Origin of the sequence: Flavobacterium sp. (assembly GCF_031422135.1) — a bacterium.
Taxonomy (GTDB): domain Bacteria; phylum Bacteroidota; class Bacteroidia; order Flavobacteriales; family Flavobacteriaceae; genus Flavobacterium.
Genome location: NZ_JANOQD010000086.1, coordinates 1 through 57,671, shown reverse-complemented (window position 1 = coordinate 57,671; position 57,671 = coordinate 1). Strand labels below are relative to the sequence as shown.

Below are 57,671 nucleotides of genomic sequence, written 5' to 3'. Positions count from 1 at the left end.
TAGATTCTATTTTAAACAACCAAAAGAAAATGATTGCTTGTTCAGTAATGCTGGATGGCGAATACGGACAATCTGACATTTGCATTGGTGTACCTTGTATTATAGGTAAAAACGGAATCGAAGAAATTGTAACAATCAACTTAAACGATAACGAAAAAGCATTATTTGCAAAAAGTGCTGATGCTGTCCGCGCTATGAATGCTGATTTGAAATCAGTTTTGTAAATAAATTTCGTAAATTATAAAGAAGACTGTTATTTTTACAGTCTTTTTTTAAGATTAATCCATAAATAAATTGTTTAATCATTTTCAGAATGATATATTTGCACGTTTTCTAAAAAAGCGATATTAAATATATTGCTTTTTTATATCACAAAAAAACCAAACTAGAATTAATTAATTTTTATACAGAATGCAGAATAGAGGACTTATTAAATTTATTGCAATACTATTTGCACTGGTAAGTATTTACCAACTTTCATTCACATTTGTTGCTAACAAAGTGAAAAGTGATGCAAAATCATTTGCTGGAGGAAACACAGAAAAAGAAGTAAAATATTTAGATTCCCTAGGGAAGAAAAGTGTTTTTAATCTTGGAATTTTAGAGTATACTTACAACGAAGTAAAAGACAAGCAAATCAATAAAGGTCTTGACTTAGAAGGTGGTATCAACGTGATATTGCAAATTTCTGTTAAAGATGTTTTGAAAGGATTGGCTAATAATAGTACAAATCCAGTGTTAAATAAAGCGTTATCTGACGCTAAAAAGAACCAACAAGGAAATCAATCTTTTCTAGATGCTTTCTATGAAGCTTTTGATGCTGCTTCTGCGGGAACAAATACCAAACTTGCTTCTCCAGATGTTTTTGGAAACAGAAGCTTAGCAGAAGAAATTAAATTTCAAATGTCTGATTCAGATGTTAAAAAAGTAGTTAATAAAAAAGTTGAAGAGTCTGTAGAAAGTGCTTTTAGAGTATTGCGTGAACGTATTGACAAATTTGGTGTAACACAACCAAATATTGTTAAACTTGGAAATACAGGTCGTATTTTGGTAGAATTGCCAGGTGCGAAAGATGTAGATAGAGCTAAAAAACTATTATCAAGTACAGCTCAATTGGAATTTTGGGAAACGTTAAAAGTGGATGAAGTAGGAAACTACTTAATGACTGTTAACGAAGCTTTAAAGAAAACAGAAAAAAATACTGCTGCAGTGGTTGTCGATACTGTAAAAGATAAAGATTCTGCAATCAATAAATTATTAGTTGACAAAAAAGATTCAACAGCTACTAAAAAAGAATTCAACCCTTTCTTTGACAAGCTAGTTAGTGGAGGTCAACAAGGAAGTCCAGTTTTAGCTTATGTTAACACTAAAGATACAGCTGTAATTAATGGATACTTTAAACGTGCTGATATCAAATCATTATTGCCTGCAAATTTGACTGATGCTAAATTTGTTTGGGGAAAACCTTCTTCAAAAGAAGTTGATGTTGTTGAATTGTATGCATTAAAAGGAAATAGAACAAACGTTGCTCCTATGAGCGGTGGTGTTCTTGTTGATGCTTCTGATTCGTTTGACCAAATGGGTAAACCATCGGTTACAATGCAAATGAATGGTGCTGGTGCTAGAATTTGGGAAGAATTAACTGGAAGAGCCTATACTCAAAAAAGTAATATTGCCATTGTTTTAGATAATATTGTTTATTCAGCTCCTGGAGTTTCAACAGGACCAATTGCTGGTGGACGTTCTGAAATTTCAGGAACATTTACTATCGAAGAAACCAAAGATTTATCTAATGTATTGCGTGCAGGTAAATTACCTGCAGCTGCAGAAATAGTACAATCGGAAATTGTAGGGCCATCTTTAGGGCAAAAAGCAATTGATGATGGTTTGATGTCTTCTATTATTGGATTGTTATTAGTCTCTCTTTGGATGTTAATTTATTATGGTAAATCGGGTTGGTATGCAAATATTGCTTTGGCAGTTAACTTACTTTTCTTATTTGGTGTAATGGCAAGTTTTGGTTTTGTATTAACCTTACCAGGTATTGCAGGTATCGTTTTAACAATGGGAACTGCTGTAGATGCTAACATTATTATATTTGAAAGAGCAAAAGAAGAGCTTCGAGCAGGATTAAGTCTTGATGAAGCGGTAAAAAAATCATTCAGTTGGACTGGTGCAATGCGTTCAATCATTGATGCCAATGTAACACACATATTAACAGGTGGTATTTTATATATTTTTGGAACTGGACCAATCAAAGGTTTTGCTTTGACTTTATTAATAGGTATTATAACCTCTTTGTTTACTTCAATCTTTATTACAAGAATATTCTTGGACAGAGCCGTTGCAAAAGGGACCAAATTAGAATTTGCAAATAGCTGGTCTAAAAATTGGTTTACAGGTTTCAACTTTGATTTCTTAAAAATCAAAAAAGGAACTTATATTTTCTCTTCTTGTGTAGTTATCATCAGTTTGATTTCTATTTTCTTTGTGAATGGATTGGATCAAGGTGTTGACTTCGTTGGAGGAAGAACGTTCCAAATAAAATTTGAAAAACCAGTAGAATCTTCTGCTGTTGCTGCTGAATTATCTAAAGTTTTTGGAAGTGCTGAAGCTAAAGTATTTGGAACTGATGATCAATTGAAAATTACGACAAAGTATAAAATTGAAGCAGAAGGTGTAAATATTGATACGGAAGTGAATCAAAAGTTATTCGAAACACTAAAAAATCATTTTTCACCAAATATGACGTATGACAAGTTTACCAATCTTTATGAAGGTAAGAAACTTGGAGTATTGCAAGCATCAAAAATAAGCCCAGCCATTTCAGCGGATATTAAAACAAACTCTTTTTGGGCTGTTTTAGGAGCAATGTTGGTTGTAGGTTTGTATCTTGTTGTTTCATTTAGAAAATTAGGATATTCTTTAGGAGCATTAGCTGCTGTGGCGCATGACGTTATATTTGTATTGGGTATTTATTCATTATGCTATAAGTTTATGCCTTTCCATATGGAAATGGATCAGCACTTTATTGCAGCAATTCTTACCGTAATTGGATATTCTATGAATGATACTGTAATTGTATTTGATAGAATTAGAGAATTTCTTGCTGGTAAAAGAAAAGGTAATTTCAATCAAATTGTAAACGATTCGATTAATACTACTTTATCAAGAACAATCAATACATCATTAACAATGTTATTAGTATTATTAATAATGTTTGTTTTTGGTGGAGAATCAATTAGAGGATTCATCTTTGCAATGCTTGTAGGTATTGCTATTGGAACGTATTCTTCGTTATTTATTGCAACACCAGTATTGGTGGACACAATGTCGAAAGCGGACAAAGAAGAAATCGAAAAGAGACACGAATAAAGCAAACTCTTAAAATTTTTCTTACTTTATATTTTAAAAATCCTTCGTTGCAAAACGAAGGATTTTTTTGTATTTTTAATTTTAGATATTTTATATTTGACTAAAATTTTTAGTATGGAAACAATAAATTGGAATGACTTCGAAAAAGTAGAAATGCGAGTGGGTACAATTATTGAAGTCAATGATTTTCCTGAAGCGAATAAACCAGCATATAAACTAGTTATCGATTTTGGAAATGCTAATGGGATTAAAAAATCATCGGCACAAATTACGAAACGATATGCTAAATTGGATTTGTTAGGAAAACAAATTGTGGCAGTAGTTAATTTTCCAGACAAACAAATAGGCAAGTTCAGAAGTGAATGTTTAGTGCTTGGTTCTGTAGGAAATGATAATGATATTGTTTTGCTTTCTTCGGATTTGAAAGTAGAAAATGGTTTAAGAATTGGATAAAAAAAGGGCTAAAACAGATAATTTTAGCCCTTTTTGTATTAAAAATGATTAAATATCATCAAAATCAATGTCTGTATAACTTTTTTCAGTTGAAGTTTCTTCAGTATTATTTTTATCAGAATTGTATTCTTTTTTAAAATCACTTTGATGGCGTTCAGAAATTACTTCCTCTCCTTTATGATTCAAAACATAAGAAGTCATTTCTTCCAGAATTTCACTAAAAGCCGTAAAATCTTCTTTGTACAGATATATTTTGTGCTTCTTGAAATGGAATGAACCATCTTCTTCAGTAAACTTTTTACTTTCGGTAATCGTTATATAATAATCATCTGCTTTTGTGGATCGCACATCAAAAAAATAAGTTCTTCTTCCCGCACGTAATACTTTAGAGAATATTTCTTCCTTTTCTAGCATATCATTTTCATTCCTGTTCATTGTAATGTTTTTTTAATTTTTAATTACATCAAAAATGAAAAAAAAAATAGAACTAAACAACAATTATAACATTTCTTTTTCAGCAATTTGTTTCAAATACAAATCTTTGTAGTATCCTTCTTGGTTTACCAATTGATTATGAGTGCCTTCTTGTACAATTTTTCCATTATCGAGTATGATGATTTTGTCCGCATTTTTTGCTGACGAAACTCTGTGACTCACAATGATAGTGGTTTTTTCTTTGGTTATGGTTTCCAGATTGTTCAAAATGGTTTCTTCAGTTTCCGTATCAACAGCGGATAAGCAATCGTCAAGCAATAATACTTGTGGGTTTTTTATAATAGCTCTAGCAATCGAAACACGTTGTTTTTGTCCGCCTGAAAGTGTTATGCCACGTTCACCAAGAATGGTTTCGTATTGGTTTTTAAAATCAATAATATTGTCGTGAACAGCCGCATTTTTTGCTGCTACAATAACTTCGTCGTCAGTTGCATTTTCTTTCCCGAATTTGATATTATTTTTTATACTATCTGAAAATAAAAAAGCATCTTGCGGTACAGCGCCTACACTGTTTCTTAAACTTACCAAATTGGTTTTAGGAAGTGCTATTCCGTCAAGTGTTATATTTCCTGATGTAGGATCGTATAGCCTGCTTATTAATGATAAAATAGTCGATTTTCCAGAACCTGTTCGTCCAATAATGGCGAGAGTTTCTCCTTTGTTCACCTCAAAACTTATATTATCTAGCGCTTTAATGTTAGTATCTTCATAAATTAAAGATACATTGTTGAATTTGATTGTGCCTTCAAAATTCATTGGTGTGAAATTTGTATTTTTAATTTCTGGTTCGATTCTCAGAAATTCGTTGATTCTTTTTTGTGAAGCTTCTGCTTCTTGTATTAATGAGGATACCCATCCTATAGAAGCTACAGGCCAAACTAGCATATTTACATACAAAATAAATTTTGCAATAACACCAATATTTTCAATACTTCCGTTGATGTACATTGTACCACCAATAAATATTACGATTAAATTACTAGCACCAATAAGTAATAACATTAATGGGCCAAACAGTGCATTCACTTTGGCTAATTTCAAGCTTTTGGCTTTGCTTTCACCAGATAAAGTTTCAAATTCAACTTGTTTTTTATCTTCAATGCTGTAAGCTTTTATGACTCTAATTCCAGAAAAAATTTCTTGAGTAAAACTGGATAGTTCCGATAAGTTTTTTTGAAAAATGGTACTTTTTTTGTTAATTTCAGTACTTAATTTGAAAATAAAATAAGCCAAAATAGGCAAGGGCAGGAGTGTGTATAAAGTTAATTTTGGAGACACACGATACATATAGTAAATAACAATTGTAAATCTAATAATGGTGTTTATAGTATACATTACGGCTGGACCAACATACATTCTGACACGACCCACATCTTCTGAGATTCGATTCATCAAATCACCAGTTCGATTCATTTTATAAAAATTCTGAGTTAGATTTTCATATTGTTTAAAAACTACATTTTTAAGATCAAATTCTACGTGACGCGACATCACAATTAATGTTTGACGCATTAAAAAAGTTAAAATTCCTGCAATTAAAGTCGTTACAATAACCCAAATAATGTTTTCAAGTAATAATGACTTGATTTCTTCAGGGCTTTTTGTTTCAGATTTCACAAATTTTTCGATGGATGCAATCGAATCTCCAATTAATTCGGGGGTGTATAATGAAAATATTTGTGCTATAATTGTTATAAAAATTCCACCTAGAAAATGTAATTTGTATTTAGCGAAATAGGTGTTTAAATAACTTAATTCTTTCATTTTGTGTAGCGTAATGTAAAAAACAATATATATTTAGTAAATAAATCTACTAAATCATTAATTTTTTTATGATTTATTTAATTATCAAATTCTTAAAATTTAATTAATTATTTGAAATAGTATTGCAAATTCTTGAATTAAAACGTAAATTCGCACCGACTTTTTAAAAGTTACAAACCTAAAATTCTTCTATATGATTATTGAATCTTTAAAAGCAAGCGAACTTCATAAAATAGATCCAGTCTTTGGACAATTATCATTTGATAATCACGAACAAATCGTTTTTTGCAACGACAAAGATACAGGATTAAAAGCAATAATTGGTATTCACAATACAGTTTTAGGACCAGCACTTGGAGGAACTAGAATGTGGAAATATGAAAACGAATGGGAAGCGCTAAACGATGTTTTGCGTTTATCAAGAGGAATGACATTCAAATCTGCTATTACAGGGTTGAATTTAGGTGGAGGAAAAGCTGTAATTATTGGCGATTCTAAAATTGACAAAACACCAGAGATGATTGCTAAATTTGGTCAGTATGTAGGTTCATTGTCAGGAAAATATATCACCGCTGAAGATGTTGGAACTACAACTGGCGATATGGATTTAATACGCTTGCAAACGAAACACGTAACGGGTGTGTCTATCGAAAAAGGTGGTTCAGGTAATCCTTCTCCAGTTACCGCTTATGGGGTTTATATGGGAATGAAGGCTGCTGCGAAATATAAATTTGGTTCAGATGTTCTTGAGGGCAAAAAAGTATTGGTTCAAGGTATTGGTCACGTTGGTGAAACTTTAGTCGATTACTTAACTGGGGAAGGTGCAAAAGTGATTATTTCTGATATTAACGAAGCGCGTTTACAAGAAATAGGCAATAAATACGGAGCTAAAATCTATCAAGGAGATGATTTGTATGCTGCTGATGTCGATATTTATGCACCTTGCGCACTTGGAGCCACAATAAATGACAATACAATTCATAGAATAAAAGCTAAAGTAATTGCTGGAGCAGCTAACAATCAGTTGGCTAACGAAAAGATCCATGGAGCAATCCTGCAAGACAAAGGAATAGCGTATGCACCAGATTTCCTGATTAATGCTGGTGGAATCATTAATGTATACTCAGAAATTGTCGGTTATGACAAAGCAGAATCCATGCGTAAAACCGAAAATATCTACAATACAACCTTGGAGATTTTTGATTATGCTGATGCAAATAAAATTACAACACACGAAGCTGCGTTGTTAATTGCTCAAAATCGTATTGATTTAAGAAAAAAAGAAAACGCAAAATAGCAGTATAACAAATATAAATGTACTTTTGCAATCTTATTTTTAATTAAAAGTTCTTACCTAAGTGTTAAACAGACGACATATTCGAGTTAAAGTAATGCAAACGCTATATGCGATGCATCAAACCAAATCTGATAATTTAGAAAAAGAAGAAAAATTCTTATTTCAAAGTATCGAAAATGTGCAAGATTTATATTTGATTATGATTTCGACCCTAGTTGAAATTCAAAGCAAAGAAGAAGAATATATCGAAATTTCTCGCAAGAAACATTTAGCCACTAAAGAAGAAAAGAATCCAAATTTAAAACTAGTTAATAACTCAGTTCTAAATTTACTTTCAAATAATACTTCTTTATTAAATGCGCTTGAGACAAGAAAAATTGACAATTGGAAGCTGAATGATGATTATATTATAATCTTGTTAAACGAAATTAAATCCAGTTCGTTTTATAAAGATTATATGGAAAATTCCAAATCTGATTTTGAAACTGATAAGGAATTTGTTGCAACTATTTTTACTGAAATAATAGCTCCAAATATAAAACTTTACGAATACCTTGAAGACCATAAATTAACTTGGATTGATGATATTCCTTTAGTAAATACGCTTATAGTAAAGCAATTAAAAGCTATTAAAAATACTGAGAACGGTAATTTTTCGGTGCCAAAATTATTTAATGATACAGAAGATAAAGAGTTCGTATCCAACCTGTTTCGCAAAGTGCTTTTGAACAATGAATCCTTAGCTAAAGAGTTTGCTGATAAAACTCCAAACTGGGAATCCGATCGTATTGCCGAAATTGATACTATAATTTTGAAAATGGCAATATGTGAATTTTTAAAATTCCCTTCTATTCCAGTAAAAGTTACAATTAATGAATATTTAGAACTTGCAAAAGAATATTCGACTCCTAAAAGCAGTATTTTTATAAATGGTATTCTAGATAATTTAGTCAAAGAATTTGAAATCAATAATAAACTTAAAAAAGTAGGCCGAGGTCTAATGTAAAATAGAGATTTATGTTTAATAAAGCAATGACATTACTTGCAGTTGTATCGGTATTAACAACTGTTTCTTGCAAAAAACAAGAAGAAAACGCAACGTTTAAATTGGATAAAAATAATAATATTATTGCCCAAGACCAACAGGTAAATGAGGTAATAAGTACCCCAAAAACAGCTAAAAAGAAAAGTGAAGACTATTCTTTTTTAAAATTGGAAGAAACAACTTTTGATTTCGGAGACATAAAACAAGGAAATAAAGTAGAACATATTTTTAAGTTTACCAATACTGGAAACGAAAATTTACTCATTATCAAAGCACAACCAAGCTGTGGATGTACCGTTCCAGAATGGACAAAAGAGCCAATTAAAAAAGGGGATTCTGGTCAAATAAAAATTGTTTTCGATTCCTCAGGAAAATCTGGAAAACAGTCTAAATCTATCCGTTTGACTACTAATACTGAAAATGGAAAAGAAGAAATTACATTTTCAGCTAACATAACTGACGTAAAACCATTACCTCAAATTAAATAAATTATTATGGCACAATTAACTCAAATATTACCTTTCCTTTTAATGTTTGTTGTAATCTATTTTTTTATGATTAGACCACAACAAGCCAAAGCTAAAAAAGAAAAAGAATTTGAATCATCACTGAAAGTAGGCGATAAAATCGTTACTAAAAGTGGATTGCACGGAAAAATTTCAGAACTAGCAGATACAACTGTTGTTATTGAAACAATGTCTGGAAAATTAAAAATGGAACGTTCTTCTATTTCATTAGAGATGAGCGATGCATTGAACAAAAAGTAAAAGCCTTCTAGCTTTTGTCTTGTTTGTTAATTTTCTTATAATTATACAACAAACTGGAAAATATCTCATAACGAATAATTACTTTAGCAATTCAAATCGTTATATGAGATATTTTGTAGTTTTATTTTTGTTGATATCCACATTTACTGCTACTTCGCAGCAAACTATTATTTCTGGTACTATTGTAAACGATAATAATTTTCTTCCACTCGAGAATATTAATATTGTAAACATTACGTTAGTAAAAGGCTCCATATCTGACGAAAAAGGATATTTTCAAATTCCTGCTAACGTTAATGATATTTTACTTTTTTCCAGTTTAGGGTTTCAAAATATTGAGATTAAAGTTACAAACGACTGGATAAAGAATGGAACTTCAAAAATCAAACTTACCGAAAAAGCCTATGCACTCGAGGAAGTTATAATTCCACCTTATGATTTAACAGGTTATCTTGAGGTTGATTCAAAACTCATTCCAGATCGTGAAAACTACTTTTATAATATAGCTGGAATTTCAAAACGATACGAATCTGGGGAATCTCCGAGTTCTTTTTCAAGAGTAATGGGTTCTTTATTTAATCCTGCGGATATGCTCTATAATTTCTTTGGAAAAAACCCCAAAGAACTCAAGAAATTAAAAGAATTAAAAAAAGACGATAATCTTAGGAATTTATTGCAAACTAAATTTGATCGTCAAACCATATATTTACTTCTAGGAATTAATAAAAAAGAGTTAGACGAAATATTGGAACGTTGTAGTTATTCTGAAACTTTTGCTCAAACTGCAAATGATCTTCAGGTACTTGATGCTATAAATGGCTGCTATGAGGAATACAAAGTTTTGAATAAAAAATGAGTTTGAGTTAGATTATATTTTTAGATTCTCCTCAAAGTAACGTGCTTCAATTCGTTTTATATCTTTAATAGAACTTTTTGCCCATTGCAACCGTTTTTCTAGTATTTCATTTTCGGATAATTTCCATTCCAAATCTGATTTTCGTAATCTTTCGGTTAGATTTTGTAATATGATTGCCGCAGAAACCGAAATATTCAAACTTTCGGTAAAACCAACCATTGGAATTTTTAAAAAACCATCGGCTTGATCCAACACTTCTTTAGATAAACCATTTCTTTCAGTACCAAAAAATAAAGCGGAAGGTTTAGAAATATCAAAATCTTCTAGCAAACAATCATTTTCGTGTGGTGATGTCGCAATGATTTGATAGCCTTTGTCCTTTAATGTACCAATACATTCATCAATAGAAGAAAAGCGGTTCACATCGACCCATTTCTGTGCACCCATTGCAATTTCGGTATCAATTTTTTACCATATTTTTCTTCAACAACATTCAATTCTTGAATGCCAAAAACTTCACAACTTCGCATTACAGCACTTGTGTTATGCAACTGGAAAATATCTTCTACAGCTACTGTAAAATGATTGGTTCTGTTTTTTAGAACATCCGAAAAGCGTTCTTTTCTATTGTCTGTCAATATATTTTCAAGAAAATGCAAATACTCTAAATCAACCATTTTATGATTTTTTGACAAAAATAGTAAAACAATTAATTATCTTAGCTTGATTAAAATTAAAATCAATAATCCACTACATTATTCTAAAAAATGAAAAAAATAGTCCTTTCTTTCTTTCTTTTATTTCAAATACATTCCTTCGGTCAGCAAAATTTATTTTCTCAAACAAAATTTAAAAGTATAGGTCCCACAATTATGAGTGGGCGTGTGGTGGATATAGCTGTAAATGAAAGCAATACTCAAGAGTTTTATGTAGCGTATGCGTCAGGAGGACTTTGGTATACGAATAATAATGGTAATAGTTTTGAGCCCGTTATGGACGTTGCTTTAACCCAAAATTGTGGGGCCATCGCTGTGGATTGGATTTCTGGAACTATTTGGGTTGGTACAGGTGAAGTAAATTCTTCACGATCTTCCTACTCCGGTATTGGAATTTTAAAATCGATGGATAAAGGTAAATCATGGCAAAATATGGGTTTGCCAGAAAGTCATCACATTAGCAAAATTTATATAAATCCGAAAAACGCTCAAGAAATAATTGTTGGTGTTTTAGGTCATTTGTATTCAAAAAATAAAGAACGAGGCATTTACAAATCAATTGATGGTGGGAACACTTGGAAACAAACACTTTTTGTAAACGATGAAACGGGAGTGATTGATATGACAGTTTCACCTTATAATTCTAAAATACTATTTGCTTCGGCTTGGGAACGAGAAAGAAAATCTTGGAATTTTAAAGGGAATGGTATTAATTCTGGTATCTATAAAAGTATTGATGGAGGAGACAATTGGACAAAAATAGATGATACCTCTGGTTTTCCTTGCGATGATGGAATCGGAAGAATAGGTTTAGCTTCGTTCAACGATAAAATTATTTACGCTGTTGTTGACAATCAAAATAAGAGACCATCAGTTAAAAATGAAATTCCAGAAGATGCCAATGATGCTTTGTTTAAAACAGAAGTTATTGGCGCAGAGATTTATGTTACCACCGATGCTGGTACTTCTTGGAAAAAAACGCACGATAGTTATATCGATGATTGTTTTTATTCTTATGGGTACTACTTTGGAGATATTACGGTGGATACATCAAATCAAGAAAGAATTTATATTAGTGGAGTGCCACTTTTGCATTCCAATGATGGTGGAAAAACACTAGTAGCAATAAATAAAGACAATGTACATGCAGATCATCACGTGGTTTGGATAAATCCGAAAAACAAAAACCATATTATAAATGGCAACGATGGCGGTGTAAATATTTCTTACGATAACGGGAAAAATTGGTTCAAATGTAACAATCAAGCCGTTGGGCAGTTTTATGCTGTAAGTGTTGATAATGATGAAAAATATAAAGTTTATGGGGGTTTACAAGACAATGGTGTTTGGGTTGGTCCCAATTCGTATGAGCACAGTTTGGATTGGCAACAAGAAGGAAAATACCCGTATGAGTTTCTCTTAGGAGGAGATGGAATGCAAGTACAAGTGAATGCTATCGATTCTAATATTGTGTATGCAGGTTCTCAGTTTGGAAGTTATTATAGAATTGACAAAAAGAACGATAAATCTGAGTCAATAACACCAAAAATCGATAAGAAAGAAAAACCATTGCGATTCAATTGGCAAACTCCTATTTTAGTATCAAAATTCAATCAGGATATTTTGTATCTAGCCTCTAACTTTTTGCACAGATCAATGAATGAAGGTAAAAATTGGGAAATTATTTCTCCAGATTTAACCAAAGGAAAAGTGGAAGGTAATGTACCTTTTGGAACCATATCAACTATAAGCGAAAGTCCATTTCAATTCGGGTTGCTTTATGCTGGAACTGATGATGGTTTAATCCACATTAGTAAAAACAGTGGTGAGAACTGGCAAAAATTATCAGACAACTTACCTCAAAATTTATGGATTTCAAGAATAAAAGCATCCGTTCATAAAAAAGAAAGAGTTTATGCAACTCTAAATGGGTACCGAAACGATGATTTTAATAGTTATGTTTACTTATCAGAAGATTATGGAACTACTTGGAAATCAATTAATTTAAATTTGCCAAAAAGTCCTGTAAATGTTATTATTGAGGATACTGAAAACGAAAATATTCTTTTTGTAGGGACTGATAATGGATTGTATATTTCGATGGACAAAGGAGCCACTTGGCAAGATTTTTCTAATGAAATACCAAATGTAGCCGTTCACGATTTGGTAATTCAAAAAACAGCAAAAGATCTAATTGTAGGAACACACGGTCGCTCTTTGTACAAAATTAATTTGAGAAATATTCAACTTTTAACCACCGAAAATAGAAACAAGAACATCATCCTATTTGATATGGATACTATAAAACATTCCAAAAATTGGGGTTCAAAAGGTTTTGCTTGGTCAAACGCAAATGATTTCAAACAAGAAATAGCGTTTTATTCAAAAAGTACTGATGAAGTGACTTTAAAAATACACTCAGAAAATGGAATTGAAGTTTTTAATAAAAAAATCATACCTGTAATTGGGTTAAATAAATTGGATTATGATCTAATTTTAGATTCTGTTATTGCTGAAAAATGGAATAAAAAACAACCTAAAATGGAAATCAAGGAAGCACATAATAAAAAATATTATTTGCCTGTTGGAAAATACAAAGTGACTTTGAAATCCCTAACGGAAGAATTACACAAAACAATGGAAATAATACCAAACAAATAATTTTAAATGAAAAAGAAAATAGTTGTCTTAACTGGTGCAGGAGTTAGTGCAGAAAGTGGTATTCAAACTTTTCGAGATAGTGATGGATTGTGGGAAGGACATAATGTGAATGATGTGGCAACACCTGAAGGTTGGCAACGAGACCCAGAACTAGTTCTTGACTTTTACAATCAACGACGCAAACAGCTAAAAACCGTTCTACCAAATCAAGCTCACGAAATTCTAGTTGAACTAGAAAATGATTTTGAGGTTTCAATTATAACACAAAATGTGGATAATCTTCACGAAAAAGCAGGAAGTACTTCTGTTTTGCATTTACACGGGGAATTATTGAAAGTTCGAAGTACAGTACATAAAAATCATATATTGGATTGGACTGATGATCTTGTTCTTGGAGATTTTGATGATAATGGAAACCAACTTCGACCACACATTGTTTGGTTTGGTGAAGATGTTCCAGCAATCGAAAAAGCCGTTGCTATTGTAGAAAAAGCCGATTTTCTAATCATCATTGGTACATCATTACAAGTATATCCAGCGGCAAGTTTGATGAATTTTGCCAACGAAGATGTTCCAGTTTATTACATAGATCCAAAACCTGCCACAATGTATGAGGTACCTAATCCGTTAAAAATTATTGAAGCTATCGCATCTACAGGAATGAAAACCGTTCAAAAAGAGTTATTAAATAAGCGTTTTTAATTGATTTGCTAGTTTTAAAAAACCTAAATTCTAACTACCTTTGCCCATTTAAACAACAACACAACAAAATGCAACTAACAGAATTGAATGCTATTTCGCCAATTGACGGTCGTTATAGAAACAAAACTATTTCTTTATCTCCTTATTTTTCCGAAGAAGCCTTAATCAAATACCGAGTTTTGGTAGAAGTGGAATATTTTATTGCTTTATCCGAAGCTAATTTGCCTCAATTATCAGGAATAGATTCAAAAATTTATGTTGATTTAAGAAAAATATATGAAAATTTTTCTACTGATGATGCTTTAACAATCAAGGAAACGGAGAAAACAACGAATCACGATGTAAAAGCAGTCGAATATTTTATTAAAAATAAGTTTGATGATTTGGGATTGCAACAATATAAAGAGTTTATACATTTTGGACTGACTTCCCAAGACATTAACAATACGGCAATTCCACTTTCAACAAAAGAGGCTTTTGAGAATGTTTACCTACCTTCATTAATAGCTCTTGTGGCTAAACTAAAAGAATTAAGTGTGGAATGGCGTGATATTCCAATGCTTGCAAGAACACACGGTCAACCCGCATCGCCAACCCGTTTGGGAAAAGAAATAGGTGTTTTTGTGGAACGTCTTGAAGAACAATTGCGATTGTTGTTTAATATTCCTTTTGCTGCAAAATTTGGTGGAGCAACTGGCAATTACAATGCACATCACGTGGCATATCCAACCATTGATTGGAGAAAATTTGGAGAAAATTTTGTGGAAACAACCCTTGGTTTACAACATTCATTTCCTACAACACAAATTGAACATTACGATCATTTTGCAGCTTTTTTCGACGCTTTAAAACGCATAAATACGATAATAATAGATTTAGATAGAGATATTTGGACTTATGTCTCAATGGAATATTTCAAACAAAAAATAAAAGCAGGAGAAATAGGATCTTCAGCAATGCCACACAAAGTAAATCCTATTGATTTTGAAAATTCGGAAGGAAATTTAGGTATTGCAAATGCTATTTTTGAACATTTATCGGCAAAATTACCTTTGTCAAGATTGCAACGAGATTTGACTGATAGTACGGTTTTAAGAAATATAGGAGTGCCTATTGGTCATACTTTAATCGCTTTTGAGGCAACACTAAAAGGGTTAAACAAATTACTTTTGAATGAAGATAAATTTGCCGAAGACTTAGAAAAAAATTGGGTAGTAGTTGCCGAGGCTATTCAAACCATCTTAAGACGGGAAGGTTATCCAAATCCTTACGAGGCTCTGAAGGATTTAACAAGAACCAATACTGTAATTAACAAAAAAGCCATTCACGATTTTATTGGAAATTTGAGTATTTCCGATACCATCAAAACAGAATTAAAACAAATAACACCTAGTAATTATTTGGGAATTTAGCTTTAATCAAGAGGATTACAATTGAAAATAGAGCCATTCGTTGCTAGAAATATTTTTCAGCAACGAATGGTTAAATTAAGATTCTAATTTTTATAAACTTTTAATGCTTCTCCTAGTATTTGTACTGATTTTATTAAGTCGTCTTTTTTAAGAACATACGCAATACGAACTTCATTTTTACCAACACCAGGTGTCGAATAAAAACCAGCAGCAGGAGCAACCATAACAGTTTCACCATTAAAATCATAGGATTCCAGTAACCATTGTGCAAAATGATCCGCATCTTGAACAGGAAGTTGGGCAATACAGTAAAAAGCTCCTTTTGGAGTAGCTACTTTTACTCCGTTTATTTTATGAAGTTCTGAAATTAAGGTATCTCGACGTTCTTTGTATTCAGTAATAACTTCGTCAAAATAACTTTGAGGTGTGTCAAGTGCAGCTTCGCTTGCAATTTGTGCAAAAGTTGGCGGACTCAAACGCGCTTGTGCAAACTTCATTGCAGTAGCCATTAACTCCTTGTTTTTTGAAACAATACAACCTATTCTTGCACCACACATACTATAACGCTTGGAAACGGAATCAATCATTATAGCATTTTCGGCAATACTAGGAATATTCATAATAGAATAATGTTTGAAACCGTCATAAGTGAATTCACGATATACTTCATCAGCAATTAAAAATAAATCGTGTTTTTTAACTAATTCAGCTAGTTGATTGATTTCTGCTTCAGAATATAAATAACCCGTTGGGTTGCCAGGATTACATATAAGGATAGCCTTTGTTTTGGGTGTAATTAACTTTTCAAATTCTGAAATAGGAGGTAAGGCAAAACCTTCGTCCAATGTTGATATTACAGGAACAACAGTTACTCCAGAAGCTGTAGAAAAACCATTGTAGTTAGCATAAAATGGTTCAGGAATAATAATTTCGTCTCCAGCATCCATAGTACTTCCCATAGCAAATAGTAACGCCTCAGATCCACCAGTTGTGATAATAATGTCTTCTTTATCAATAGGCAATCCTATTTTTTGATAACTTAATGCTAATTTGGTTCTGTAACTATCAAATCCCGCCGAATGACTGTATTCTAAAACTTTAATATCTGCATTTTTGACAGCATTCAAAGCTATTTCTGGTGTTTTAATATCAGGTTGACCAATATTTAAATGATATACTTTGTGACCTTTCTTTTTTGCAATTTCTGAATAGGGAACCAGTTTTCTAATTGGTGATTCTGGCATTTGATGTCCTTTGTTCGATATTTTTGGCATAATGATAATTTTGAAATGCAAATTTGCGATTTTTTATTCTAAAAAATAGTATATTTATGAAAACAAATTAATCAATGCATAAACTTTACTTCCTTATTTTTTTCATACTTAATCCAATAATTCTATTCTCTCAAGAAGGATTTCAATTCAATTCTAATAAAAAGAAGATCACTGTTCCATTCCAATTAATCAATAATTTAATTGTGATGCCTATTGAAATTAATGGTGTCAAACTAAATTTTTTGTTGGATACAGGTGTCGAAAAAACAGTATTATTTAGTCTGGAAGAATCAGATTCGGTTCAGTTTAAAAATGTTGAAAAAATAAAAATAAGAGGTTTAGGTGAAGGCAAATCCATTGATGCATTTCACTCAAAACAAAATACGGTTACAATTTTGGATTTAATTGATACCAACCATGGAGTTTATATAATTTTGGATCAAGAGGTAAATTTTTCCTCCCAACTTGGTATTCCTGTGCACGGAATAATTGGTCATAATTTTCTAAAAAACTATTTTATAGAAGTTAATTATCAAAAAAAGAAGCTTAGTATTTATAAAAGAAGCATTGATTTTTGTTTAAAAAAATTAAAAAGATACGATGAGATACCCATTAGTTTAGAATTAGAAAAACCATATATTTTATCGTATTCGACAATCAATAAAAAAAAAATAAAAACCAAAATCCTCATAGATACCGGTGGAAGCGATGCCTTATGGTTGTTTGAAAATGAAGAAAATATAAAATCTCCAGCCGTCTTTTTTAAAGATTTTTTAGGAAGAGGTTTAAGTGGTGATATTTTTGGAAAGCGTTCCAGAATTGATAAATTTGAAATGGGGAATCAAGAAATTAACTTCCCTACAGTCTCTTTTCCAGATACCATTTCATTGAAAAACATTAATATGGTTGAAAGTCGTAATGGCTCCGTAGGTTCTGCAATATTAAAACGATTTACAATACTATTTGATTATCCGAATAGCAAAATGTATGTTAAAAAGAATGGTTATTTTGAGGATCCTTTCAATTACAATATGTCTGGACTAGAAATACAACATAATGGTTTGAAGTGGATACAGGAAGTACAGGAATTAAAAACTAAATTTGTAAAAGAAGAAACTTCTATTTTTGAGAATCCTGAAAAAACAATAAAATATAATTTTGAACTCAAACCTATTTATGAAATTACCAATGTCAGACCTGAATCACCTGCCGAAAAAGTGGGGATTATAAAAGGAGATAAAATCATAAAAATTAACAATAAACAGTCATTCAAATATACACTACAAGAAATAAATCAAATTATGCAATCGGATGATGGTCGAACAATCACTTTAGAAGTAGAGCGAAACAAAAAAACCTTAACGTTTAAATTTCAGCTTCAAAAAATACTATAAAAAAAAAAGCCCCATTTCTGAGACTTTAAATATTAGTTGTTCATCATTGATTTTTTCTTTTCCAAGACATTAAATTCTTCAGGTACAACAACAGTTCCTTTTATTTTTATAGGAACTTTGCCGCCTTCATAGTTCACAGCGTTAGATTCTACTGTAATTGTTTTTCGAATAGGACCAGGTGACATATTATATTTCACATCAATTTTACCTGTTTTGCCAGGCATAATTGGTTCAGTAGGTTTTGTAGGAACAGTACAACCACAAGTAGATTGAACATTGGTAATAATCAAAGGTGCATCTCCAGTATTGGTAAATACAAATGTTCTCACACCACTATCACTCTTAGTTACAGTACCATAATCAATAGTATTATCTTTGTCTTTAAACTCAATTTTAGCACCACTTTGTGCTTGAGCCGAAACACCAAAAACAACAATTGCTAATAAATTTAAAAAGTTTTTCATTTCAATTAATTTTATGTAAAAATAGATTAGTTTTTTTAAAGTACAAATATTTTAACTCTCTTTTTATATTAAAACACTTTACTTACTTTTGCATACAATTACAAAAAGCATACCAAACAATTTTTACACTGAACTTGTCCAAATTTGGAGCACAATGTTCCATAGTTTTTTAGTAACATTGTTCCTGCTTTTCGCAGTATCTTTTTTGCGAGTTCTCGATACTCGCTTTTCAAGCGAACTCGAACTGACGCAAAAAAGGATACTTGCTGCAATCAGGGCTAAAGATTAAATGAGTCGTTTTTAAACGATTAAACAAATAAACGAATCAACAAATATGACAATCCCAGCACAATTCAACGCCAAAGAAACCGAGCAAAAATGGTATGACTATTGGATGAAAAACAAGTATTTCCATTCTACACCAGATCATCGTACACCATATACCATAGTCATTCCACCACCAAACGTAACTGGCGTTTTGCATATGGGACACATGTTGAATAATACATTGCAAGATGTACTTATTCGTCGCGCACGACTCAAAGGGTTCAATGCTTGTTGGGTTCCAGGAACCGATCATGCATCGATTGCCACCGAAGCTAAAGTAGTTGCCAAACTAAAATCAGAAGGCATCAACAAAAACGATTTAACTCGCGAAGAATTCTTAAAACACGCTTGGGATTGGACTCATAAATATGGTGGAACGATACTAGAACAACTCAAACAATTGGGTTGCTCCTGCGATTGGGACAGAACCAAGTTTACTATGGATCCAGATATGTCAGCTTCAGTAATCAAATCATTTGTTGATTTATACAACAAAGGTCAAATATATCGTGGTTACCGAATGGTCAATTGGGATCCAGAAGCAAAAACAACGCTTTCTGACGAAGAAGTAATTTTTGAAGAACGCCAAGGAAAACTCTATTATATCAAATATCAAATTGAGGGTACTCAAGACTTTTTGACAGTTGCCACAACACGTCCAGAAACCATTTTTGGCGATACTGCCATTTGTATCAATCCAAACGATGAACGACACACACATCTGAAAGGCAAAAGTGCCATTATTCCAATATCAGGAAGAATTATACCTATTATTGAAGATGAATATGTTGATTTAGAATTCGGAACAGGTTGCTTAAAAGTGACACCAGCTCACGATATGAATGACAAAACGCTAGGAGAGAATCACCACTTGGAAATAATTGATATTTTCAATGACGATGCGACTCTGAATAGTTTTGGATTGCATTATCAAGGAAAAGATCGTTTTGTTGTTCGGGAAGAAATTTCTACAGAACTCGAAACTTTAGGTGCAATTTCTAAAACAGAAAATCATATTAATAATGTAGGAACCTCCGAAAGAACCAAGGCTGTAATCGAACCACGATTATCAGATCAATGGTTTTTGAGAATGGAAGATTTAGTAAAACCAGCCATCAAAGCCGTTTTAGAAACTGAGGAAGTAAAACTATACCCATCTCGTTTTAATAATACCTATCGCCATTGGTTAGAAAACATTCGCGATTGGAATATTTCTCGTCAATTGTGGTGGGGACAACAAATTCCTGCCTATTTCTATGGAGACGGAAAAGAAGATTTTGTAGTAGCTGAATCTATCGAAGAAGCTTTGGAATTAGCCAAAATAAAAACTTCTAACTCCCAACTTCAAACTTCAGACTTAAAACAAGATGCCGATGCATTAGACACTTGGTTCTCCTCTTGGTTGTGGCCAATGTCGGTTTTTGGAGGAATAATGGATCCAGAAAACGAAGATTTCAAATATTATTATCCAACTAACGATTTGGTTACGGCTCCAGAAATTTTGTTTTTCTGGGTAGCCAGAATGATTATCGCAGGATATGAATTTTCAGATAAGAAACCATTCAATAATGTTTATTTAACTGGAATTGTTCGTGATAAACTGGGCAGAAAAATGAGTAAATCTCTTGGAAATTCTCCAGAGCCGTTAGAATTAATTGAAAAATTTGGTGCTGATGGTGTTCGAGTTGGAATGCTTTTAAGTTCTTCAGCTGGAAATGATATTATTTTTGATGAAGAATTATGCAATCAAGGAAAAGGATTTATCAACAAAATTTGGAATGCATTTAAATTGATTAAAGGTTGGGAAGTTTCAGAAACTATTCCACAACCAGAATCAAGTAAAGTAGCTATCGAATGGTATGAAGCCAAATTGCAACAAACATTGGCAGCTATTGAAGACGATTTCGAAAAATATCGTATTTCCGATGCATTGATGGCCATTTACAAATTGGTTTGGGACGATTTCTGTTCGTGGTTTCTCGAAATGATAAAACCAGCGTACCAGCAACCTATTGACAGCGTAACATTTGCAAAAGCGATTGAAATGTTAGAAAATAATTTGAAGTTACTGCATCCGTTTATGCCATTCTTAACAGAAGAAATTTGGCAAACTATTCACGAAAGAAAAGTTGATGAAGCATTAATTGTTTCCACTTGGCCAGAAATAAAATCCTTTAACGAAAGTTTAATTTCTGACTTTGACTACGCAACTGAAGTGATTTCAGGAATAAGAACCATCAGAAAAGACAAGAATATTCCGTTTAAAGATTCTATCGAATTAAAAATTGTAAATAACGATAAAGCTTCAACCTATTTTGATTCGGTGGTAACTAAATTAGGGAACCTATCTTCATTAGACTATGTTTCAGAGAAAGTAGACGGTGCATTATCGTACAGAGTAAAATCGAACGAATATTTTATTCCAATAACTGGAAATATTGACGTTGAAGCCGAAATTAAAAAACTAACTGAAGAGTTAAATTACAACCAAGGTTTTTTAAAATCTGTTCAGGTAAAATTGTCCAACGAAAAATTTGTAGCAAACGCTAAACCAGAAATTATAGAAAACGAACGCAAAAAAGAAGCCGATGCTTTGGCAAAAATTGCCACCATTGAGCAAAGTTTAGCGAGTTTGTGATAATTAATTCAAGTTGCTAGTGATTTTTTTTATAGAAATCATAATCAACAACTTGATGATAGTAGTGCAAGTTAGATTTATAATATCCATTTTATGGAACACAGATTTTAGAAATTTCTAAAATCTGTGTCAAAAAGATTCTACTTCTATAATTGATTTAAATTTATTTTAACTTAATTAACTATCAACTTGAATTAATTATATCCAGTAACTAAAAATTCCAAGTTCTCTCTCGTTTGGAATTTTTAGTTACTCGTATAATTATTTGATTTTTAAATTATTAATAACCTCCTCCTGTTCCGGTTTGTTTAATTAACTGTCCTCTTATTTCCCCTCCTCCAAAAGTTGTACTGTGAATATTTACATAATAAAGATTTGCATATAAATCTGCTTCCTGAGTAGCATCTAAGGGAGCGCTAGTTAAACTCATTGGAGAAGTATAAGCAGTAAAAGGAAAAACTGGACTGCCATTTACACCAACTGCTGCTTTATGTATATGACCATTTGTAGGAGATGTTACATTGTGTGTTACATTAATAGTAAATATTTTTGTAATAGTATTGTATACTAGCGTAGCGCTTCCTGTTGCTGTAGAAGTATTTGTAGGAACTTCATTTGCACTATTTAAAGTTGCTAAAAATGTTACATTTGGGTTTGGTGCGTACAGTGGAGCTGGATCATCTTTACTACAAGAAACGAACCCCCAAAAAACAACTAAAATTGCTAGAAATTTAAATATGTTTTTCATAGTATAAATTTTTAAATTAAAAAAATGTATAAACCACTGAAAATCAACATTAAAGTTGCATTGTTTTTTGATTAAAATAAAAAATTTAATATTTAATTAACAATAAAAGGAGTTATTTAATTATCACTGGTGTTATAATCAAAGAGCTGGCTAATAAATTACAATCAAGGCTTCTTAAAATCTGTTCAGGTAAAATTGTCCAATGAAAAATTTTTAGCAAACGCTAAACCAGAAATTATAGAAAACGAACGCAAAAAAGAATTCGATGCTTTAGCAAAAATTGCTACAATCGAGCAAAGTTTTGTTGGATTGAAATAAATGAAAATCCCAAAATTAAAGTTTAGTGTTTTTTGTTTCCAATGTTAAGTTTTGCTTCAAATGAAAAACTTAACATTGGCGTATTGATTTATTTAATATTTTTGTAACATAAAATTTACAATAAATTAATATAGACATTTTTCAATATGGAAAAACCAGAAATTAACTCACAAGAATCAATTGAAAATTCAAATCCAGAAAATCTTTTAAAAGAAACTAAGGCAGTTCCTGCAAAAATAGTTTCTAATACAACTCCAAAAACAACAGTTAGAAAAACAACACTTAGAAAACCAAGAGTAGTAACTCCGAGAGTAGCCGTAAAAGCTATTGCCGTTGTTAAACCAGTTACAACAACTCGAAGAAGAGCTGTAAAAGTGGATGCGGTTTTGCCAGTTGCTCAAGAAGTTAAAGTTGTTGAAGAAGTTAAACAGGTTTCTGTTTCTAAAGAAATAAGACTTCCTAAAAAAGCTATCGAAAAATTAAAAAAGACCAAAATGGATATCAAGAAAAAAGAATTGAAAAAGAAAAAAGCTAAAGCTTTAAAAAAATCAAAGAAAAAATCGAAAGAAAAGCTTAAAAAGCAAAAAGCAAAAGGGAAAGCTAAAAAAGCGGATAAGAAAAAAGCTAAATCTAAAAAGAAAGCCAAATCAAAGAAAAAATAATTTTTGAATACAATATATAAGTCCTTTAATTAGGACTTTTTTTAGCTGAACTGGTTTTCAGTTTAGTGAATTAATGTAAATAGAAAATGGTTTCTATATCAAGTACCTTACTTTTTATAGAAACCATTTCATTATAGAAACTGTACTACTCCACAATAAATCGCACGGTTCTTTGTATGTTATTTAACGTAATTACTGCAATATAATTTCCTGAGATCAATGTTGGAATTGCTATTTCAACTGTATTAATCCCTTTGTTAATTATTTGTTTCTCATTATTGTAAACTTCATTTCCTTTTAGATTTACAATTTTAATTGTTGCAATAGCATCGTTGTAAGATTCAATTTGCATTTTTACCAAATTATTTTTGACTGGATTTGGAGAAATAATTATAACATCTTTAGGTTCAAATGAAACATTTTCTTTCATACTATTTGCTTCTCTTGCTGCGCTTGTTTTTATCCAAACTGCATATTGATTCCCTGAAGTAGACAAAGTCCATCCTGTTCCAGGGTTCCAGTCGTTAGCCCCCATTTTCATTGCTACTTTATTGTCTATAATTGCTGCATACAAACCTGTTTCCGCTTTTACAATATTAACAGTGCTTGTACTGTGTAATCCTTGTTGTTTTCTAATTTGAATTAGTTTTTTAATTTCGGTTTGTGTGCCTGTTCCAAATTTGAAGAAATGATCCCAGAAAATACAAGGTACGCCAGGATGTGTCAATATATAGGCATAAGACTGAATGTGTTTTGAACCATCACCTATTGCAAAATAATTGTATTCATTTATTTCGGAACGCCATGTATCGTGATTTTCAACAAATGTTACTGACTTACTTGGATTAATACCAATAAATCCCATTGGTTTTCCAGCAGATGTTTTCAGTAAACTATAATTAGCCCCACCATTTCTGAAAACTTCGGCAAGAGCAATTTTAGAAGCAAAATCAAATGCATAAGAAGAACCTGATGTTGAATTTACCCATTTGTCTAGAAATTGGCTTATCCCAAATAAATTATTTCCACCAAAATCCCACCATACTTCACCTACTGACATATACGGATTACTAGCATCATTATATAATTTGTTTGCCCAACCTGGATAACCGTGAGACAAATCATATCTCCAACCATCAAAACCAGCTTGTTTTAACAAAGTTTGGTATTGCTTGATATCGTTTTGAACTGTCACATTATAATGGTTAATGTCTCTAGCAGAATCGTATTTAAAAAATTGATTTACCAGTCTGTCACCACCTTCATTATCACTTCTTCCGCTGCAAGGTTGTATTTGACCACCCACGCCACTAACTTCATCATCTTGTAATAATGCACTGCAATCCCAATTTGGATTAGTAAAGTCTGCAAAAGCAGTAGTTCCATTACGATGATTGATAACAATATCTGCTAGTGTTTTTAAACCAGAACTTTTTAGTGCTGCTGTTGCTTCTGTAAGTTGAGTATAACTTCCATACGTACTTGCATTCAAATTGAAATAGGATGTAGGCAAATACCCTCTTTGATCACTACATTGACTTGGTGGTGGCATCCATATTACATCAATACCTGCACTTCCTAATTCAGCAGCTTTGTTTTTTAGCGTAACGTACCATTTTTCAGTTTGATATTTATAAGATTCCCAGTAAAAACCTTGAATCATAACATCAGTATTTGTTCCAGCTACAGCACCTTTTGTAAAAATACCAGTTTTTATATCAGACAATAGTCCGCTACCATCAATAGCAATAGCCTTAATTGTTGTAGTGGATGTAATGTTAAATGGGCCAGAATAAAGTGTTGATGAGGTCGTAGGATTTGTTCCGTCTAATGTGTAGCGAATGCTAGGTGATGCTGTAATGTCATCAGTTGCATTTAGACTAATTGAAAGACTTGTTTGAAAAGTTTGATTAGTAGTATTAATATTTACAACTGGTTTTTGGTTTACTGGAGTGCAATTTGGAGCTCCAGTAGTCCATACTTTTGTAGTCCAAGAGTAACTATACATTCCAACTCCATTTCTATTCAAATCTACCGTTTTATTAGTGGTTCCACCATCACTAATGATTAAATTAGTGGCAGTAATTCCTGAAAAAGTATATTTCCACCAGTTACCACAACTAGCAACTTTTGTCATATTAGTTCCTGGATAAGCGGAACAGCCTGTATAACTTGAAGGTGTTGGTGACCAGCAATATACTTTTGGTTGCGCCCAATTTCCAGTATTTTCAAAATAAACATCAATTACATTTGTTGTTGTAACTGGACAAATAGTTGGTACGGTAGTAAGCCAACCATTGTCATAATATTTTGATGTACTTACAGCAAGTAAATCTGGGCTTTGTTGACCAGTACCACTATTAAAAATAACATTTACTGAATTGATGCCACTAAAATCATATTTATACCAGTCTCCGCATACTAATGTCATATTTACACCTGGCCAAGTAGCATTTGCCAGACTTCCTGTGGGAGTTGCATTCCAAAAATACACTTTTGCGGCAGCCCACGAAGTAGGTTTTTTGAAGTAAACTGTGAAATTAGCAAGTGATTTTTTTGTTTTAATTTTATCACTTTCATTTGTTTTTGAAAGGATAGGTAAAAACGTACAGCATAACAATGCTGTAAGAAGAATTTTTCTCATCTTTTTTGGTTTTTTGGTTGTTTTTTAATTTGTTAAAACAATGTTACGGAATTATTAGTGATATATTTTTTGCACAAGATCACTACAACGTTTTCGTGTTGAAAAGTTTATGATTTTTATGCTATTTTGTTATTTTTTTATAAATAATGTAATTGTAAGGGGTTAAAATTATTGTAAATTATAAATACCAAAAAAATGATTTATTCAGTATTTGAGGTTTTATAGTAATTATATAGCAATTATGGACTATATGTCTAGTCAAATTGCGTACCATTTAAATAATAATAATGATAGTATACGTGCTTTTTGGGATGATTTAAAAATCTAAATTGAAGGGTAAATATTTCTGTAATACAGTCTTTTTTTAGAAAATATTGGAATAGATTGTATAATTGTAAAAAGAGGTTTTACTTTATTATAATTTCATATTTATCTAACAATCCTTTTAATCCTTCTTGAGAAAAAATGGCTTTTTTTAATTTTGTTTTTTCAGGATCTATGGAAAAAAAATAACTAGAATAAAAATCTGCTTTGTTAGCAATAGCATCAGAGAAAACAGCTAAATGCAAGTTGCAATTGTCAAACAGAGCTTCGGTCAAATCAGACTGCATAAAATCGACGCTTACCATACTACAATTGGTAAAAGTCATTCCTTTTAGTTTCAAGTCATAAAACTGTACATAATCTAATTTGCAATTTTTGAAATTGAATTCATAGATGATTTGATCTGTCATTGCAAAATTTACAGCCGTAAAATCACAATCATTAAATAGCACATTTCTTAATCCAACATGTCCAATTTTAGCTTCCTTGAAATTACAAAAATTAAAAGTACAGTCTACAAAATTAACTCCCATAAAATTACATACAGTAAAATCACAATGATTAAAAACACAATTTTCATATTCCTTGTGTGTGATTTCATATTGTGAGTATATGATTTGGTTGTATTCCTTGTCGTAAATGTAGTCTGCAGCCATCGTTTCTATATTTTCTGAAAGTAAATTTAAACAAAAAAGTCCACCTTTTGGGTGAACTTTTGTGACCGCGGCTGGATTCAAACCAGCAACCTCTTGAGCCGTAATCAAGTGCGCTATTCAGTTGCGCCACGTGGCCTTTTTTTTGAGTGCAAATATAATCATAAATGTTATATCTGCAAATAAGTTTTTAAAAATTATTTAAATTAATTTCCCAATGCTTTTTTAGTCACAAAAGTACGATACCCAATAATTGCCATTTGCCATTTCTTGGCTTTTGCTAAATCTAGTCTTTGTTTTGAAAAACTAGGGAGCAGGAGTTTGTTTATTTTAGCTAGAACTTTATACATTTTTTTTGCAAAAATAGAAAAGGCTGAACAATTGTACAGCCTTTTTGAAGTATTTTTTACAATCTAAATGTTAATCCTGTTTTTAAGCTAATTTGATCGTTTTGCAGCCCTAATTCTGTATTAATTCCAATACGTTTTGTTATAAAATATCGCATTCCTAATTGCCCTCCAAGGCTAAGTTTTGTTTCAGAGCCTCCATATAAGTAACCATTATATACTATTTGTTTTGAATCATAAAAATTTAAACCTAAACCAAGCCCAGTATACATATCAAATTTTGTAGTGTCCAAGCCTAGTTTTTCACTCCAATCGTGATTGAATTGAAATTGAAATCCAAATAATTTAGGATTTCCAATCGTTCTTGTAGGTTCATTTTCATCTGTTAAATTTGAATATTTTAAATTTAATCCAATCGAAGATTCATCTTTAAATTTGTATTCTAAACCTAAATATCCATTATTTAAATTGAAATCGGAATCAGAATTTATTATGTTACTTCCTGCATTGATGTAAAACCGTTTAAAATTATTTTTCTCTGGAGTGTTTTCCTCTTGAGCGTTTGCAAATTGAATTCCGATAAGTGTAACTGTTGTAATTAATAATTTTTTCATTTTGTTTTAATGTTCATTGCAAATTAATAGTATTCTTGTCTTAATAAAATTTAAATTAACAATGATTAACTTACGTTGTGAATTGCTTAACACAATCATTTATTTTATCATAATTTTATCAAAATAACAATCCAAGTTTTCTGATATATGATTTTCAACTATTATATTTGTAAATAAAACTAATACTAAACACAATGACTTTAATAAAATCAATATCTGGAATTCGTGGAACAATAGGAGGGAAAGTAGGAGATAACCTAACTCCAGTCGATGCTGTGAAATTTGCTTCGGCTTATGGAACATTTTTGAAAAAAAATTCCTCAAAAGAGAGATTGAAAGTAGTAATTGGTCGTGATGCTAGAATTTCAGGTCCGATGATTCATAATTTAGTACTTAACACTCTTGTTGGATTAGGAATTGATGTGATTGATTTAGGTTTATCCACAACCCCAACTGTCGAAATTGCGGTGCCAATGGAAAAAGCAGATGGTGGAATTATTCTAACGGCTTCTCATAATCCCAAGCAATGGAATGCCTTAAAGTTATTGAACGAAAAAGGAGAATTTCTAAGTGGTTCCGATGGTGAAAAGATTCTTATCATTGCTGATGCTGAAGCTTTTGATTTTTCAGATGTAGACTCTTTAGGAGAAATTACCATTAACGATTCGTATATGGACATTCACATAGATGAAGTTCTTAATTTGCCACTTGTTGATGCAGAAGCAGTTGCCAAAAGAAAATTCAAAGTTGTTGTGGATGGAGTCAACTCTTCAGGTGGTATTATTATTCCAAATTTATTAGAGCAAATGGGAGTGGAAGTAGTGAAATTATACTGTACTCCAAACGGTCATTTTCCTCACAATCCAGAACCGTTAAAGGAGCATTTAGGCGATATTTGCAAGTTGGTTTTAGAAGAAAAAGCGGATTTTGGTATTGTTGTGGATCCAGATGTAGATCGTTTGGCATTTATATCAAATGATGGTGAAATGTTTGGAGAAGAATATACTTTAGTGGCTTGCGCTGATTATGTGTTAAGCAAAACACCTGGAAATACAGTTTCTAATATGTCATCGTCTCGTGCTTTGCGAGATATTACGAATAAACACAATGGTAGTTATCAAGCCAGTGCAGTTGGAGAAGTGAATGTGGTCGAGTTAATGAAAGCTACAAATGCCATTATTGGTGGAGAAGGTAATGGTGGAATTATATATCCTGAATTGCATTACGGTCGTGATAGTTTGGTTGGCGTTGCATTGTTTTTAACGTATCTAGCTAACCAAGAAAAAACTGTTGCTGAATTACGTGCAAGTTACCCTCAATATTATATGAGTAAAAACAAAATTGAATTGACACCACAAATTGATGTTGATGCAATTCTTGTAGCAATGACTCAAAAATATGCAACCGATAGTTCGACAAGCTCACTATCCACAATTGATGGTGTAAAAATAGATTTTGCTGAAAATTGGGTGCATTTGCGTAAATCGAATACAGAGCCAATTATCCGTATTTATTCAGAAGCAGGAACACAGGATCAAGCAGATGTGTTAGCATCGAGAATTATAAATGAGATAAAAGCAGTTGCAGGATTATAATTATGAGAGAACATAAAAACGATTTGCCAAACGCAACTATTGTATTGGCATTTGGAATAATGTCAATACTATTGAGTTTTTGCTACGGATTTTTAGGTTTAATTTTTGGAATTCTGACACTAGTTTTGGCAAACAAAGATTTAAGATTGTATAATTTTAATCCTCAAAAATTTACAGAAACGAGTTTGCAAAATATAAATGCAGGTAGAGTTTGTGCTATTATTGGATTATGCATCAGTACATTATTTACATTATTTATAATCTTTATATTTGTTATTTCATTGTTTTCTAGAAATTAAATAAATTATATAAAAAAAGGACGCAAAATTATTTTGCGTCCTTTTTTTAGTCTTCATCATCTTCGTCGGAGTCACTATCTTCTGAATCATCATCTTCATCATCTTCATTGTCGTCGTCAGAATCATCGTCATCAGTGTCTTTTTTTTCTGATTTTTCGTCGTCCTCATCGTCACTATCACCACTATCGTCAATATCATCAAGTGCTTTGAGGTCATCAATGGAATCATCTTCTATTTCATCAGCTAATTCATCATCTTCATCATAATTTATGATTCTGTCTGATAGCTTCATACTTATTTTTACCAAAAAAATAGTATCTACAGTCCGAACTTCGACAGCTTCAATGGTTTCGTTTTTAGCATTTCTGAAACGAACAATATCGGAATCGTCATATCCGTCAGGAAATTTTTCAACAAGTAGGTTTAAAATTTCTCCAGTAAGTTTTGAATAATCAACGATAATTCTTTTCATATGTTATAAATCTAAAATGTAAGCAAATATAAGGGGAACTACTATTGTAGCATCTGATTCTACAATAAATTTTGGGGTATCAATGTCTAATTTCCCCCAAGTGATTTTTTCGTTTGGTACCGCTCCAGAATAGGACCCGTAACTGGTTGTAGAATCTGAAATTTGACAGAAATAACTCCAAAATGGAATGTCGTGCATTTCCATATCTTGGTACAACATAGGCACTACACATATTGGGAAATCACCTGCAATTCCACCTCCAACTTGGAAAAATCCAATTCCTTTTCCTGCACAATTTTCAGGATACCATTTGGCCAACCACATCATGTATTCAATACCGCTTTTCATTGTGGTAGCTTTAAATTCTCCTTTGATGCAATAGGACGAAAATATATTTCCCATCGTACTGTCTTCCCAACCTGGAACTACTATAGGAAGGTTTTTTTCGGCGGCGGCAACCATCCAAGAATCTTTTGGGTCTATTTCGTAATACTGTTTTAGAACTCCAGAATTAATCATTTGGTACATAAACTCGTGAGGGAAATATCTTTCACCTGATTGTTCTGCTTTGTTCCAAATGTCGAATAAGTGTTTTTGTAATCGACGGAATGCTTCTTCTTCAGGAATACAAGTATCTGTTACTCGATTAAAATGACTGTCTAATAAATCACGTTCCTCTTGTGGACTTAAATCTCTATAATTTGGTATTCTTTTATAGGAGTTGTGTGCTACAAGATTCATTATGTCTTCTTCTAGATTTGCTCCTGTGCATGAGATGATGTGCACTTTGTCTTGACGTATCATTTCGGCAAGTGATTTGCCTAATTCAGCGGTAGACATTGCTCCTGCAAGAGTTATCATCATTTTACCGTTATCAAGTAAATGTTCTTCATAACCTTTTGCAGCATCAACTAACGCTGCTGCATTGAAGTGCAGGTAGTGTTTTTCGATAAATTGACTTATTGGTCCTTTCATTTTTGTTTATTTGTTTGTTCAATTATTTGTTTAATAGAACGTTACTTTCTTTTTTAGCCCTGATGGGAACGATATCCTTTTTCTGGCTTCTTTAGCCAGGAAAAGATATAGTGTACAGCAGGAAATAGCTCCTAATCCTTCGACAAGCTCAGGATAATTTTTTATTATTTTTTATAGCCTAATATTTTAAGAACATCTTCCGCCTTTTGTTGTTCAGAAAAAACTTCTGTTGCGATGATTCCATTTTCGTCTCGATCTATCAATATATGCTTGGGTTGTGGAATTAGACAGTGATGTAATCCGCCATAACCCCCAATAGTTTCTTGATAGGCACCTGTATTGAAAAATCCTATGTATAAAGGTTTTTCTTTGTTGTATTTTGGCAAATATATGGCGTTCATATTCTGTTCAGAGTTGTAATAATCGTCACTATCGCAAGTTAATCCACCTAGTAAAACACGCTCGTAGGTTTCGTTCCAACGATTTACGGCTAGCATTACAAAACGTTTGTTTATAGCCCAAGTGTCTGGTAATGTGGTGATGAATGAGGAGTCAATCATATTCCATTTTTCACGATCGTTTTGTTGTTTTTGATACAAAACTTGGTATATTGCTCCGCCACTTTCTCCTACGGTGTATGATCCAAACTCCGTATAAATATTTGGAACATCAACTTCAGCTTCGTCGCATGCTATTTTAATTTGATTTATGATTTCGTCAATCATATATTGATAATCATATTCAAAAGCCAATGAATTTTTAATTGGAAATCCACCTCCAACATTCAAACTATCTAGCGATGGACATTCTTTTTTAAGTGCTACATATACTTTGATACATTTAACCAATTCGTTCCAATAATAGGCTGTATCCATTATGCCTGTGTTGATAAAAAAGTGCAACATTTTGAGTTCCAAATTTTTATTTTCGTGGATTTGTTTTTTATAAAATGGAACAATATTCCGGTAACCAATTCCTAAACGGGAAGTATAAAATTCAAATTTTGGTTCTTCTTCTGCTGCGATTCGGATTCCTATTTGAAACTTTCCTTTTATCTCTGCTTGAAGTAGATCTAATTCTTCGTAATTATCGATTATTGGTATGGTTCTTTTATGACCATTGTTGATTAGTCTGGCAATGTTTGTAATGTATTGATCCCGTTTGAAACCATTACAAATTACAAATGTATTTTTGTTTATTTTACCAGTTTTCATAAGGTTTTCGACAATGTCAATGTCAAAAGCTGATGATGTTTCTATATGTATGTCGTTTTTGAAGGCTTCATTCATAATGTATTCAAAATGGGAACTTTTAGTACAATAGCAATAAAAGTATTTTCCATCATACTTGTTTTTTTCCATTGCATTTCTAAACCAGCCTTTGGCACGTTGAATGCTTTTTGAAATTTGAGGTAAATAGGTAAATTTTAATGGTGTTCCGTATTGTTCGACTAATTTCATTAAATCGATTTTGTGAAACTCCAAATTGTCTTTTGCAAGAGTAAATTCTTCTTGAGGGAAGTAGTATGTTTGATTTATTAAGTCGGAATATTTTGTATTCATTTATTTATCAGTGATTTAAAAATTAAAAGTATTAAAAAAAATAATACTTATTGTTCAAACTCTAATGTTTGCAAAAACAATTTCTAATTCTTTGTTTTTAAATGTTTTGGATAGTGAATAGTGCATAAAACTTTCTTTAAATTTTAGTACTGCGTTTAAAATTGCATAAAATCGTTTTTGCAATGATGAATTGGTTTTAGTATGCCTGCGTTTATCCATAGCAACAAATTTAAAAAAAAAGTAATGGGAATGAAAAACATTTCATTAAAAAAACATTAATTTTTATAATCTAAGAATGACTTGATAATTGTTTCGTTATCAGTTGTTTGATTTATTTTGCAATTTCCAATTCCGTTTAAAAGTGCAAATTGTACTTTTCCGTACTCATTTTTTTTGTCGTGAATGAGCAATTTTATGATGTTTTGATGTTCGTTTTCGTTTATTTCGATGGTTTCAAAAATGGAATTTAGGGTTGTTTTTATTTCTGAAAATTCTTCGAGTGTTATGAGTTTTTTGTCCAGTGATATATAACTTTCCATTATAATTCCTGCTGCAATGGCTTCACCGTGAAGTAATGTTTTTTTAGTTTCATTTTCGAGAAAATAAGTTTCTATGGCGTGACCTATAGTATGTCCAAAGTTGAGTGCTTTTCTGATTCCGTTTTCGGTTGGGTCTTCGGTTACAATTTTATTTTTGATTTCGATGGATTCGGCAATCAGTATATCAAAGTTTTCAAAACTAATTTCTGCATAGTTTTTAAATTTTTCCCAATGCGATTTCTCAGCAATCAATCCATGTTTTAGCATTTCGGCAAGTCCAGATCGAAGCTGATTTTGAGGAAGTGTTTCCAGAAATCTAGAGTCTATGACGATAAGTTCAGGATTTGTTATGGTTCCAATTTGGTTTTTTAGTCCGCCTAAATCTACACCGTTTTTGCCGCCTACTGCCGCATCAACCATGGAAAGCAGTGTGGTAGGGATGTTTATAAATGGAATTCCTCGTTTGAAAGTGGCAGCAATAAATCCGCCCATATCTGTAATTACTCCACCACCTAGGTTAATAACAAGACTTTTTCTGTCAGCACCTAATTCAATTAGCACATTCCAGATTTGAACACACGTTTCGATGGTTTTGTTTTCTTCGCCAGATTCAAGTTCTATAATTTCTATTTCAGCAGTGGTTTCTATTTGGGGTAAAACATTAGGTAAACATAATTCGTTTGAATTTTCATCAACAATTATAAAAATTTTTGAATACTCATTTTCTTTGATGTTTTGATTGAGTAATTTATATCCTTCCTCAGTAAAAGCAATGGAATAGTCTTTGGCTTGTATGGTGTTTATAGTTTGAGTCATTATTTTTATTTACAGAATTGTATTAAAACTTTACTGATTTGATTTATTGAGAGCGATTCATAAAAAATCTTTTTTCTTTAAATTAGAATAGCCCAAAAATAGCCAAATAATAAATATATTTGCACAATAGTATATTAATATGAATAAAATTTTTAATAATACCCAAAATGCTTTTTCTCTAAAAAGTGATACGGAATTGGATAGAGCCTATTTTCTGTTTAAAATGATAGCTGTTCAACCACTTGTTCGAATAGGAACGGCGGTAACAAATTTTGCTTTGAATGCCAACTTACCAGTCGAAGGATTAATACGAGCTACAGTTTTTGACCATTTTTGTGGTGGAATTTCTGAGGACGATTGTATTCCAGTGGTAGATAAAATGTATACCAAAGGTGTTTCTTCTGTTCTAGATTATTCTGTTGAAGGTAAAGAAGACGAAGCTCATTTTGATGATGCGATGCAAATGACATTGAAAATTATTGATTTTGCCAAATAAAAAAAAGCCATTCCGTTTGCTGTTTTTAAGCCAACAGGTTTTGGACGATTTGAATTGTATGAAAAATTAGGAGAAGGTCAAATACTAACAGTTTATGAAAAAGAAGAATGGAGTAGAGTAGAAGCTCGTTTTGAAAAAGTTTGTCAAAAAGCTTTTGATAATGATATCGCATTACTTATTGATGGAGAAGAAAGTTGGATGCAAGATGCTGCTGATGAACTGGTCGAAAGAATGATGCAAAAATACAACAAGCAAAAACCAATAGTTTACAACACACTGCAAATGTATCGTTGGGATCGATTGGATTATCTCAAAGGATTGCATCAAAAAGCCAAAAGCGAAGGATTTTATATTGGTATGAAACTCGTGCGTGGTGCTTATATGGAAAAAGAAAATAAACGAGCTGAGGAAAAAGGATACCAATCACCCATTTGCGAATCCAAAGAAGCAACAGATGCTAATTTTGATGCAGCTGTGGATTATATGCTAAATAATATAGATGTAATGGCAATTTTTGCAGGTACTCACAACGAATTGAGTTCGTATACTTTAATGGAAAAAATGCAAGAAAAAGGAATATCAAAAAACGATTCACGCATTTGGTTTGGGCAACTTTACGGTATGAGTGACAATATCAGTTATAATCTTGCAAACGAAAGTTATAATGTTGCAAAATATTTGCCTTTTGGCCCCGTAAAAGATGTGATGCCCTACTTGATACGTCGTGCCGAAGAAAATACTTCAGTAGCAGGACAAACGAGTCGAGAATTACTACTCATAAAAACAGAACGCAATCGTAGAAAAGGAAAAAATTAAATGAATTTAACCATTTTAGGTTGTTATGCCGCAACGCCAAGAACATTTACAAACCCTACAGCGCAAGTATTAGAAATTAGAAATAGATTTTTTCTTATAGATTGTGGTGAGGGAACTCAAGTGCAATTGCGTAAAAATAAAATTAAGTTTTCTGCCATAAATCATATTTTTATATCTCATTTGCATGGAGACCATTTTTATGGATTAATAGGATTGATTTCGACTTTTAATTTATTGAATCGAAACAATGATTTAACCGTTTATGGTCCAAAAGGGATTCAAGAAATTATCAAACTACAACTTAAATTGTCCAATTCTTGGCCACAATACAACTTGAATTTTGTAGAATTAACGTCCACTGAATCTGAAACTATTTTTGAAGACGATAAAGTAATAGTTAAGACCATTCCGCTCAAACACAGAGTATATACCAATGGATTTCTATTTGAAGAAAAAATTAAGGAACGCAAACTAAATATAGAGGCTGTTCAAAGTTATGAAATTGACAAATGCTATTTTCAAAACATCAAGAACGGCAGAGATATATTGCTCGACGATGGAAGATTAATTGAAAATAAAACGTTGACTTTTGATCCAGAAAACCCTAAAAGTTATGCGTTTTGCTCCGACACAATATACAACGAAGCGATGCTTCCAGTAATTAATCAAGTTGATGTATTGTATCACGAAACTACTTTTTTAGAATCTGAAGTGGAACTAGCCAAAAAAACAATGCATTCCACAGCAAAAGAAGCAGCTCGAATTGCACTTCAAGCCAACTGTAAAACATTAATTTTAGGACATTACTCCACACGATATGCTTCCATAGATCTATTTCAGCAAGAAGCAAAAACTATTTTCGAAAACACAGTACTTGCTGATGATGGAAAAGTATTTGAATTATGATTATTTAAGTGCTGAAAAATAGTTGGTCATTTTTCATTTTAGATTAATAATCGTAACGCTAAAACTTACGCTTCTGTCAAACTATTTTTCCCAGATGGCATTTCAAAAATTTCTAAATCAAAGTACACAACTGAAGCTAGGATATGATCAAAAATATCACTCATAATGTATTCGTAATTTACAAATCGCTTGTCTTTAGTAAAAACATAAATTTCTAATGGAATTCCTTGCGATGTTGGTTGCAAGTGTCTGCATAAGATAATCATATCTTTGTTTAGTCCAGGATAATTTTCTAAATAATTGGTCAAATATTTTCTAAACAAACCAAAATTAGTTAAGTTTCGACCATTTACAGAAAGTGACTTATCTATATTATTGGTTTGATTGTATTTTGAAATATCAAGTTGCTTTTTCTCAATATAGGTTTTAATCAACTGAATTTGTTTGAAATCTTCCAATTCTTCTTCTCTTATAAAACGAATGCTTGTAGATTTAATCAAAACATGACGTTTTATTCTTCTTCCATCTGCATCAATCATTCCACGCCAGTTTCTAAAACTATCCGAAATTAAGCTATACGTAGGAATTGTGGTGGTGGTGTTGTCGAAATTTCGAACTTTCACTGTAGCAAGATTTATTTCAATTACATCACCATCTGCTCCAAACTTGTCCATTGTGATCCAATCACCAATACGAACCATATCGTTAATTGTTACTTGAACACTAGCTACAAATCCAAGAATAGTATCTCTAAAAATCAAGATGATTAATGCCGAGATTGCTCCAAGAATAGACAAGATTTTATCCGAATTCAAATCAAATAATTTGGATACAATTACCGTAATTCCAAGTATCCAAAGAATAATCATAATTACCTGTATGTAACTATCAATAGGTTTATCGCTATATGCTGGAATCGTTTTTAAATGATCTCGCAAGGCATTAAAAACGGTGCGAACAATCCATAACAAAAGTAAAACAATATAAACACCTACTAATCGACCAAAAACAGCTTCCCAAGAATTGAATTCTTTCAAAATTATTGGAACCGATTTGTATACATAAACCAAGGGAATCAAAAGCGAAATGTATTTTGCCGTTTCATTAGAAACTAGTAAATCGTCAAATTTAGTTTTGGTCTTTTTAGCAACAATAGCCATTATAGTAACTAACCCAAATCGAAAAACGATATAAATTACATAACAAATCACATATAAAATGACAATATTTATAAGTAATCCTAGGTAAGCCGCAATGGTTTCGTTAAAGCCAATTTTGATTAAAAATTTATCGCACCAACCAAAAATATTCTCTGTGAGTTTAAGCATTTTTTAAGTATTTTTTTTCGATATAAAATGTTCCAAATGGCGGAATTGATGCGACACAAATCTCTAAATATTTTAAAAAATTCCATTTTTGACTGAACTTTAATATTGTAGCTACCACAATATAGGCAGTAAATAGAACTCCGTGTGCCATTCCTATATGTTTTACAAAAATAGGATTATCAAAAATATACTTCATTGGCATTGCAAAAAAGAATAATAAAATAGCCGATATTCCTTCGGTTATAGCAAGGTATTTAAAAAATTTGAGCATTAGTTAACGTTATTTTTTTTATAAAGTACAAAATTAAGAATTATACTCGATAATTTATCTATACCTAACCAAAGTAATTTTACATTTGTAAAAAGATTGTAATAATAATGAGTAAACGAGATTTAAAAAAATACATTGCAGAATTAAATAATGAGCAACTTCAAGAGCAAATAATTGCGTTGTATGATAAATTTATTCCAGTAAAAACCTATTATAATTTTGTTTTCAATCCAAACGAAAACAATTTAGTCAAAGACGCTAAACTAAAAATTTCCAATGAATATTTCCCAATTCGAGGCAGAAAAGCTAAAATGCGTCGCTCTGTGGCTCAAAAATTCATCAAACATTTCATCCAGTTGGGAGTTGATTCCTATATTGTTGCCGATGTGATGTTGTTTACTATTGAAATTGCTCAAACCCTTTCTGCCGAAAAACAAATCAATGCTGAATTGTTTTATAAAAGTATGTTAACCTCCTTCAATCAAGCCATTAGTTACTTGATTGAAAACGGAATTTTAAGCGATTTTGAAAGTAGAATAGTAGCTATCAAAAACGAAACCCTAACCCAAAACTGGGTCAATACTTATGAATTTAGTGCGATTGTGGAGCGTTTTCAGTATTAACCATATTTTTTGAATTCACTGAAAATACTTACGCAATAATTGGAGTTACTTTATTTTTATAACTGTATAGAACGTACTACAAATAAGTGCAATTTTAAATTTATTGGACTTAAAAATAGTGTATATATCAAACCTAGTCTTTACCGTGGTACTGTGATAAAATAATTTATACCAATTTTAAATTTTCTATAAAATAATCAATATCATCAGTAGTGTTATAATGACTAAAGGAAATGCGTAAACTTGGTTTTCTTAAATCTTCTTCTGATAAAATTTCTGCCAATACATGAGAGGGTTTAGTACTTCCAGATTGGCAGGCACTTCCACGCGAAACAGCAATGCCTTTCATATCTAAATTAAATAAAATCATTGCCGTTTTGTCATCTGAAAAAGGCAAAATGAAATTTAATAAATTATAAAAAGTTTGATTTGGATTTCCATTAAATTTTATGCCTGGAATATGTTGTTCCAATTGTGAAATGGCATATTCTTTAAGGAACGTAATTTGTTTTTGTTCCTCAATAAGTGATTCGTATGCTAGTTCAAGTGCTTTAGCCATTCCTACTATATTGTGAACACATTCTGTTCCTGCACGAAGTCCTTTTTCTTGTTCACCACCTAATAATATAGGATTTAAAACAATTCCTTTTCGTATAAATGCGAAACCTATTCCTTTTGGACCGTGAAATTTATGAGCGCTAGCCACCAGAAAATCAATAGGTATTTGTTCTAGATTTACACTAGTTTTTCCAATGGATTGAACGGTATCGGTATGAAAATAAGCCTGATGTTGCTTGCAAATTTTGCTTACTCGTTCGAGATTTAAAATAGTACCAATTTCGTTGTTTACATGCATTAAACTAACGAGTGTTTTTGCTTTTGTTGACAATAAATCCGTAAGATGAACAACATCAATTTCTCCAGAAGGCAAAATAGTTACATAATCGACTTCAATGCTGTATTGTTTTTTTAATATTTCAATGGTATGCAGAACAGCGTGATGCTCAATTTTGCTAGTAATTATTCGTTCAACGCCTAAATCTTTTATACTGGATTGAATGATAAAATTATTCGCTTCTGTGCCACAAGAAGTAAAAATGATTTCTTGTGCTGCACAATGCAAGTTTTTTGCAATACTTTTTCTGGAAAGCTCAATCAAATTTCTAGAACTTCTGCCCAAGTAATGTGTTGATGATGGATTACCATACTCTTCTGTCAAAACGCGAGTCATTTCTGAAACTACATCTGGATGAATCGCTGTAGTTGATGCGTTGTCTAAATATACTTTTTTCATACGAGTGCAAATATACAATTTTAAATATTTTTTAGCATAAATTTGTAGTATCAAAAATACCTATTGCTTGAAAAAAATACTGTTACTTTCAGACACTCACAGTCATATTGATGACGCCATATTAAAGTATGTAAATCAAGCTGATGAGGTTTGGCACGCGGGAGATATTGGCAATCTTGAAGTTACGGATGTTTTAAAAAAGCTCAAGACACTTCGTGCCGTTTATGGAAACATTGATGATGATAAGGCTAGGGGTGAGTTTCCTTTAAATAACAGGTTTATGTGTGAAGGTGTTGATGTTTGGATTACGCATATTGGAGGTTATCCGGATAAATACAATGCAAACATTAGAGAGGAATTATACAAAAATCCTCCAAAATTATTTATTTGTGGTCATTCACATATTTTGAAAGTTCAATACGATAAAAAACTAAATTTATTACATATGAATCCTGGTGCTTGCGGCAAAAGTGGTTTTCATACAATACGAACGATGTTACGATTCAAAATTGATGGAGATAAAATTCAAGATCTCGAAATAATAGAACTGGGAAGCAAATAATTAAAGGTTTATTTTGATAAATATAGAGGTTCCATTATTTGATCTAGAATAGATTTTAATACTACCATACATACTCTTTAGTCGTGCACGTATTTGAGTAATTCCGAAACCGTTGCTGTTACTTATCGAAGTAACATCAAAACCTTTTCCGTTATCAGTAATAGTTATCAGCAATTGATTTTCTTTTTTTTCGATATTTAAGATGCACTTTGTAGCATTGCTGTGCTTTATCACATTATTTAATAGTTCGGATATTATAAAATATATTTTTAATTCTAAGTCATTATTAAAACGTGTATTTTTTATCAATTTCGGCTGATAATCAAAGGCAAGCAGTGAGTTGGAGTTTTTTTCGCAAAGATCTTTTAGCGCTAGGTTTAGTCCAAATTTCACTAAAAGTGGTGGTACTAGTTCGTGAGATAAATCCCGAACTTTATCATGTGCAGCTTTGAGCAAACTTTTTGGTTTTTTTAATTCTTCAATTTTTTCTTTATTCAATCCACTCTCAAAAGCAGACAAATGCAATCCTACAGAAGACAATAAAGCACTAACATTATCATGTAAAATATCAGAAATTTTGTTTCTTTCAAAATCTTGTCCGTCGAGTGTGGCACTGATTATTTTATCTTGTAGTTTATTATCAATATCTTTTAGTTTGTTTTTTTGTTTTAACAAAAGAGTTTGGTAATAAAAATAGAATATGAAACCTGCAAAAATAAATAGGGATGCAAATATTAAAAGTATTTTTTGGTTTCGATCTTGTTTATTATCCAATTGAGCTTGTTTTTCTTGAAACTCATTTTCTATTTTGTTAATAGCATATTTTGTTTCAATTTCTTGAGTTGATTTTTTTAATTCGCCACTCACAATATCATCCTGAAGGGCTACATAATTTTCGATCGATTGATATGCATTCTTATAATCGCCTTTTTCACTATACGCACTTGCGATATTAATATATGCATTTCCTAATATACTGGCATCACTCCCGTCTTTAAAAAGCGTTATTATTTTATTAAAAACAGCTATTGCTTTGTCTGTATCTTTTTCGACTAACAAATAGTAATAAGCTAAATTTCCTTCTGAACGTGAAATGAATTTTTTATCACCTATTTTTTGAGCTAATTGAGCTGCACTATCCAAGTATTTTTTTGCTAATACATTTTGGTTATTTTCAATATAATACTGTGACAAATTGGAATAATTTTTATAAATATCTTCTTTGTTAGTAGTGTTTTTTGTATAAAAAATAATTTTATCTAAATAGTACTTTGTGCTGTCAGATTTAATTTGAGAATAAATCTTGAAATACGTTCGGTATACTTTTCCAAGAAGCTCTTTATTATTTAAAATCAATGCCTTTTTTTCTGCTTTTGATAAGTATTTTTTTGCTTTTGTATATTGTAACATTTGGCAATTCAAATCACTTATTTTTCTATAAATTAAGATTTCATTTTCATTTAACTTATATCTATCAGCAATTTTTAAAGCATCAAATAGTACTTTAAGTGCGTTTTCTTTGTCATTAAATTGCTCGTATAATTCAGATTTCTCAAGTGTGCCTTTACAATAGTCGTCATATTTTTTGTTTTCAAGAAATAAATCCGTTTTTTTTCTGGAGAAGTTTATTGCTTTTATGGAATTGTTTTTTTCTAAGTAATAGGCAATTGAATCTGTTCCTGCTTTTGGTTTTTGGAATCCAAAACACAACGAATGATACATTATTGTTATAATGATTAAAAAAGTAGTATGTATATTATTGATTTTCATTTTAAACACTTAATTTAATGACAACCAAAGTTCCCTGATTTATTTTTGAGTTAATTGTAAAAATACCATTTAAATTTTTTATTCTTGCTTTTATTTGTGTTAGTCCAAAACCATTGCTAACACTAATGCTATTTATATCAAAACCTTTGCCATTGTCAAATATGGTAATGGTTAATTGGTTGTTTGTTTCTTCTAGTTTTATCTTCGATTTGGAAGCCTTACTGTGTTTTATAGTGTTATTTAATAGTTCAGAAATTATATAATATACTTTAGTTTCAAAATCACTATCATAACGTCTATCTTTTTTTAGTGTTGAGTTAAAATCAAATGTAATTATGGAGTTTGTATTTTTTTCACAAATGTCTTTTAATGCGTATTGCAATCCTAGTTTGACTAGTAGTTGCGGAACCAGTTCGTGAGATAAATCACGTACTTTATCGTGGGCTTCTTTAAGTAATGCTTTCGTTTTTTTTAGTTCATTAATTTGGTCTAAATTAAGTGTGCTTTCAAAAGCAGACAAATGCAATCCTACTGATGATAATATAGCACTAACATTATCATGTAACACCTCAGAAATTTTAGTTCGCTCTTGGTCTTGTCCATCAAGAGTGGCGCTAATTATTTTGTATTGTAATTTATTATCTATTTCTTTTACTTTGTTTCTTTGTTTAAGTAATAGGTTTTGATAATAAAAATAAAATATTAAGCCAGCCAGTATAAATAATGAGACAAAGATTAATAATAATTTTTGATTGCGTTCTTGCTTTCCACTTATTATTTTCTCCTTGTTTTTGTATTCATTTTCGACTTTATTTATGGCATATTTTATTTCAACTTCTTGATTTACTTTACCCATTTTACTGGTCATCAATTGATCAAAAATTTCATAATATTTATTATTGTATTCTAATGCTTTTTTGAAATTGTTTTGTTTCTCATATGCATATGAAATGTTTTGATAAATATTACTTAGATACCTTTGTTCGTATTTTTCAGGCCCTATTTCGAGTGCTTCAAGTAATATTTTTTCTGCTTTTGCATAATCTTTTTCGGCTACTAAATGATAGTATGCTAATGCATTTTTTGAATTCCCAATTAGATTTATATTCTTTGACTTTAAAGCATAATATAACGAGCTATCACAATATTTTTTTGATAATTTGAGTTCATTATTACCAAGATAATAACCAGAATAAGAGGTGCAAATTTTTTGCTTTTGTTCAAAGTCTTTGCTATTTCTAGAATAGTAAATTGCTTTGTCTAAATAGAATTTTACACTATCCGTTTCTTTTGTTTGATTAATTATAAATAAGGCTGTGTAAACCCTAGATAGTAGTACTTCATTTTTGTAAGCTAATGCTATTTTTTCAGCCTTTTTAAAATAGATATATGCTTTGTCGTGTAGTAAAAGACTAGAGTATAATACTCCAATTTTATGATTTAATAAGATTTGATATTTAAGTAAATTATTTTTATCAGCAATAGTTAGTGCTTTAAACAATATCTTAATGGCATTCTCTGCATCATTGAATTTGAAATACAATTCAGATTTTGTAATTACGTTCTCGCAATAGGCATCATATTGTTTGTTTTTCAATAAATTATCTGTTTTGATTTTAAGATAATTAATAGCTTTGATTGGTTTTTTTACATCTAGATAATAGGTAACAGAATCTGTTTTGGTTTTCAAATTTTGAAAACCAAAACAGAAATGAGTAATAGCCAAAAAAAGTATAACTATTACGGATTTATATGTATTAAAAACCAATTGCTAAAACTGGTTTCCTAACAACAACACCTGATTTTTCATATTGCTCAAAAGTGGTTTTGAAATTGTTATTCAAAATATTTACCGTTTCAGTAACTGGAACAAAATTTTTAGAAGGAATATTTTGATTTTGTTTCAAGTTAACAGCAATTATATATTCACTATTTACAGTAGTTAATGCATAAACGCAATTATCAGGAATTTCAAAGTCAATTTGCATTTCGTCATCATTAATCTGGTTTGAGCAAATTAATCCTAGCATGTTGTAAGTCATCATAATTTTTTAGTTTTTTAGGTTATTTATATTTCAATTAAATTGTGTTTAGTTGCAAACATAACTAGCCCAATAGAGCTTTTTACGTTAATTTTTTTCATTAAGTTTTTTCTGTGAGTTTCGACAGTATTAGTACTGATATGTAGTTGTTCACTAATGTCTTTTCCACTTTTTTCTTTACTAATCAAACCCAGAATTTCTAGTTCACGACTCGTAATACTGGCTATAATTTCTGAAGAATCGGGGGTTTGATTTTGAGAATTACCTGTAAGTATATTAAATATTTTATCTTTAATAGTTTCAGAAAAATACTGATTTCCATTAGCTACTGTTGTTATGGCATCCACAATGTTTTCGCCAGCACACTGTTTGGTTAGGTAGCCACTAGCTCCAAGTTTGATAACTTCTTTAATTAACTTGACATCATCATAACTTGACAGCACAATGACACGACATGTAAATCCTTTTTCATTAAACTCTCTTAAAACTTGAATTCCATCTTTTTCAGGCATATTAATATCCATTACTAGAATATCTGCTTTGTTTTTAGCCACTCTATCTACAAGATTTTCTCCGTTTAAAGAGAAACCAACAACTTCAAAGTTTCTGTTTGTTTTTAAAACCGCTAAAATTCCGTCAATAAGAACTTGATGATCGTCTGCAAGGTGTATTCTAATAATATTTTCCATAGTAGTAATTAATTAAATCAAATGTACATTAACTAGTTTTTATACCAAATAGCTTTAAATAATGATTTTTTTATCACTAAATTTAGTTAGAAAAATTGTAAAAAACAAAAAATCCGTCTCAATTTCTTGAAACGGATTTTTCTCGCACTAATAAACTAAGATGAAAGGTTTATCTCAATCGATCCACAGATTTTACGAGTTCTTCGTCTTTCTTGATGGCTCTATTAGCTAAAGCCAATAGTAAGATAGCAACAATAGGAAGAAAAATCCCAATACCATTCTCAGAAACTTTCGCTTCTCCTGATAAATTTAGTGTACGATACACAAATAATCCTAGTAAAATTAAGTTCAATATGATGTTCAATCTGTTCATAACAAATTGATGTTGTCTTTTTTTGAAAGTTAAAATACTAAGTAAAGATAACGTAGAACTCAATCCAAATAAAACCGTATACATTATATTACTCATAAAATAGAACAAACTTCCATTCTCTAATTTCCATAAATGAAAAACAAAAGGCAATGCACTTGTTACAATAACAGCAAATAATAAATAAATACTTTGAATTCTTTGAATCATAATCTCTAAATAACAAAGCAAAAATATATTTTCTTTTTATAAAAAACTATTGTTTACTCAAATAAAATTTGTATTATTGCAGAGTTAATCCGTAAGAACTTCATACTTCGGAAAATAAGTTTCAAAAAAATCCAAAACATTCCAAATTATCCTAAAATTAATTAATTCACACATCCTTTATGTTTGATATTTCTGTTTTAAAAGAAATGAAGCTCACTGAGCTACAAGAAATTGCTAAAATTGCTAAAATTACTAGATTCAAAACGCTTAAAAAAGAAGAACTAGTATACCAAATATTGGATTATCAAGCTGCGAACCCTGAAAAAATAGTTGCTGTTGATTCAACTCCTGAGACTGAAGATCAAAAACCAAAGCGTGCTAGAATAATCGAGACTGTAAAGAAAACAATTGTTCCAAAAGCCATTCGAGCCGTTAAAGTTCCACAACAAGAAATTTCTTTTGAAGAACCAAAGGTCGAATTAGTAACGGAAACCATTGTTTCTAATACAGTTAACCCAACTATTAAACAACGGGAACCAAAAGTAATACGTTTCACTAAAGATGAAAATAATGTTACTAAAGTTGACAATTCGCACAGAAAAAACAATAAAATCAGTAAACCTGTAATTGCTCCAGTTGATAAAATAGAAACTTCAGAATCAACCGAAGAATCATCAGAAAGTGTTGAAAAAGCTGAAAATATACAAGTTGAAAACACGGAAAAGATACAAGCCGTAAAGCCTGCAAATCCTAATCAGAATCCAAATCAAAAAAATCAAAATCCTAACGCAAAACACAAAAGCAATACTAATTTCCGAGAACCAGATTATGAATTTGAGGGAATTATTGAAAGCGAAGGTGTTCTAGAAATGATGCCTGACGGATACGGTTTCTTGAGATCTTCGGATTATAATTATTTAGCTTCTCCAGACGATATTTATCTTTCTACTTCACAGGTTCGCTTGTTTGGATTAAAAACAGGAGATACTGTAAAAGGAGTAGTTCGTCCACCAAAAGAAGGGGAGAAATTTTTCCCACTAGTCAGAGTTTTAAAAATAAATGGTCACGATCCACAAGTAGTTAGAGATAGAGTTTCATTTGAACATTTAACTCCTATTTTTCCAACAGAAAAATTTCGTTTGGCTGAAAAGGGAAGTTCTATTTCCACGCGTATTATAGATTTGTTTTCACCAATAGGCAAAGGGCAACGTGGTATGATTGTAGCGCAACCTAAAACGGGTAAAACAATGTTGCTTAAAGAAATTGCAAATGCAATTGCTGCCAATCATCCTGAAGTTTATTTACTCGTTTTATTAATTGATGAACGTCCAGAAGAAGTTACAGATATGCAACGAAGTGTTCGTGGCGAAGTGGTTGCTTCCACTTTTGATAGAGAACCACAAGAGCATGTGAAAATTGCAAATATTGTCCTTGAAAAAGCAAAACGATTGGTCGAATGCGGTCACGATGTTGTTATTTTATTAGATTCAATTACCCGTTTGGCTAGAGCATACAATACCGTTCAACCCGCTTCAGGAAAAGTATTAAGCGGTGGTGTCGATGCTAATGCTTTACAAAAACCTAAACGTTTCTTCGGAGCTGCTCGTAATGTTGAAAATGGCGGTTCGTTAAGTATTATTGCTACGGCACTTACAGAAACAGGATCAAAAATGGACGAAGTTATTTTTGAAGAATTTAAAGGAACAGGAAATATGGAATTGCAATTGGATCGTAAAATTGCCAACAGACGTATTTTTCCAGCTATCGATTTAACGTCATCAAGTACACGTCGTGATGATTTGTTGCTTGACGAAAAAACAATACAACGCATGTGGATTATGCGTAAATACCTTGCCGATATGAATCCAGTTGAAGCAATGGAATTTATAAACGATCGATTCAAGAAAACTAGAAACAATGAAGAGTTTTTGATTTCGATGAATGACTAGATTTTGAAACAAAATTATAAAACTAAAAAAGCTCACAAATAATTTTTGTGAGCTTTTTTAGTTTATTAAAACCTGTAGTGTTAATTTCCAGATTTATCAACAACAGGTCGGTCTTTTTTGTTGGCTAATTTCCAAGCTATAGTAAAGGATAACTGTGTTCTTTTCTGTAAAGCATCATACTCAATCTTGCTTGGTTCATCGCTTGCTTGATGATAATCAGCATGTACACCATTAAATAAAAATACCGATGGAATATTATTTTTTGCAAAATTATAGTGATCTGAACGGTAATAAAAACGATTAGGATCTTTACGATCATTAAACTTGTAGTCTAATGCAAGATTTACAGATTCCTTATTAGCTTCTTCAACTGTGTTAAATAAATCAGTCGACAAGTAATCAGAACCTATAATATAGACATAGTGGTTGGTCGCATTATGTAAATCATCACGACGACCTATCATATCTATATTAATATCAGTTATAGTATTTGCAAGTGGAAAAAGAGGATTTTCGGTATAATAACGAGAACCGTGTAATCCATGTTCTTCACCAGTTACGTGAAGAAAAAGAATAGAGCGTTTTGGCCCATTTCCATCTTTTTTAGCCTCTTGAAAAGCTTGAGCAATTTCTAACAAAGCAACCGTTCCTGATCCATCGTCATCAGCACCATTATAAACTTCGCCATTTTTCATACCTACGTGATCGTAATGTGCCGAAATTACAAGTATTTCCTCAGGTTTTTCCGAACCTTCTATGAATGCCCAAATATTTTCCGAATCGCCTAATTTTGGGCTAAAGGCTTTTGAAAAATAGGAGGCAGGAATAGGTTGGTAAAAATCGGTTGCTCCTTTTGGAAAGGAAATGCCGCTGTTTTGATATTGTTCAATAAGGTATCGACCCGCTTTTTTTTGTCCTTCTTCACCAGTGTTTCTTCCTTGCATTTCATCTGAAGCAACAATATACAAATGTTTCTTAAGTTCCTCGGAAGTAATAGTTTCCATATATTTTTGAGAACTACCTTTCGTAGTAATAGCAATGCTATTATTAACAGATGAATTAATTATTGATTTTTGTCCAGAACAGCTTAATATAATTAAAGTTGTTACAAATACTAGTGAAATTTTTTTCATTATTATATTTAATGGATGTTGATAATTGTATATAGGAAAAACAAACTTAAGATAATTAAAATAAAAAACATATTTATAAAAAATAAAAAATAGCTTTTTATAAATGAAATCCATCTTGTTTCACCATAAAAGCGATGATGTGCTGGAAAAAAATAATAAAATGCCCAACCATAGCAGGCAATTCTCACAATAGTATTGATAGTTTCGGTTATATAATTATTGACTATTAAATTTAAAGTTCTAGTAAATATGAAAATAATGAGATAAATTAGTAGCAAAAAAGAAAAATAATGCAATGTAAAAATTCCATGGTCAAAATAATACCACCGTTTTTTACTATGAAATAACCATAGAAAAAAAGCAAAAAAGGGCATATAAATGAGTAATACTTTTGGGAAATTATATTGAAATGATGCAACCGATTTTTCAATAATTTCTTCGTTTGTATTATTTTCACTAATTATAATTCCTTTTTTTGTTGCCCAATATTGAAGTGCGTTCAATCGATCTTTTTCTGCACCATACTTTTGAATAGAGTCTAATTCTCTTATCGATAATTTATACCCAAAACTTACAATCTCTTTGGCTACTTTTCCAACATCATTTACCGTTTTTTGTTTTTTAGCATTCTTTCTAATTGTATCCTTTATATTACTTGGAATGTATTCATTTTCTAATAATTCTTGTAATTGTTTTTGTTCTGCTATAGAATCTTTTTTTAATTCAGAAGCATCAATAGTAGGTGATTTCTTTAATTCAGAGATTAACTTGTTTTCTTTACTAGGAAATACGGCTATCAAAAAGAAAGTAACAAAACTTATAAAAATGTACAATCGCACTGGAGCCAAGTATGACAATCTTTTTCCAGAGAGATATTCTTTAGTTAATGAAGCTGGTTTTAATAATAAATTTTTTATGGTTCGCCAAAACGCATTTTCATAATGCGTTAAATCTTCAAAAAAATGAACAAACAAATGATGAAATGTTTTTCGAGTATCTTCGTTTTTTTGACCACAATTGGGACAAAATTTATTTTCAACAACATATCGACAGTTCAAACAAGTTTTATCTTTTCTTAAATTTTCGTGTTTGCTCATAATCCTTTAAAAAATTAATTCTCGTCTTCGGATAACGTATTTGTATTAGAATAGGTACGCCATTTTTCGATACATTCTTTCATATCTTGAGGCAATTCGGTATCGAAACGCATCATTTCTTTTGTTGTAGGGTGTTCAAAACCTAACGTTTTAGCATGCAGTGCTTGTCGCGGTAATATTTTGAAACAGTTGTCGATAAATTGCTTGTATTTGGTAAATGTAGTTCCCTTTAAAATCAAATGACCTCCATATCGTTCGTCATTAAATAAGGGATGTCCAATGTGTTTCATGTGCGCACGAATTTGGTGTGTTCTACCAGTTTCTAAAATACAAGAAACCACAGTTATATAGCCAAAACGTTCTAAAACTTTGTAATGTGTTACAGCAGGCTTCCCAATTTCTGGATCAGCAAAAACAGCCATTTGCATTCTGTCTTTTAAGTGTCTGGCTAAATTTCCTTCAATAGTACCTGAATCGTCTTTTACATTTCCCCAAACAATGGCGACATATTCTCTTTCGGAGGTTTTGTTTTCAAATTGTTTGGCTAGATGTGTCATTGCTTGTTCGGTTTTGGCAATAACAAGTAAACCTGTTGTGTCTTTATCTATACGATGAACTAATCCAGGGCGTTCGCTACTGTTTAAAGGTAAATTTTGAAAATGAAAAGCCAAAGCATTCACTAATGTTCCTGTATAATTTCCGTGACCTGGATGCACCACTAGTCCTGCGGGTTTATTAATTAATAAGAGTGCATCATCTTCATAGACAATATCAAGTGGAATATCTTCTGGATCCACACGATTCTCAAACGGTGGATGTGAAAGCATAATTGTTATTACATCAAGAGGTTTTACTTTATAATTTGATTTTACTGGAACATCGTTTGCAAAAATATTACCAGCAGTGGCCGCTTGTTGAATCTTATTTCTTGTTGCGTTTTCTAACAAATGCATCAAAAATTTATCGATTCTTAGAATAGATTGCCCTTTAGTTGCAACAAATTTGTAATGTTCAAATAACTCTTCGTCAAGTTCGTTATCTAGGTTAATTGTATCACTCATTATTCTCCTATAATTAACGTGTCGTTATTAATACTATCGTTTTCTGAACCTAACTCATCTTCGTCAAAGCCTATTTTTCCGTCACCAAGAACTAAGTCTACTTTAGTCATTTTTAAAACTTGCAAACCAGCTTTTATTGGATTCCCATTCATTTTCATCTCTAGAACCATATCTTTTGCAAGGTTTGGAACATAGGTTGTATCTCCAACCTCAAGTCCAAGTGCCTTTAATGTTGGAACGGCTTGACGATAGGTTTTCTGAATTAAGTCAGGAATACGTACTTTAGAATATTCAGACGAATTTATTTTTAAATAAATAACACGGTTTTGTTTCACTTTTTCACCAGAAACAGGATCTTGTTGAACAATAGAATATTTAGGATATTCAGGATTATAATCTACCGTGTCCAATAATTCGTAGTCCAAATCGAGTTCGTCAAGTCTGTCTTCCGCCTGTTCAAGGGTTAGCTTGCTTAAATTAGGGACTGTGATTTCTTCACCGTGATTGGTAGTAAAACCTATCCAATACATAAATAGGAATAAGGAACTACAAATAATAAGGAATGCAATGGCTAATTGCTTGATGAAAGTAAAGCTGAACAAAAATTTCTTAAAACTCATAAAAATGTATTTTGACAAAGATAATAAAATAGTAAAGTGATTTGTTCCGAAAAAAATGATAATTTTGTTAAGTAATTTAATTTAATTTTGATGAATGTAGCAGTTGTTATGGGAGGTTATTCTGATGAAAGTGTCATTTCGTTACGAAGCGGTCAGTTAATTTTGAATAATTTAGACAAAAATAAATACACTTTTTTTGAAGTGCATGTTCTTTCAAATGGTTGGTATGTAGTTATTAACGAACAAAAAATTTCTATAAATAAGGCAGATTTTTCTTTTGTCAAAGAAGAAAAAACAATCAAATTCGATGCCGTTTATAACACTATTCACGGAACACCAGGTGAGGATGGTCATATGCAGGCGTATTGGGAATTGATGGGTATTCCATATACGGGTTGTGGTTTTTATCAGTCGGCCTTGACATTCAATAAACGCGATACATTATCGGTTTTATCAAAATTTAATATCCCAAAAGCAAATTCGATTTATGCATCAAAAGGAGATGTAATTGATGGAGATGTTATTGTCGCTGAATTAGGTTTACCTTTTTTTGTAAAACCAAACCAATCGGGGAGTAGTTTGGGAGTTTCTAAAGTAAATAATTTATCAGAATTAGAAAAAGCACTTGATTTCGCTTTTGCAGAAGACAAAGATATTTTGATTGAATCAATGTTGAAAGGTACCGAGATTTCAGTTGGAGTTTTTAAATTTAATGCAAAAACGAAAGTGTTAGGCATAACCGAAATAATCTCTCAAAATGATTTCTTTGATTATGAGGCTAAATATTTAGGAAAATCTAATGAAATTACTCCTGCTAGAATTACTGATTCTGAGGAAGAATTGGTTTTTGAAATGGCTAAAAAAATATACGAATCGCTTGGAATGTCTGGATTCTCTAGAATCGATTTTATTATAATGAATGGAATTCCTCATTTTATAGAAATAAACACGAATCCCGGATTGTCACCACAAAGTATTTTTCCACAGCAGGCAGCTTATGCGAAGATGAATTTTAGTGAAATGTTAGATAATGAAATTGAATTAGCATTAAAAAGAAATTTAATTTGGAAAAAATAATCACATAAACTCATAACTATGATTTTTTACGGAACCAATTCATCAAATTTAAAAAATGGAGTATTAAGAAATGTTTCTTGTCCTCATTGTTCAACAAATTCGAGTATGAATTATACCATTTTTGGAAAGTATTTTTACCTGTATTGGATTCCTGTTTTTCCTATTGGACGGGTTAATATTGTGGAATGTAATCATTGTAAGGCAACTTATGATATAAAAGATTTAGATCAAACTGTAAAAAATAAATTCCAACAAGATCAAGAAAGAAACCCTATAAAAACTCCATTAAAATTATTTAGTGGCTTAATTATAGGAGCTGTAATTACTGTCGCTGTAATAGGTTTTGGATTAAAAGGAGATAACGATTCAGCAGAATTTGCGAAGAATCCCAAAGTAGGAGATGTTTATTATTATGAGATACCAGAAATGAAAGGACACTTTTCGACAATGAAAATCACCCAAATTAGCAAAGACACTATTTTCATAATGGGAAACAATATGGAAATTGATCTTAAATCAGATATTGATAAAATTCTAGATGACAAAAACTACACCTATCCAGATAAATATTCAAAAGTTGAGCTGCGTGATTTAACTAAAAATTTATCCATATTTTATAAAATTGAACGTAAATAGATGAGAAAAGCTATATTTCCAGGATCATTTGACCCGATTACTTTAGGGCATTATGATATTATCAAACGGAGTATTCCTTTGTTTGACGAAATTGTTGTTGCCATTGGTGTTAATGCTGAAAAAAAATATATGTTTTCTCTCGAAGAGCGCAAACGTTTTATAGAAGAAACATTTAAAAATCAGCCTTCAATTTCAGTAATTACTTACGAAGGGTTAACCATAGATTTGTGTAAAAAGCTAAAAGCTGATTTTATCTTGCGAGGACTTCGTAATCCAGCAGATTTTGAATTCGAAAAGGCTATTGCACACACAAATAGACGATTATCAAAAATTGAAACCATTTTTTTACTCACAGCAGCAAGTACCTCGTTTATTAGTTCGAGTATTGTACGTGATGTAATTCGAAATGGTGGTGATTATAAAGTTTTAGTTCCTGATGCCGTGATAATTAGATAAATCATTTAGTCATAATACATAAACTAAACTATAAAGTACATTACCAACTCTAATATCGAATGTATAAATCCATTTGAACAAAGCAAGCGGAGGAAGTAAATCGATTTTGCCTGCTTGGTTTTTATTGATATAAAAAATAGTTAAAACTATGCACCTTAGTGCATTTCCCTTTTAGGTTTTAAAATGCTAAACACGAATTTGATTCGCCAGTCGAACTTTCAGGCTCTAGTCACTAATCTTCACGAATTAATTCGTGAAATTTGCGTTAAACCTATTACAGCTGGTAGACTTTCAGCCTACAAAACCAAATCTATGAACTTCCAGTCCATAGTAGTTTAGTTAGATTCGTTTTTTATTAAATTTTTACCCATAAAATACATTCCGATTGTTATAAATGGAATACTTAATATTTGTCCCATATTTAATTTCATTCCATCTTCAAATTCTACTTGATTTATTTTAACAAACTCAATTAAAATTCTCATTGTGAAAATTAAAGTTATTGCTAAACCAAACAAAAAACCATTTCCTAACTTTATGTTTTTAGTTTTGTAAATAAGGAAAACTATAATAAAAATTATTAAATACGAAATTGCTTCATAAAGTTGAGCTGGATGTCTTGGTATATTGTCAATACGTCTAAAAATAAATGCCCAAGGCATTGTAGTTGGACTACCAATCATTTCCGAGTTCATTAAATTAGCAAGTCTTATAAATGTTGCTCCAAGTGGTGCAACAATTGCAATTAAATCAAGTATTTTAAGATATTTAATTTCATATTTTTTTGAATACAAGTAAAGTGAAATAATTAATCCAACTGTTCCTCCGTGGCTTGCTAGGCCAGTATATCCAGTAAATTTTATTTCTCCAATTTGATTTACTTTGATTGGTAAAAATATTTCTAATATATTTTTTGAATAATACTCAAAGTCATAAAATAGACAATGTCCAAGTCTTGCTCCAACAAAAATTCCAACTATTCCGTATATAAACAATGCTTCGTGTGCACTATCTTTTAAGTTTTCTCTTTTAAAAATTCCTTTTAGAATGTACATACATAAAAGTAAACCACAAGCAAATAATAGTCCGTAATATTTTAATGGAAACCCGAAAATATTAATTATTTCAGAATCAAAATTCCAATTTATGTATAATGCAATCATAATTTTTTATTAATTTCTATTTTCTGCTATTTTTGGGTAAACAAGCCGACAATGTTCTTTGACTTACTGTTAGTTGGGATTTTTGAAAGCCAAATGTATCGATTTATGACCGAACTTCCAAGTACATAACAATCTTTAAATTCAATACTAAAACCCTAGCCGAGCCTGAAATAGCGAACAGACGAAGTAATTGCGCCAAACCGACAGTTGAACTAAACCTTCGGTAGCTCTAAACCGAAAAAGTAGTACATTACTAAGATAACTAAAAAAAAGTATTATGACTACAAAAAAAAGCATCCTGATGCGTTAAGAGAGAACAAAATCCTGAACCAAGCCAAGCGTGAAGTTCCAGGATTTGAGGAATTACTTCAACGTTTTGAGCGTACGGTTTCCATTTTAGGAAGAAGCCAAAGTACTTTCAATAATTACGCTCGTCATGTAGCTTCTATTTCGTTGTATTTTGGTAAAATCCCGACTGAATTAGATGCTGAACAAGTAAAGGACTATTTGTTTTATCAACAAAAAAATCCAAAACTCCCTCGCAAACCTATTTTAAACATTGTGTCTATGGGCTTCGTTTTTTGCTAAAATCCGAAGGTTTTCCGTATGCTTTTCTTCGATTAGCGTCGATAAAACACGAAAAGAAATTGCCTGTTGTTTTGAGCAAAGAAGAAGTTTGGGCAATGCTTCAAAACGCAAAATTGCTCAAACACCGCATTCTTATTGGGTTGCTTTATGGTTGTGGACTTCGTTGTATGGAAGCTATAAACGTACGGTTGCAGGACTTGGATTTCGACCGAAAACAACTGCTTGTTTACCAAGGTAAAGGAAAAAAAGACCGCTATTTTCCTTTATCAGTTCATTTAATACCAGGAGTCAAAATATACAAACAAGCCGAAAAACCTCAGGATTATTTGTTTAATGGACAGCCTTTTGCTAATGGAGCAGGAGGTGGTACTTCGACTTGGCTCAGCACAGGTTTCGATTCTCGGTATTCCCAGCGTGGTGTACATTGGGCAGTCAAACAAACAGCCAAAAGAGTATCGGAACTCATGCCAGTTCCCTACTTCCACGTGGTTTTCACCTTGCCAGAAAGCATCCATTCGTTGGCAATCTATCAGCCAAAAATGGTTTATGACATCTTGTTTGAAGCCACTTGGGAAACGCTTCAACGTTTTGGCAAAGCCAAAGAAATTCAAATGGGAATGATTACCGTTTTACACACTTGGGGACAGCAATTGAGCCTGCATCCACACTTGCATTGTATTGTTCCAGGGGGTGGAGTTGATAAAATTGGACAATGGAAAAATAGTAGAACCGATGGAAAATTTTTGTTTCCAGTAAAAGTGCTCTCGAAAGTTTTTAGGGCTAAATATTGTGAAAAACTCAAGGCAAAAAATCCGATCGGTTACGAGCAAATTCGGCAAGAATTATGGCAAAAACCGTGGGTTGTGTTTGCCAAACGTCCTTTTGGAAATGCAAAATCGGTGGTGTAATATTTGGGCAGATATACCCATAAAATTGCCATCAGTAATCATAGAATCAAAAATATTGATGCTCAAAATGTGACTTTTACTTACAAAGATTACACTCAAAATGGATTCAAAAAGAGATCACACTTACACATCAGGAGTTTATTAGGCGATTCTCGTTGCATATTTTGCCCAAACGATTTGTCAAAATACGGCATTATGGTTTTTTGAGTAGCACTTGGAAGCGTGAAAAGCTAAAGCTTTTGCAGAAAAAACTCCAAGTAAAAGTGCTGGAAAAAGTAGAGAAGAAACCTTTTTTACCCAAATGCCCTTGTTGCAAAACAGGCAATTTGCATCGCATAGCGGTATTCGACCAGCGGGGTCCGCCAGCTTGGTATCTTGGCAGTAGCCAAAACCCCAACGCCCCCAAAAGCTAGTTTTTTGGGTATGGGCATTTATGCCCAAAAGTGAAGAAAAACACTCAAAAACAAGTTCAAAACGCTTCCCAAAAAAAAGAGGCTCAATTGCCTCTTCATAATCTTTACGATAACGCCATAGTGTTAACGTACGTGTAATCGGTTCCGTTCAACAGGGGTTTCATTGTTCGTGCTGCGCACGCAACGAAACCCTAGCTGTTAGCGGTAGTTTTATTTTTTCCACCCAACTTTTTTTTTCCATTCATCCATTTTTATTTTACGTTTCTCAAAGTCTATTGGTGATGTTTGATTTTCCTCCTTCACTCTTTTTTGAATAATTTCGGTTTGTTCTTCTAATGAGTTAAGCCCAATCAATTTTCTTCTTTCATTTACGTTGAATAAGTTATCAAATTTATTAGGACTTAAAGTTCCATTTTCGTCCCAATCAAATTGAGTTCCAAAAAGTTGTGGTTTATCTTGAAATACTGCGATTCTATCAGTTAAATATGCTAAATTTTTCGGTTCCGCTTTATTTTCAGTAACTGCTATTTCTAAAAGTTTTGCGCATTTTTTCATAAATTCTGGCTGTTCAATAGAATGTTGTACTATTAACCAAGCCGCTTCGTTCGCTTCTTTGCCAACTTTGTCAAATGTTGGATAACCGATTATATCTATTATATCATTTAGTTCTTTTGCATTTTTATTATGCAATTTCTTCATTTCTTCATCGTAACTTTCGCTTAACTTTCCAATTTTAACAAGTTTCTTTCTCAACGCCAAATCTTTATTTTTCAAGTCAATTATTTTGTCAGCAATAGCTTTAAAATTCATTTTCTGTTTATTTAATTTTTCTTGTGAAGTTTCGTTGTCATATCCTAAAATACGTTGACCTTTTTTTAGGTTAATAATTGATTCAAATTTAAACTTAATTGCCGGAACATTGATAAGTTTTTTAAAAAATTCCCTTCGGGTTTTAAAAACTTATCAACATTCCTACGATGCAAAA

The 57,671-nt window shown here is 31.6% G+C and carries 51 protein-coding genes, 1 tRNA gene and 5 pseudogenes (1 of these 57 running past the window's edge); 27 read left to right on the top strand and 30 right to left on the bottom strand.

Annotation, left to right across the window (positions count from 1 at the left end):
• From RMO70_RS11200 to RMO70_RS11190, 3 genes are all read left to right on the top strand, one after another.
• A protein-coding gene (locus tag RMO70_RS11200) for a malate dehydrogenase (protein WP_310556518.1) crosses the window boundary here: on the top strand, positions 1-224 show its final stretch. It extends 709 nt beyond the left edge of the window; the window shows 224 of its 933 coding nt (coding positions 710-933); its start codon lies off the left edge, out of view; it ends in the stop codon at positions 222-224.
• A gap of 187 nt (positions 225-411) precedes the next feature.
• Entirely contained in the window at positions 412-3,375 is a 2,964-nt protein-coding gene (gene secDF, locus RMO70_RS11195; RefSeq protein ID WP_310556517.1) for a protein translocase subunit SecDF, read from the top strand.
• A gap of 114 nt (positions 3,376-3,489) precedes the next feature.
• The gene (locus RMO70_RS11190; protein WP_310556516.1) at positions 3,490-3,828 is read left to right on the top strand and encodes a tRNA-binding protein; all 339 of its coding nucleotides are present in this window, start codon (positions 3,490-3,492) and stop codon (positions 3,826-3,828) included.
• Positions 3,829-3,876: 48 nt separating this feature from the next.
• Here RMO70_RS11190 and RMO70_RS11185 read toward each other — a convergent pair whose 3' ends face one another.
• Entirely contained in the window at positions 3,877-4,263 is a 387-nt protein-coding gene (locus tag RMO70_RS11185; RefSeq protein WP_310556515.1) for a PUR family DNA/RNA-binding protein, read from the bottom strand.
• Between the two features lie 63 nt (positions 4,264-4,326).
• Complete coding sequence (locus RMO70_RS11180) at positions 4,327-6,087, bottom strand: ABC transporter ATP-binding protein (RefSeq protein ID WP_310556514.1); 1,761 nt, start codon at positions 6,085-6,087, stop codon at positions 4,327-4,329.
• 193 nt (positions 6,088-6,280) lie between these two features.
• Here RMO70_RS11180 and RMO70_RS11175 point away from each other — a divergent pair, with 193 nt between their 5' ends.
• The 5 genes from RMO70_RS11175 (at position 6,281) to RMO70_RS11155 (ending at position 10,052) form a co-directional block, all read left to right on the top strand.
• Positions 6,281-7,384 carry a Glu/Leu/Phe/Val dehydrogenase gene (locus tag RMO70_RS11175; protein ID WP_310556513.1) on the top strand — a complete coding sequence of 368 codons (1,104 nt, stop codon included), beginning with the start codon at positions 6,281-6,283 and terminating at the stop codon, positions 7,382-7,384.
• 94 nt (positions 7,385-7,478) lie between these two features.
• Complete coding sequence (gene nusB / locus RMO70_RS11170) at positions 7,479-8,390, top strand: transcription antitermination factor NusB (protein ID WP_310556512.1); 912 nt, start codon at positions 7,479-7,481, stop codon at positions 8,388-8,390.
• An 11-nt stretch (positions 8,391-8,401) separates the two neighbouring features.
• Positions 8,402-8,917, top strand: a complete 516-nt coding sequence (locus RMO70_RS11165) for a DUF1573 domain-containing protein (protein ID WP_310556511.1) — start codon at positions 8,402-8,404, stop codon at positions 8,915-8,917.
• Positions 8,918-8,923: 6 nt separating this feature from the next.
• Positions 8,924-9,196, top strand: a complete 273-nt coding sequence (gene yajC, locus RMO70_RS11160) for a preprotein translocase subunit YajC (protein WP_310556510.1) — start codon at positions 8,924-8,926, stop codon at positions 9,194-9,196.
• 103 nt (positions 9,197-9,299) lie between these two features.
• Entirely contained in the window at positions 9,300-10,052 is a 753-nt protein-coding gene (locus RMO70_RS11155) for a carboxypeptidase-like regulatory domain-containing protein (protein WP_310556509.1), read from the top strand.
• Between the two features lie 12 nt (positions 10,053-10,064).
• Here RMO70_RS11155 and RMO70_RS11150 read toward each other — a convergent pair.
• Positions 10,065-10,729, bottom strand: a pseudogene (locus RMO70_RS11150) (TrmH family RNA methyltransferase).
• Between the two features lie 90 nt (positions 10,730-10,819).
• On the opposite strand from RMO70_RS11150, the gene RMO70_RS11145 reads away from it, so the two are divergent.
• The 3 genes from RMO70_RS11145 to purB all read left to right on the top strand — a co-directional run bounded on the left by RMO70_RS11145 (position 10,820) and on the right by purB (position 15,543).
• A complete protein-coding gene (locus tag RMO70_RS11145; RefSeq protein ID WP_310556508.1) occupies positions 10,820-13,429 on the top strand; it encodes a VPS10 domain-containing protein in 2,610 nt (869 codons plus the stop codon).
• 6 nt (positions 13,430-13,435) lie between these two features.
• Complete coding sequence (locus RMO70_RS11140; RefSeq protein WP_310556507.1) at positions 13,436-14,131, top strand: NAD-dependent deacylase; 696 nt, start codon at positions 13,436-13,438, stop codon at positions 14,129-14,131.
• Positions 14,132-14,199: 68 nt separating this feature from the next.
• Entirely contained in the window at positions 14,200-15,543 is a 1,344-nt protein-coding gene (gene purB / locus RMO70_RS11135; RefSeq protein WP_310556506.1) for an adenylosuccinate lyase, read from the top strand.
• Positions 15,544-15,626: 83 nt separating this feature from the next.
• On the opposite strand, the gene RMO70_RS11130 is transcribed toward purB, so the two are convergent.
• Positions 15,627-16,817 (bottom strand): pyridoxal phosphate-dependent aminotransferase, encoded by a 1,191-nt coding sequence (locus RMO70_RS11130; protein WP_310556505.1) that lies wholly within the window; start codon positions 16,815-16,817, stop codon positions 15,627-15,629.
• 74 nt (positions 16,818-16,891) lie between these two features.
• On the opposite strand from RMO70_RS11130, the gene RMO70_RS11125 reads away from it, so the two are divergent.
• Positions 16,892-18,211 (top strand): PDZ domain-containing protein, encoded by a 1,320-nt coding sequence (locus tag RMO70_RS11125; protein WP_310556504.1) that lies wholly within the window; start codon positions 16,892-16,894, stop codon positions 18,209-18,211.
• Positions 18,212-18,243: 32 nt separating this feature from the next.
• On the opposite strand, the gene RMO70_RS11120 is transcribed toward RMO70_RS11125, so the two are convergent.
• A complete protein-coding gene (locus RMO70_RS11120; protein ID WP_310556503.1) occupies positions 18,244-18,675 on the bottom strand; it encodes a DUF1573 domain-containing protein in 432 nt (143 codons plus the stop codon).
• Positions 18,676-19,009: 334 nt separating this feature from the next.
• Between RMO70_RS11120 and RMO70_RS11115 the strand changes: the two genes are divergently transcribed.
• A complete protein-coding gene (locus tag RMO70_RS11115; protein WP_310556502.1) occupies positions 19,010-21,640 on the top strand; it encodes a valine--tRNA ligase in 2,631 nt (876 codons plus the stop codon).
• Positions 21,641-21,920: 280 nt separating this feature from the next.
• On the opposite strand, the gene RMO70_RS11110 is transcribed toward RMO70_RS11115, so the two are convergent.
• The gene (locus RMO70_RS11110; protein WP_310556501.1) at positions 21,921-22,388 is read right to left on the bottom strand and encodes a CHRD domain-containing protein; all 468 of its coding nucleotides are present in this window, start codon (positions 22,386-22,388) and stop codon (positions 21,921-21,923) included.
• 153 nt (positions 22,389-22,541) lie between these two features.
• On the opposite strand from RMO70_RS11110, the pseudogene RMO70_RS11105 reads away from it, so the two are divergent.
• Together RMO70_RS11105 and RMO70_RS11100 are read left to right on the top strand one after the other, a co-directional pair.
• Positions 22,542-22,706: pseudogene (locus RMO70_RS11105) on the top strand (hypothetical protein); the annotation flags it as partial.
• 146 nt (positions 22,707-22,852) lie between these two features.
• Entirely contained in the window at positions 22,853-23,368 is a 516-nt protein-coding gene (locus RMO70_RS11100) for a hypothetical protein (protein WP_310556500.1), read from the top strand.
• A 145-nt stretch (positions 23,369-23,513) separates the two neighbouring features.
• On the opposite strand, the gene RMO70_RS11095 is transcribed toward RMO70_RS11100, so the two are convergent.
• From RMO70_RS11095 to RMO70_RS11075, 5 genes are all read right to left on the bottom strand, one after another.
• Entirely contained in the window at positions 23,514-26,012 is a 2,499-nt protein-coding gene (locus tag RMO70_RS11095) for a starch-binding protein (protein ID WP_310556499.1), read from the bottom strand.
• Between the two features lie 407 nt (positions 26,013-26,419).
• Positions 26,420-26,992: a pentapeptide repeat-containing protein gene (locus tag RMO70_RS11090; protein ID WP_310556606.1), complete on the bottom strand. Its 573-nt coding sequence runs from the start codon at positions 26,990-26,992 to the stop codon at positions 26,420-26,422.
• Positions 26,993-27,054: 62 nt separating this feature from the next.
• Positions 27,055-27,128: transfer RNA gene (locus RMO70_RS11085), tRNA-Arg, on the bottom strand.
• A gap of 67 nt (positions 27,129-27,195) precedes the next feature.
• On the bottom strand, positions 27,196-27,339 hold the full coding sequence (locus RMO70_RS11080; protein WP_310556498.1) for an SsrA-binding protein: 144 nt from the start codon (positions 27,337-27,339) through the stop codon (positions 27,196-27,198).
• A gap of 56 nt (positions 27,340-27,395) precedes the next feature.
• A complete protein-coding gene (locus tag RMO70_RS11075; RefSeq protein WP_310556497.1) occupies positions 27,396-27,950 on the bottom strand; it encodes an outer membrane beta-barrel protein in 555 nt (184 codons plus the stop codon).
• A gap of 194 nt (positions 27,951-28,144) precedes the next feature.
• On the opposite strand from RMO70_RS11075, the gene glmM reads away from it, so the two are divergent.
• Together glmM and RMO70_RS11065 are read left to right on the top strand one after the other, a co-directional pair.
• Positions 28,145-29,545, top strand: coding sequence for a phosphoglucosamine mutase (glmM, locus tag RMO70_RS11070; protein ID WP_310556496.1), 1,401 nt, complete (start codon positions 28,145-28,147; stop codon positions 29,543-29,545).
• Between the two features lie 2 nt (positions 29,546-29,547).
• Positions 29,548-29,844, top strand: a complete 297-nt coding sequence (locus RMO70_RS11065; RefSeq protein WP_310556495.1) for a CCC motif membrane protein — start codon at positions 29,548-29,550, stop codon at positions 29,842-29,844.
• 46 nt (positions 29,845-29,890) lie between these two features.
• On the opposite strand, the gene RMO70_RS11060 is transcribed toward RMO70_RS11065, so the two are convergent.
• The 5 genes from RMO70_RS11060 to aroB form a co-directional block, all read right to left on the bottom strand.
• The gene (locus RMO70_RS11060; protein WP_310556494.1) at positions 29,891-30,316 is read right to left on the bottom strand and encodes a DNA primase; all 426 of its coding nucleotides are present in this window, start codon (positions 30,314-30,316) and stop codon (positions 29,891-29,893) included.
• Between the two features lie 3 nt (positions 30,317-30,319).
• Positions 30,320-31,291 (bottom strand): deoxyhypusine synthase family protein, encoded by a 972-nt coding sequence (locus RMO70_RS11055; RefSeq protein ID WP_310556493.1) that lies wholly within the window; start codon positions 31,289-31,291, stop codon positions 30,320-30,322.
• A 164-nt stretch (positions 31,292-31,455) separates the two neighbouring features.
• Positions 31,456-32,853 carry an arginine decarboxylase gene (locus RMO70_RS11050; RefSeq protein WP_310556492.1) on the bottom strand — a complete coding sequence of 466 codons (1,398 nt, stop codon included), beginning with the start codon at positions 32,851-32,853 and terminating at the stop codon, positions 31,456-31,458.
• A gap of 54 nt (positions 32,854-32,907) precedes the next feature.
• Entirely contained in the window at positions 32,908-33,072 is a 165-nt protein-coding gene (locus tag RMO70_RS11045; protein WP_310556491.1) for a hypothetical protein, read from the bottom strand.
• Positions 33,073-33,128: 56 nt separating this feature from the next.
• Positions 33,129-34,196: a 3-dehydroquinate synthase gene (gene aroB / locus RMO70_RS11040; protein WP_310556605.1), complete on the bottom strand. Its 1,068-nt coding sequence runs from the start codon at positions 34,194-34,196 to the stop codon at positions 33,129-33,131.
• Between the two features lie 151 nt (positions 34,197-34,347).
• Here aroB and RMO70_RS11035 point away from each other — a divergent pair.
• Both RMO70_RS11035 and RMO70_RS11030 read left to right on the top strand, forming a co-directional pair.
• Positions 34,348-35,520: pseudogene (locus tag RMO70_RS11035) on the top strand (proline dehydrogenase family protein).
• Positions 35,521-36,426, top strand: coding sequence for a ribonuclease Z (locus RMO70_RS11030; protein WP_310556490.1), 906 nt, complete (start codon positions 35,521-35,523; stop codon positions 36,424-36,426).
• Positions 36,427-36,491: 65 nt separating this feature from the next.
• On the opposite strand, the gene RMO70_RS11025 is transcribed toward RMO70_RS11030, so the two are convergent.
• Together RMO70_RS11025 and RMO70_RS11020 are read right to left on the bottom strand one after the other, a co-directional pair.
• On the bottom strand, positions 36,492-37,754 hold the full coding sequence (locus tag RMO70_RS11025) for a mechanosensitive ion channel domain-containing protein (protein ID WP_310556489.1): 1,263 nt from the start codon (positions 37,752-37,754) through the stop codon (positions 36,492-36,494).
• Entirely contained in the window at positions 37,747-38,025 is a 279-nt protein-coding gene (locus RMO70_RS11020; protein WP_310556488.1) for a DUF3817 domain-containing protein, read from the bottom strand. The genes RMO70_RS11025 and RMO70_RS11020 overlap by 8 nt, the downstream gene beginning before the upstream one ends.
• 107 nt (positions 38,026-38,132) lie before the next feature.
• On the opposite strand from RMO70_RS11020, the gene RMO70_RS11015 reads away from it, so the two are divergent.
• Positions 38,133-38,648, top strand: a complete 516-nt coding sequence (locus RMO70_RS11015; protein WP_310556487.1) for a DUF6155 family protein — start codon at positions 38,133-38,135, stop codon at positions 38,646-38,648.
• A 166-nt stretch (positions 38,649-38,814) separates the two neighbouring features.
• Here the strand turns inward: RMO70_RS11015 and RMO70_RS11010 are convergent, their stop codons facing one another.
• On the bottom strand, positions 38,815-39,942 hold the full coding sequence (locus RMO70_RS11010) for a cysteine desulfurase family protein (RefSeq protein WP_310556486.1): 1,128 nt from the start codon (positions 39,940-39,942) through the stop codon (positions 38,815-38,817).
• Between the two features lie 67 nt (positions 39,943-40,009).
• Here RMO70_RS11010 and RMO70_RS11005 point away from each other — a divergent pair, with 67 nt between their 5' ends.
• Complete coding sequence (locus tag RMO70_RS11005) at positions 40,010-40,504, top strand: metallophosphoesterase family protein (protein WP_310556485.1); 495 nt, start codon at positions 40,010-40,012, stop codon at positions 40,502-40,504.
• Here RMO70_RS11005 and RMO70_RS11000 read toward each other — a convergent pair whose 3' ends face one another.
• The 5 genes from RMO70_RS11000 to RMO70_RS10980 form a co-directional block, all read right to left on the bottom strand.
• Complete coding sequence (locus tag RMO70_RS11000) at positions 40,505-42,274, bottom strand: ATP-binding protein (RefSeq protein WP_310556484.1); 1,770 nt, start codon at positions 42,272-42,274, stop codon at positions 40,505-40,507.
• 1 nt (position 42,275) lies between these two features.
• Positions 42,276-43,964 (bottom strand): sensor histidine kinase, encoded by a 1,689-nt coding sequence (locus RMO70_RS10995; RefSeq protein ID WP_310556483.1) that lies wholly within the window; start codon positions 43,962-43,964, stop codon positions 42,276-42,278.
• A 67-nt stretch (positions 43,965-44,031) separates the two neighbouring features.
• Positions 44,032-44,319 carry a hypothetical protein gene (locus RMO70_RS10990; RefSeq protein WP_310556482.1) on the bottom strand — a complete coding sequence of 96 codons (288 nt, stop codon included), beginning with the start codon at positions 44,317-44,319 and terminating at the stop codon, positions 44,032-44,034.
• Positions 44,320-44,342: 23 nt separating this feature from the next.
• Entirely contained in the window at positions 44,343-45,005 is a 663-nt protein-coding gene (locus tag RMO70_RS10985; protein WP_310556481.1) for a response regulator transcription factor, read from the bottom strand.
• 169 nt (positions 45,006-45,174) lie between these two features.
• Positions 45,175-45,585, bottom strand: coding sequence for a DUF4293 family protein (locus RMO70_RS10980; protein ID WP_310556480.1), 411 nt, complete (start codon positions 45,583-45,585; stop codon positions 45,175-45,177).
• A 179-nt stretch (positions 45,586-45,764) separates the two neighbouring features.
• Here RMO70_RS10980 and rho point away from each other — a divergent pair, with 179 nt between their 5' ends.
• Entirely contained in the window at positions 45,765-47,534 is a 1,770-nt protein-coding gene (rho, locus tag RMO70_RS10975) for a transcription termination factor Rho (RefSeq protein WP_310556479.1), read from the top strand.
• A gap of 80 nt (positions 47,535-47,614) precedes the next feature.
• Here rho and RMO70_RS10970 read toward each other — a convergent pair whose 3' ends face one another.
• From RMO70_RS10970 to RMO70_RS10955, 4 genes are read right to left on the bottom strand one after another with little or no spacing between them, the layout of a single operon-like run.
• On the bottom strand, positions 47,615-48,667 hold the full coding sequence (locus RMO70_RS10970) for a M28 family metallopeptidase (protein ID WP_310556478.1): 1,053 nt from the start codon (positions 48,665-48,667) through the stop codon (positions 47,615-47,617).
• Between the two features lie 8 nt (positions 48,668-48,675).
• The gene (locus RMO70_RS10965; RefSeq protein WP_310556477.1) at positions 48,676-49,764 is read right to left on the bottom strand and encodes a DUF3667 domain-containing protein; all 1,089 of its coding nucleotides are present in this window, start codon (positions 49,762-49,764) and stop codon (positions 48,676-48,678) included.
• A 14-nt stretch (positions 49,765-49,778) separates the two neighbouring features.
• Complete coding sequence (locus tag RMO70_RS10960) at positions 49,779-50,825, bottom strand: RluA family pseudouridine synthase (RefSeq protein WP_310556476.1); 1,047 nt, start codon at positions 50,823-50,825, stop codon at positions 49,779-49,781.
• Complete coding sequence (locus RMO70_RS10955; RefSeq protein WP_310556475.1) at positions 50,825-51,445, bottom strand: PASTA domain-containing protein; 621 nt, start codon at positions 51,443-51,445, stop codon at positions 50,825-50,827. Before RMO70_RS10955 ends, RMO70_RS10960 begins: the two co-directional genes overlap by 1 nt.
• A gap of 90 nt (positions 51,446-51,535) precedes the next feature.
• On the opposite strand from RMO70_RS10955, the gene RMO70_RS10950 reads away from it, so the two are divergent.
• From RMO70_RS10950 to coaD, 3 genes are read left to right on the top strand one after another with little or no spacing between them, the layout of a single operon-like run.
• Entirely contained in the window at positions 51,536-52,522 is a 987-nt protein-coding gene (locus RMO70_RS10950; protein WP_310556474.1) for a D-alanine--D-alanine ligase, read from the top strand.
• Between the two features lie 18 nt (positions 52,523-52,540).
• Positions 52,541-53,158, top strand: coding sequence for a zinc-ribbon domain-containing protein (locus RMO70_RS10945; RefSeq protein ID WP_310556473.1), 618 nt, complete (start codon positions 52,541-52,543; stop codon positions 53,156-53,158).
• A complete protein-coding gene (gene coaD, locus RMO70_RS10940; protein WP_310556472.1) occupies positions 53,159-53,614 on the top strand; it encodes a pantetheine-phosphate adenylyltransferase in 456 nt (151 codons plus the stop codon). It begins immediately after the preceding gene.
• A gap of 335 nt (positions 53,615-53,949) precedes the next feature.
• Here coaD and lgt read toward each other — a convergent pair whose 3' ends face one another.
• The gene (lgt, locus tag RMO70_RS10935) at positions 53,950-54,777 is read right to left on the bottom strand and encodes a prolipoprotein diacylglyceryl transferase (RefSeq protein WP_310556471.1); all 828 of its coding nucleotides are present in this window, start codon (positions 54,775-54,777) and stop codon (positions 53,950-53,952) included.
• Positions 54,778-55,460: 683 nt separating this feature from the next.
• Between lgt and RMO70_RS10930 the strand changes: the two are divergent.
• Together RMO70_RS10930 and RMO70_RS10925 are read left to right on the top strand one after the other, a co-directional pair.
• A pseudogene (locus tag RMO70_RS10930) lies at positions 55,461-55,760 on the top strand (tyrosine-type recombinase/integrase); the annotation flags it as partial.
• 54 nt (positions 55,761-55,814) lie between these two features.
• Positions 55,815-56,686 (top strand): annotated as a pseudogene (locus RMO70_RS10925) (transposase); the annotation flags it as partial.
• 210 nt (positions 56,687-56,896) lie between these two features.
• On the opposite strand, the gene RMO70_RS10920 reads toward RMO70_RS10925, so the two are convergent.
• Positions 56,897-57,496, bottom strand: coding sequence for a DUF6624 domain-containing protein (locus RMO70_RS10920; protein WP_310556470.1), 600 nt, complete (start codon positions 57,494-57,496; stop codon positions 56,897-56,899).
• Between the last annotated feature and the right edge of the window lie 175 nt (positions 57,497-57,671).

Coding starts and splice junctions, on each gene's coding strand:
- RMO70_RS11055 (WP_310556493.1), bottom strand. CDS start 31,291: ATGAAAGGACCAATAAGTCAATTTATCGAAAAACACTACCTGCACTTC.
- RMO70_RS11045 (WP_310556491.1), bottom strand. CDS start 33,072: ATGGATAAACGCAGGCATACTAAAACCAATTCATCATTGCAAAAACGA.
- RMO70_RS11130 (WP_310556505.1), bottom strand. CDS start 16,817: ATGCCAAAAATATCGAACAAAGGACATCAAATGCCAGAATCACCAATT.
- RMO70_RS11175 (WP_310556513.1), top strand. CDS start 6,281: ATGATTATTGAATCTTTAAAAGCAAGCGAACTTCATAAAATAGATCCA.
- RMO70_RS11120 (WP_310556503.1), bottom strand. CDS start 18,675: ATGAAAAACTTTTTAAATTTATTAGCAATTGTTGTTTTTGGTGTTTCG.
- nusB (WP_310556512.1), top strand. CDS start 7,479: ATGCAAACGCTATATGCGATGCATCAAACCAAATCTGATAATTTAGAA.
- RMO70_RS11015 (WP_310556487.1), top strand. CDS start 38,133: ATGAGTAAACGAGATTTAAAAAAATACATTGCAGAATTAAATAATGAG.
- RMO70_RS11020 (WP_310556488.1), bottom strand. CDS start 38,025: ATGCTCAAATTTTTTAAATACCTTGCTATAACCGAAGGAATATCGGCT.
- RMO70_RS11080 (WP_310556498.1), bottom strand. CDS start 27,339: ATGTATAAAGTTCTAGCTAAAATAAACAAACTCCTGCTCCCTAGTTTT.
- RMO70_RS11125 (WP_310556504.1), top strand. CDS start 16,892: ATGCATAAACTTTACTTCCTTATTTTTTTCATACTTAATCCAATAATT.
- lgt (WP_310556471.1), bottom strand. CDS start 54,777: ATGATTGCATTATACATAAATTGGAATTTTGATTCTGAAATAATTAAT.
- RMO70_RS11115 (WP_310556502.1), top strand. CDS start 19,010: ATGACAATCCCAGCACAATTCAACGCCAAAGAAACCGAGCAAAAATGG.
- RMO70_RS11065 (WP_310556495.1), top strand. CDS start 29,548: ATGAGAGAACATAAAAACGATTTGCCAAACGCAACTATTGTATTGGCA.
- yajC (WP_310556510.1), top strand. CDS start 8,924: ATGGCACAATTAACTCAAATATTACCTTTCCTTTTAATGTTTGTTGTA.
- RMO70_RS11180 (WP_310556514.1), bottom strand. CDS start 6,087: ATGAAAGAATTAAGTTATTTAAACACCTATTTCGCTAAATACAAATTA.
- RMO70_RS10960 (WP_310556476.1), bottom strand. CDS start 50,825: ATGAGTGATACAATTAACCTAGATAACGAACTTGACGAAGAGTTATTT.
- purB (WP_310556506.1), top strand. CDS start 14,200: ATGCAACTAACAGAATTGAATGCTATTTCGCCAATTGACGGTCGTTAT.
- glmM (WP_310556496.1), top strand. CDS start 28,145: ATGACTTTAATAAAATCAATATCTGGAATTCGTGGAACAATAGGAGGG.
- RMO70_RS11145 (WP_310556508.1), top strand. CDS start 10,820: ATGAAAAAAATAGTCCTTTCTTTCTTTCTTTTATTTCAAATACATTCC.
- RMO70_RS11025 (WP_310556489.1), bottom strand. CDS start 37,754: ATGCTTAAACTCACAGAGAATATTTTTGGTTGGTGCGATAAATTTTTA.
- coaD (WP_310556472.1), top strand. CDS start 53,159: ATGAGAAAAGCTATATTTCCAGGATCATTTGACCCGATTACTTTAGGG.
- RMO70_RS11165 (WP_310556511.1), top strand. CDS start 8,402: ATGTTTAATAAAGCAATGACATTACTTGCAGTTGTATCGGTATTAACA.
- RMO70_RS11010 (WP_310556486.1), bottom strand. CDS start 39,942: ATGAAAAAAGTATATTTAGACAACGCATCAACTACAGCGATTCATCCA.
- RMO70_RS11110 (WP_310556501.1), bottom strand. CDS start 22,388: ATGAAAAACATATTTAAATTTCTAGCAATTTTAGTTGTTTTTTGGGGG.
- RMO70_RS11075 (WP_310556497.1), bottom strand. CDS start 27,950: ATGAAAAAATTATTAATTACAACAGTTACACTTATCGGAATTCAATTT.
- RMO70_RS11100 (WP_310556500.1), top strand. CDS start 22,853: ATGGAAAAACCAGAAATTAACTCACAAGAATCAATTGAAAATTCAAAT.
- RMO70_RS10955 (WP_310556475.1), bottom strand. CDS start 51,445: ATGAGTTTTAAGAAATTTTTGTTCAGCTTTACTTTCATCAAGCAATTA.
- RMO70_RS11185 (WP_310556515.1), bottom strand. CDS start 4,263: ATGAACAGGAATGAAAATGATATGCTAGAAAAGGAAGAAATATTCTCT.
- rho (WP_310556479.1), top strand. CDS start 45,765: ATGTTTGATATTTCTGTTTTAAAAGAAATGAAGCTCACTGAGCTACAA.
- RMO70_RS11140 (WP_310556507.1), top strand. CDS start 13,436: ATGAAAAAGAAAATAGTTGTCTTAACTGGTGCAGGAGTTAGTGCAGAA.
- RMO70_RS10950 (WP_310556474.1), top strand. CDS start 51,536: ATGAATGTAGCAGTTGTTATGGGAGGTTATTCTGATGAAAGTGTCATT.
- RMO70_RS10990 (WP_310556482.1), bottom strand. CDS start 44,319: ATGATGACTTACAACATGCTAGGATTAATTTGCTCAAACCAGATTAAT.
- RMO70_RS10980 (WP_310556480.1), bottom strand. CDS start 45,585: ATGATTCAAAGAATTCAAAGTATTTATTTATTATTTGCTGTTATTGTA.
- RMO70_RS10970 (WP_310556478.1), bottom strand. CDS start 48,667: ATGAAAAAAATTTCACTAGTATTTGTAACAACTTTAATTATATTAAGC.
- secDF (WP_310556517.1), top strand. CDS start 412: ATGCAGAATAGAGGACTTATTAAATTTATTGCAATACTATTTGCACTG.
- RMO70_RS11030 (WP_310556490.1), top strand. CDS start 35,521: ATGAATTTAACCATTTTAGGTTGTTATGCCGCAACGCCAAGAACATTT.
- RMO70_RS11060 (WP_310556494.1), bottom strand. CDS start 30,316: ATGAAAAGAATTATCGTTGATTATTCAAAACTTACTGGAGAAATTTTA.
- RMO70_RS11000 (WP_310556484.1), bottom strand. CDS start 42,274: ATGAAAATCAATAATATACATACTACTTTTTTAATCATTATAACAATA.
- RMO70_RS10945 (WP_310556473.1), top strand. CDS start 52,541: ATGATTTTTTACGGAACCAATTCATCAAATTTAAAAAATGGAGTATTA.
- RMO70_RS11050 (WP_310556492.1), bottom strand. CDS start 32,853: ATGAATACAAAATATTCCGACTTAATAAATCAAACATACTACTTCCCT.
- RMO70_RS10985 (WP_310556481.1), bottom strand. CDS start 45,005: ATGGAAAATATTATTAGAATACACCTTGCAGACGATCATCAAGTTCTT.
- RMO70_RS10920 (WP_310556470.1), bottom strand. CDS start 57,496: ATGAATTTTAAAGCTATTGCTGACAAAATAATTGACTTGAAAAATAAA.
- RMO70_RS11155 (WP_310556509.1), top strand. CDS start 9,300: ATGAGATATTTTGTAGTTTTATTTTTGTTGATATCCACATTTACTGCT.
- RMO70_RS11095 (WP_310556499.1), bottom strand. CDS start 26,012: ATGAGAAAAATTCTTCTTACAGCATTGTTATGCTGTACGTTTTTACCT.
- RMO70_RS10965 (WP_310556477.1), bottom strand. CDS start 49,764: ATGAGCAAACACGAAAATTTAAGAAAAGATAAAACTTGTTTGAACTGT.
- RMO70_RS11090 (WP_310556606.1), bottom strand. CDS start 26,992: ATGGCTGCAGACTACATTTACGACAAGGAATACAACCAAATCATATAC.
- RMO70_RS11190 (WP_310556516.1), top strand. CDS start 3,490: ATGGAAACAATAAATTGGAATGACTTCGAAAAAGTAGAAATGCGAGTG.